This is a genomic window from Mesorhizobium sp. M1143 (assembly GCF_040318435.1).
GTDB lineage: Bacteria > Pseudomonadota > Alphaproteobacteria > Rhizobiales > Rhizobiaceae > Mesorhizobium.
This window is the reverse complement of the sequence record NZ_JAMYMJ010000016.1, coordinates 54,806-102,542: the sequence shown is the minus strand read 5'-3', so window position 1 is coordinate 102,542 and position 47,737 is coordinate 54,806. Positions and strand designations below refer to the sequence as shown.

Below are 47,737 nucleotides of genomic sequence, written 5' to 3'. Positions count from 1 at the left end.
GAGCGCCCCCCCCCCGCGGGCGCCGCCCGACCCGGGCTCGGGGCCCCCCTGGCTGGCGACCGCCCCGCGGCCCTGCACCCCCCGCACCCCCCGGCGCCCGGCGGCCCGCGCCGGGCGCTCTAACCCGTCGAGCATCACTTCGTCGTCAGATGCCGCCGCCGCTGTCATATTGGTCTTCGGCAATGTCGCGCTCATTCAGCCAGTGTTCCAGAGCCTCTACCATCTCCTCGGCCGTCTTGCCGAGTGTCTTGAGATGGATTTCGGGATTTTCGGGAGCTTCATACGGGGAATCGACGCCGGTGAAGTTCTTGATCTCGCCATTCAGCGCCCGTGCGTAAAGGCCTTTCGGGTCGCGTCGGGCGCATTCCTCGAACGGCGTATCGACGAACACTTCGACGAACTCGCCGTCGGCCATCAACTCCCTGGCCATGCGCCGCTCGGCGCTGAAGGGCGAAATGAAGGAGACGATGACGATCAGCCCGGCATCGGCCATCAGCTTTGCCACTTCGGCGACACGGCGGATGTTTTCGACCCGATCGGCGTCGGTGAAGCCGAGATCGCGGTTGAGGCCGTGGCGGACATTGTCGCCGTCGAGAATGTAGGTGTGACGCCCCGAAGCGAACAGCTTCTTCTCAAGCAGATTGGCGATGGTCGACTTGCCCGAGCCGGAAAGACCGGTGAACCAGAATACGGCGGGGCGCTGGCTCTTGAGGTCGGAGCGGCCGCGCTTGCCGACATCGAGCGACTGCCAATGGATGTTTTCGGCGCGGCGCAAGGAATGCAGGATCATGCCGGCGCCGACCGTGGCATTGGTGATGCGGTCGATCAGGATGAGGGCGCCAGTATCGCGGTTGTCGGCGAAGGTGTCGAAGGCGATCGGCGCCCGGGTCGAGATATTGCAGATGCCGACTTCGTTCATCTCGAGCGACTTCGCCGCCTCGCGAGCGAAGTCGTTGACGTTGACGCGGTATTTCAGGTCGGTGACGGTGGCGCTGGTCTGGTCGGTCTCGGTGCGCAGTATATAGGAGCGTCCCGGCAGCAGCGCTGCCTCGTCGAACCAGACGATGTTGGCGGCGAACTGGTCGGCGACCTGCGGCCGTGCCGCCGGCGACACCAGCATGTTGCCTCTGGAGACCTCGACCTCGTCATCGAGCACAAGGGTGATGGCCTGGCCGGCCACCGCCTGGGCAAGATCGCCGCCTTGCGCGACGATGCGCTTGACCCGCGAGGCCTTGCCGGATTTGGCGACCACCACCTCGTCGCCCTGCGCGACGGAGCCGGACGCGATGGTGCCGGCAAAGCCGCGGAAGTCGAGATTGGGCCGGTTGACATACTGCACCGGAAACCGGAACGGCAGTTCGACCGCGGCCTCGTCGACCGATACGGTTTCGAGATGCTCGATCAGCGACGGGCCGGAATACCACGCCGTCTTGCCGGAGCGGCTGGTGACATTGTCGCCATAGCGGGCCGACATCGGGATCGGCACGATCGTCTGGAAGCCGAGCTCGTGCGAGAAATGCCGGTAATCCTCGACGATACGGTCGAACACCGCCTGGTCGAAATCGACGAGGTCGATCTTGTTGACGGCAAGCACGATATGGCGGATGCCGAGCAGCGAAGCGATGATCGAGTGGCGCCGGGTCTGGCGCAGCACACCCTGGCGCGCATCGATCAGCACGATGGCGAGATCGGCAGTCGATGCGCCGGTCGCCATGTTGCGGGTGTACTGTTCATGGCCGGGGGTGTCGGCGACGATGAACTTGCGCTTGGGCGTGGCGAAGAAGCGGTAGGCGACGTCGATGGTGATGCCTTGCTCGCGCTCGGCCTCGAGGCCGTCGACCAGAAGCGCGAAGTCGATGTCGTCGCCAGTGGTGCCGTGCTTGCGGGAATCGCGCTCGAGTGCGGCGAGCTGGTCCTCGAAGATCTGCTTTGTGTCGGACAGAAGACGGCCGATCAGCGTCGACTTGCCGTCGTCGACCGAGCCGCAGGTGAGGAAGCGCAGCAGCGACTTCTTCTCCTGCGCCGCCATGTATTCGCGCACGCCGTCGGTGGGAGCGAGGCTCTTGGCCAGGATATGGCGCATGCTCAGAAATATCCCTCGCGCTTCTTCTTTTCCATCGAGCCGGCTTCATCGCGGTCGATGAGGCGGCCCTGGCGCTCGGAGGTGCGCGCCGTCAGCATCTCGCCGACGATGGCTTCGAGCGTGTCGGCGTCGGATTCGATGGCGCCGGTCAGCGGATAACAGCCGAGCGTGCGGAAACGCACCAGACGGTTCTCCATCGTCTCACCGGGGCGCAATTGCATGCGATCGTCATCCTTCATGATCAGCATGCCGTCGCGTTCGACCACCGGCCGCTCCTTGGCGAAATAGAGCGGCACGATCGGGATGTTTTCCTGCAGAATGTACTGCCAGATATCGAGCTCGGTCCAGTTCGACAGCGGAAACACGCGGATCGATTCGCCCGGCGCGATGCGGGTGTTGAAGATCTTCCACATCTCCGGCCGCTGGTTCTTCGGGTCCCAGACATGCTGGGCGTTGCGGAAGGAAAAGATGCGCTCCTTGGCGCGCGACTTCTCCTCGTCGCGCCGAGCCCCGCCGAAGGCAGCGTCAAAGCCGTATTTGTCGAGCGCCTGGCGCAACGCCACCGTCTTCATGACATGGGTGTGGGTGTTCGAGCCATGGTCAAAGGGGTTGATACCGTCGCGCACGCCGTCTTCATTGACGTGGACCAGCAGGTCGAAGCCGAGCTTCTGCGCCATCTGGTCGCGAAAGGCGATCATCTCGCGGAACTTCCAGGTGGTGTCGACATGCAGGAAGGGGAAAGGCGGCTTGGCCGGATAGAAGGCCTTCATCGCCAGATGCATCAGCACGGAGGAATCCTTGCCGACGGAATAGAGCATCACCGGCTTGGAGAAGGAGGCGGCAACCTCACGGAAGATGTGGATGGACTCGGCCTCGAGCCGCTGCAGATGCGTAAGCGCGATGTTCATGGACTGTGAGCGTTCTCTCGTGCCATCCAGACCTTGCATCAGATGGATCGGGCGTCCTTGTCAGGCGCCCGGTTCAAGCTTCACTGCTGGACACTATCGGTTCGTGCCGGCGTTCTAGCAGATCGCCACCTGATATAACAACGCTGGAAAGGCCGGCGGCCACACCGATCGGGAACGAATTTTCCATGAGAAGCTCCGAATCCGGAAATTCCTGCCCGGCGAACCGACAGCCTTCAAAGGCCCAGAAAAATCTTGCCTGAACCGAAAGAAATGCCGGCCCGACCTCGTCGCACTTTCGAAAACCGCACCCAGCCGCTATACCGGCTCCTGAACCTGCGCCGGGCGGCATGCCGCAAATGCCGCCGCCAAACATCGTCCGTCGCCAAGCGACCCAGCGCATTGTGAACCAGAGCATTGACCCCGATTTCCGCCATCAAGCAGCACGTTTCGCCGTCACGGATCAACGTCACCTTCTCCATTTTGTGCTTCTTTTTCCCGCCGGTACTGGGATCGGCGGTCAGCTTTTTGTTCAATGGCGGCGGCCTGTGGTCGGTGCTTCTGCTTGCGCTGAAAAGACGGCGTTTCAACATCGACCGGCCGATGACCGCGATGACGGTGGCCATCTATGCCTATTGCGCAGCCAGCGTGCTCGCCTCCATCGTCAACAATTCGATCGCCAGGGATGCGCCGCATCTGGCAGGGCTGATCACCTTCCTGTTTTTCCCTGTCTCATACGCGACCTGGAGCATTACCGAGAAAACCACGCTGACGCGCATCGTCGTGCTGGCGAGCGCCGCCGCCTGTTTTGGCGCCCTGCTGCTGGCGGTCGTGCAATATCACGGGCTGGGCATACGGGCCGAAGGCGGCGCCGGCAATCCGATCGTGTTCGCGACCGTCGCCTGCCTCAGCATGATGATGTGCCTGGCAGGCGCCTTATCGGGTGTCGAAAAGAACAGGGCGTTGCTGGCCTGCGCGACACTGGCCGGCGCGGTCGCCATTGTCTATTCGGGGTCGCGGATCATCTGGCTGGCGATGCTGGTGGCCGGCATCGCGGTCCTGCTGATCAACCGTCGCAAGCTCAACAACAGAAACGCCATTCGGCTTTTGCTGATTGCGGGCGCGATCGGCATCGTCATCGCGGTCATTGGTCTCCCCATCATTTCCGAGCGCGCGGCCTTCCTGTTCAGCGACTGGGATGCGCTCGCCACGAAGGGCGACCACACGACCGCGCTCGGCTTGCGCGCAGCACTTTGGCAGATTGGGCTGAGCGCCTTCCACGACATGCCGATTTTCGGTCACGGCATTGCTGCAAGCCGTGAGCTGATAAAGGATGGATTCCACAATCAGTTCCACATGCCGTCCACGGGCTTCAGCCATTTTCACAATGGCTTCCTGACTGCATTGGTGGAGGCCGGGCTGCTTGGAGCCGTAACGCTCGCGGCTGTGTTCTTCGTTGCCGCGAGAAACGCGGCCATCGTGCTGCGCACCAGCACGGACGCGATCGAGCGGTTCGGCGCCACGATGATTGTCGTCACTGCGATCACCTACCTCATCGGCGGCCTGACCGGCATCCTGGTCGGCCACGACATCCTCGATGCCACACTGATGGTGTTCCTGGTGTCCGGGACATATCTTGCATCGGGCCGGCAACAAATGCTGCCGGAACAACAGGCACCGGCCCCGGCGCCCCAGGCAAGCCGGCCGTGAAAGTGCTGGTCACAGGCGCGACGGGTTTCATCGGCAGGCAGGTCGTCAACCAGCTGCGCGAAGCCGGGTTCGGGGTGCGCATGGCATCGCGCCACCCGGAACGGCTCGATCCCGTGAGCGATGCGGTTTTGTTGCCGGACTTCGACGCACCGGCTCAGGTATACCAGGCGCTGATGCGAGATATCACCCATGTCGTCCACTGTGCGGCGCTCAACAATGACCGCACGGCGAGCGAAGCCGACTTCATGGCAGCCAACGCGACACTGACCGCGCAGCTGGCGCGCGCGGCCGCCTCGCGGACAAGCGGGCGCTTCATCTATCTGTCGTCGATCCGGGCAGTAGCCGGTCCCGGTTTCAGCGGAACGATCAGCGAGGCGACGCTCCCTGCCCCGCAATGCGCCTACGGGCGCTCGAAACGCGAAGGCGAGATCAAGACACTGGAAGCCTATGCGTCCAGGCCCTCCGATGCCACGGCACTGCGCCTGCCGCCGGTCTATGGCGAAGGCATGAAGGGAAACCTGCGTGGAATGATGCGGGCTGCCGCCATTGCCTTACCATTGCCCTTAGGCGATTTCACCGCAGTTCGTTCGCTGATATCGCGCGACGCGGTGGCTGGCGCCGTGGCGCATCTTTTGACTCGTCCCACGCCACCGCGCCCGACGTATGTCCTGGGCGATGCTTCCCCCGTTGCGATGTTCGAAATCTTGACTGCATTCAGGCACGGATACGACGTTCCGACCCGGCTCGTTCCTGTGCCGGCCTGGCCATTCAGGCTGTTCGCCACACTGCTTGGCAGAAAAGCAGCGTACGACGCTTCCATGGCGACACAGATTTGCGACCCGTCACTGCTGATCTCGGAAGGCTGGATGCCGGAAACCGACACGCTCGGCCGGATTGAGGAACTTGCACGACAGGCCCGTCAGGTCCGGTAGATTGTGCCAAGCAGGATTTTGACGTCGAGTCCGATCGAGGCCCCCCTGAGATATTCGGCATCCGTTTCGGCGCAGAGTTTCGGATCCGACATATCGATGCCTTTCATCTGTGCCAGCCCGGTAATGCCCGGAAGTGCGGCAAGCACACCCAATTGCCTGCGGCGTTCGATCAATTCGGTTTGCATGGGCAGGCATGGACGCGGCCCAACCAGGCTCATCTCGCCCTTGAGCACGTTCCAAAGCTGCGGCAGCTCGTCGATCTTGAATTTCCGCAGCACCTTGCCGACGGCAGTGACGGAAATTGCCGGCGCCTGATGCGAGGGCAGAGACGGCGTTCCCACAACCATCGTGCGCAGCTTGTGGCAGGCAAACGGCACCCCGTGCTGGCCGACACGGGTTTGAGAGAAGAGTGCCGGTCCAGGCGACGTCGTCCTGATTGCCAGCATGGCAAGCAGGACGAAAGGCGAGGCCAGTGGCAGCAGCAGCGCCGCCACCGCCAGGTCGAAAGCTCGCTTGGGTTCCCTCATGGCCGTGTCTGCATGCTCTAGATCCGCCGCCAGATGAAGGCCAGATAGAGCCCAAGCGTCCCAGCCAGCGTCTGCCGGTAGACGCCGCTTTTCCTGAGAAGGCGCAGGCGTCGCAGGATACCGCCCTTTCGTGCCCTGATGAACAGGCCGAGACAGGCGGCGGCATCCCTCGAGAGGATGTCGCGATTGACCGCCAGGCCGCTCAGATTGTGATCGGTCCAGACGGCGAACTCGCCCCTGAAGAGGCGCCCCAGCCGCGACAGCCTCGCCTTCCACGAGACGTTGGCGCCGACCAGGTTTGCCTCATGCTGGCGGTAGCGCACCAGCGGTCGCGGGTCATAGCGGACAATGCCGCCGGCAGCCGTGACGATCAGATAGGTCCACCAGTCATGGCTGACGAACTCGGTCCTTGCCGATGCCTTTGCCAGCAACTTTCGCGCGGCGCGGTTGATCATCATCGTATTGCCGCCGGCAATGCTTTGCACAAGCGCATTGCGAAATGCGGGTGGATGCTGGAACAGCGGCGAATACCCTTGCGCTGCTCCGGTTTCGGACATGGTCGCGGTTCTGGAGCAAAACAGCAGCGGCGTTCCGGCATCGTGCCCTTGCATCCAGGCAATGGCGCTCTCCAGCCTGTCCGGCTCCCAGATGTCGTCCTGGTCGCAGAAGGCGTAGTAGTCGGCCTCGATGCGCGGATCGATGATCATCGCGCGGAAGTTGGCGGCAAAGCCCTGGCGAGGACCATTCGACAGGGTCAACCGGCCTTTGGTCCAGCGGCTCTGCCAGGCGCCGATAATGGCCGAGGTGCCGTCTGTCGAACCGTCGTCGGAAACCCAGAGGTCGACAACAGGATACGATTGCGCAGCCAGCGACGCGAGTTGCTCGTCAAGGAAAGCCGCGCCATCTTTCGTGCCCAGCAGCACGGCCACGCGCTGATCTTGTCTGCTCACTGGTTCAAAATCATCTGCAAACGCCTGGGAACGGCCATCGGATCGGCTTCAATAGCCAATCCCGGTCGATCAGGACAGGCTCTTTGTTTTGACGCAATCCCGGACGGGAAAACCGCTCGACACTTTTCCTGGAATTGCTCTAACCAGCTTGCCCGACTGTTTTCGCAACGGTTTCCCGGCGTGCGTCACTTGGAGGCTCTTCCGCCTGATAGAGGCCGGCCATGACGGCGAGCGCCGAGGCCTTGTCCTGATCGCGCATGGCCGCCTGCAGCAATGTCAGCGCCGCCTGGACCTTGGGCCATCCCACGACATCGGTCCTGAGGCCGAAGATCTTGGGGATATCCAGCGCGACGATCTCCTCATTGCCGCCATGCAGCACTTCGTGAAGCTTCTCGCCCGGCCTGATCCCGGTGAAACGGATCGGAATGTCGGTGTAGGGGCTTTTGCCGGCCATGCGGATCATGGTTTCAGCGACTTCGAGGATCGGCACCGGCTTGCCCATGTCGAGCATGTAGATGGCGTAGTCGTCCTTGCCCTGGCGCCGCTCGGCGTCGGCCGCCGACATGATGACGAGGTCGACGGCTTCGGCCACCGTCATGAAGTAGCGGGTCATGCGGCGATCGGTGATGGTGACCGGACCGCCGGCCTCGATCTGCGCCTGGAAGATGGTGGCGACCGAGCCATTGGAGCCGAAGACGTTGCCGAACCGCACGGCGATGAACTTGGTGCCGGAGCGACGGCCGCTGGGCCCGGTGGCGTGCGTTTCGTGCAGCGAAGAGACGATCTGCTCGGCGGCGCGTTTCGTCATACCGAGCACCGAGGTCGGATCGACCGCCTTATCGCTGGAAATCAACAGGAACTGCGGCACCCCGCATTTGGCGGCAACCTCGGCGCAGACGAGGGTGCCCAAAATGTTGGTCTGGATCGCCGATTCCCAATTTTCCTCGAGCAGCGGCACATGTTTGAGCGCGGCGGCATGGAAGATGATGTCGGGCTTGAAATCGCTGACGACGCGGGTGATCTGGCGCCGGTCTGTGACATCGACGATGCGGCTCTTGAGCCGGACATGGTCCTTTTCGTCAACCTGCTGGTCGAGCTGGAAAATACCGAACTCCGAGATATCGGCGACCAGAACCGCCTCGGCGCCAAGTTCCAGCGACCGCTTGACCAGGATGCGACCGATTGAGCCGGCGCCGCCGGTGACCAGGACGCGCTTGCCACCGATAAAGCCGCCGATCCGCTCAATATCGGAAGCAACTGTGGAGCGGCGCAGGATGGTTTCCATCTCGACAGCGTCGAGTACCAGCTTTCCGCCTTGGCCGAGCTCCGAAACGCCGGAGAATTGGACGACGGCGATACCGCTGTGACGGGCGACACGGACCAGTTCCGAATATTCCTCGATCTCGCGTTCGGTGCCATTGCCGAAAATCAGCATGTCGAGGCTTTTGGTGCCTCTTGCATATTCTTCGAGGACCTCGACCAGGCGGGGCCGCACGGCCACCACCGGAACGCCCTGTATCTGCGTGCCCAACGGCGCGCCGTTCTCGATGGCCATGATGCCGGCGATGGAATATTCGGCCGGCTCGGCCGTGCGTGTGAAGCGGATGATGACGTCTGCTTCGCCAAGCCTGCCGACGAACAGCGCTTGTTTGATCGCCGCATTGTTTGCGTTGCGGCTCAGGATTCGCCAGCTCGCCCCGTCGCGCAGGAACCGGTAATAGAGCCGAGGCGCCGATATGATGGTGAAGGAGACGAGGAAAAAGACGATGAACTGGCGCTCGTTGAGGCCGGTCACCGGCTGAAACGAACGAACCGCCAGCGAGACGACATAGAGCGTGACGGTCAGGATGGCGCAGCTCTTCAGGATGTTGAAGAAGTCCGGCGTGGAGGCGAAACGCCACACGGTGTTGTAGAGGCCGCAATAGCGAAACAGCATATGGCTGAGAAAAACAATACTTGCCCAGCAGGCCAGGCCGGCCGTGGAGAGCGCGTCGAATGAAAGTCTCGACTGAGAAAGCCCCAGACTCAGCGCCACCGCGACCAGGACCATGACCAGATCCTGGATCATTATAATGGCGCGCCGCATCTTCGGCCGAAGTCCGGACACGACCTCTACATAGGATGTCATTGGGTAGTACTGAACTCCAGGCGCAAGGACATGGACACTAACGTGGTGCAAGAGCGACGGAAACCCGTCACCGATCACCTGTTTAGAGTGCCAATCCCCAGCCCCGCCGCTTTGTATCGCATAGCGTGGAGTTGTAGTGATCGCCAGATATTTTTTTGGAAATTCCCTTGGCTGGCCTTCAATCCAGGCGATCGGGCGGGAGGCGCGCACCGAGATCCATGCGCATTTGCTCAAAGCGGGCGTCGCCGGCCAGATTGTTCCACTCGTAAGGGTCGGCGCTCAAATCATAGAGTTCTTCCGACAAGTCGGAGTAGCGCGTGTAGCGCCAGCGGCTTGACCGCACAGAATGATTGCCGCGCAACCATGTCATGATCGCACAATGGTCTTCCATTTTGCCGCCCCGCGCCAAAGGCATGAGTGAACGGCCGTCTATGTCCGCTGGTGGCTCGAACCCGCAAAGATCAAGAAGCGTAGGAAACAAGTCGACCAGACTGACCGGCTGGTCGACGCGAGCCGATGTCGCCATACCTCGTGGCGGCACCAGAATGAAGGGCACTCGCGTTGCTTCCTCCCACAGCACGAATTTCCGCCAGTGCAGCTTTTCGCCCAGGTGGAACCCGTTGTCTCCCCAAAGGACCACGATCGTATTGTCGGCGGCGGGCGAAGCATCCAGGGCGTCAAGCACACGTCCAATCTGACTGTCGCAGTAGGAAATGGCCCCGAGATAGCCTTGGACGGCGTTGCGCCATTGCCCGTGTTTCAGGACGGTTTCGTGGTCAGGCGGCGACAGAGCCCAAGCCTTTGCGATGGCGGGAACGTCGTCAAGGTCGTCATTCTTGACAAAGGGCAGGCTGACCTTGTCGAGAGGATAAAGATCAAGGAATTGTTGCGGTACGTACCAGGGCAAATGCGGCTTGTAGAAACCCGTCGCGCAAAAGAATGGCTGCTCGTGCGGTTTTTGCAGGAAGGCGCAAACCGCGTCCGCAGTCTTGAAATCGGGCATCTCCGGCTCGCGAGCGGATTCGATGGCGCCCCAATCGAAGTGATGATTCATCGACGCTACGTTCGGGAAATCATCAAAATCAAACATGCGGTTGAGCGGCCGATGCAACGGCATCGGCTCGGCGGCGGTCGTATGGAATTCGTCCCACAAGGCTGGGCGGTTCTCGATGTCGCTCCATCTTGCCGACGGCGTCCTGTTGCGCCCTGCATCGGCGTAGTCGAAACTGCCATGGAACACTTTCCCCGCACCCATGCAGAAATACCCGGCCTCGCGCAGGCGCTCGAGCAGTGTGACCCGGCGCAGCGGCGCCTCCCAGAATGGCTCGTTCTGATAGACACCCGTTGTCGTCGGCAGGCATCCGGTAAACACGGACATCCGGCTGGCATTGCAATAGGGCGCCGTGCAGTAGGCGCGCAGAAACGTCGTTCCACGCGATGCGAGTCGGTCGATTGCAGGCGTCTTGACGTCCGGATGGCGGCCCAACGGCGCAATCCAGGAATTGAGGTCGTCAGCCACGATGAAGAGGATGTTGGGTCGCTCCATCAGCCTTCTACCGCCAAGCCCGAATCAATAGTCGGCCAGTCGGAAACCGACAGCCCCGAAAGTCGGGAGAATTCGACGGTGTCATCGTAAAAAATCTCGCGCAAATAGGTTACGTCCTCAGGTCGAAGCTCGTTCTCACATCGTCTCCCAAGCTGATCTGTTCGCGGAGCAAGGGGGAGAAACGGTTGGATGGAAAGGAACCCGGCAACGGCATCCAGCGTAGGTTGGTGATCCCTCAACAAATCCAGTGAACGCAGGAGCAGAACGTTCTCCCTTGGGAACAAGGCAAATAGCCGGCGTAGTTGGCGTGCGTAAAAGCCCCGTTCGACATAGCTATACACACGCCATGCCGGATCGGTCTGATCCAACCCCTTTAGTCGCCAGCGGCCTTGCCGGATCGCCAGGTGAAAAGGCAGATACTCCGACCGGTTACCGGTCTCCATACGCCATTGCGACCACGCTCGCTCGATCGGATCGCGAAAGATGAAGACAAGCTTAATTGCGGGATTGTATCGCTTTATCCGTTCCAGCGATGGCGGCCAGAAGAGATAGATCGGGGTCACGTCAAATCCGATGCCTCTCCCAGCATCGTCGGAAAAAAAGCTTCCCAACTTGCGATAGTCCGGCTCCGTCCAGTTCTGCGTCTCGTCGTCAAAGAAATGCATCTCCTTGACGGACGGCGTCGCCAGCTGTGGGTGTTGGCTGAGATAGCCGAACAGGCTGGTCGTGCCGGACTTCTGCACCCCACCAACGATGAAACCCAACACAGGCTGGTCCAATGCATGCGCCCCCATGCCAAGGTTACGTCCTTGTTACCACTGTCTCTCGCCCCCCGACGAAAGTGCCCGGCAAGCCATCAAGGAAGCCTAGACAGCGGCGTTTGCCAAGTCCAGTTCCTGATAATCCCGCCCGGAAGCGAACTGCTTGATGAAATCAAGCTGTCTTTCGCTGGGGGGCTCAAGTCCAATAAAATCTGCGATCTCGCACAACAGTGACTCCGGGTTCAACAGCGAACGCTCATAGCTGACAAGGAGCGTCGGCCACTGCAATCGCTGCAGCAATTCCCAATATCTGCTGTACCTGATCAGCGCCAGGTCATAGGCTTGCTCGATCGAGGACTGCATCTGCTTGACTTCGGACTGGGCGACCGCAGCCATGTCACGGTTGACGAACACGATGAACGGGTTCCTCACGACCTCCGCTATCGCCCCGAGGTAAAGATCGGCAGACGGATCTTTCCAACCCCATAGATCATTGGCATCATTTCTCGCCTCGATGATCTCTTCCAGCTTCTTCAAGCCATCATCTGCCGAATCATCGATCAGGCGGCCATCGATGTCCCGACCCTGGGCCGCATAAACGAGCTCCATATCCTCGTGGATGATGGAATCGGGTGACGATCCCATGGGCACGCCCAGGATTATGGCCGCACCGGCGACGAGACTTGTGCCGCCCCGGCCACATCCGACCACTATCAGGGTTCGTGGCCCCCGCGGCAACGCGAGTCTGACCGCCTTGTGTGATGTAGCCATCGCCACCGTCTTACGCTCCTAGTGTCCCAATGTTCGCAGTCGCCCCGACCGCGGCGCCGGCAATCGAAAAAATTCATGACGGTTATTGTTTGCCTGTTGCTGCTTTTTCCGCGCGAACCTGCAGGCGACGCTTGAAAAAATTCAGATGTTTGGCAGTGAGCGACTGGTCCCAATCCCGCGGATACTTCATTGCCTTGGCGAATTTGTACCTCTGCTCCAGGTCCTCGCTCCTCGACTTTGCCAGCTCCAAAGCTGAAACGATTTCATTCAATTCCGAAGCAGCCGGGATGATATTTCCGCTGAGGCCCTTCAAATAATCATCAGTTTTTGTCTTGAAGGTATTTGTCACAACGACACAGCCGGATCCGGCCAGATCCATCGGGATCATGCTCGGATGCGGAGAAGCCATCAGCGTGAGACAGATATCAAAACCCGAGACCTCCTCGATGTATTTGCTGAGGTCCATCCTTGGCAACGAAACCGATCGAACCCCGGGCTGCAGCTCGACAACACCTTCTCCCAAGCCCATGCCCACGCAATCCCATTCCTCGGGGTCGAAAATGCCCCGCCTGAAGGCCGTCGTAAGAGCTAACGCTGTAAGTTCGAACATATTCCGATCCACCACCGGCCGAGAATAGAAGACGATCGTCTTCTTTTTCTTTGCAAGATTGCGTTGGATGAACATGTCCTTGGGCAGGAGATTGGACGAGCAGGCGTTGTTGAAAAACGTATGCGACATGCCGCGAGACCTTATGCCGCCGACATCATTCGAAATGAAGAACTGCATAAGGCTTTCGCTTGAAAATATCGCGTCGTAGTCCATCGCGTATGTACGATCTGCAACGGCATATAGACTATTTGCCGGATAAAATGCAGCCTCATAGTCCTGTATCAGGTATATAAACTTCTTTCTCTCTGTGCGCGCTGTAATCTTTTCTGCAAAATAGGCTGAATACCAAACGGTTGCCACGGCATAATCGTAGCGCGATATAGCAAGAGGTTTCCGCCTCTCGCCGATATACTCGACTTCGAGTTCGTCGAAGACACCCTCCATACCGGGGTATTTCAAAACCTTTTCTCTGAAGTCGGCGATATTGAAATAGAAATTATCAAATAGGACGAGGCGAACATTGATGCCCGTCTTGCGCAAGAACAGCGCCATCTGGAAGACGCCGAAGAACCCGGCCGAGATCGATTTGAAGTCGAAAGCAGGAACCAGGACATTGATCGTCTGCGGCCGGCGCTCGTCTATCTCGACGTCCGGCATGTCGTAGATTCGATTCAGCCGCAGGTTCAAGAACTCGTGATCATAGACATGGTTTGGCGGAGCGACCGCCGGGACGAGCGGCAGCTGCGACAGGTAGGACAGTTGCAGGTCGGAGAGGAAGCCAAGGCGGTGCGCCGCCGACATGCACCAATAGGCAAGCCTGCCCCTATAGCTTTGCAGGGGAACGTCGGGGTCGAAGACCTTATGGTAGGATTGTTTCAAATCCTGGTGCCCGAAGATGCGGGCGCCGGCGCCGGCGAGCGTTGCAGTCAGCTGACGACGCATTAGCCAAAGGTCTCCTCTCTCACGACGCGACCTTTCTCGAGAAACACCGCGGAACTGCACATCGACCGGATCAGGGCATCGGAATGCGATGCCAGCACGACAATGGCGGCATTGTTGAGCCAATGCTCCATTCTCTCTCTGGCCTTCTTTTGAAATGACGCGTCGCCCGTGCCCAGCCCCTCGTCAAGAAGCACGATATCGGTCGGATATGCGGTGACAACCGAAAACGACAGCCGTGTCTGCATGCCGGACGAGTAGGTGCGTACCGGCAAATTTATGAAATCGCCCAGTTCCGAGAACTCGATAATCGATTCGGTCTGGCGCTCGATTTCACGGGGGGCGATACCGGTCATGAGGCTCTGGAGCCGGATGAACTCTCGGCCCGTGAGTTCGGGAGATAAACCCATGGAGGGCGTTATCAGGACGGCCGAGTCCCCGTTGATCACAGCTGTCCCGCTGGTGGGTTTGAGAATGCCTGCCAAGACGCGCAACAGTGTCGTCTTGCCAGCACCGTTGTGCCCGCTCAGCCCCAGCCGGGTGCCGGGTTTAAGATCGAGCGACACGCCATCGAGAGCCGCGACTTCGAAACGGCCGGAGTCACCGGCCAGCAAACGCCCGCCCGTGGTGAAACGGAGCGCGGCTTGCTTGAGAGAACGATTTGCCGGAGCGGACCAGACCGGAATTCGGACGGTGACGTCGCTCAGATGAATGGATGGCGGTGACATGGGGCTTCCATATAATTGTGTGACGGCGTCAGAATTCAAAGCCAGTACGGAATTCGGTGCTCCGTCCTTCGATAGAGAAGATAGGCGGCGGTGCTCCCCGCGCCGGCAATAATGGCGGACACGAGCACGCTCATGTAGTCGGTGCCGTCGCTCATCAGTGGAGTTCGCGCTGCATCGATGATGTAGGCGACAGGATTGTAGACCAGGAACGGAGAGCTGGTAGGGAGAACCTTTGCCGTCCAGATAATCGGCGAAAGCATGAACAGAAGCTGCATAACGGCAGCGGTGATCAGCGGAACGTCTCTGTATCGCACAGAAACAATCGCTACGATTGTCGATATCCAGGCGGCATGGGCAGCCAACAGCGCGGTTCCGACGATGAACATTGGTATGTTCAAGCCGGAGTTCGGATAGGCAATAATTAGAGTTATAAATATAATTAGCACATTGTGCATCAATATTATTATGTTCTTAGAGACACAACGAAATATGCATGAGGCCGGCGAGATCTTCGTATTTAGAAGAAGATCGTGAGATCCAATTAAAGTTTCCGAACCTTCAATTATTGCTCCAGACAGAAATTGCCACAAGACTACACTCGTAGCCAAGTGATGTATAAACTCCCTTATTGGCTGCTTAAACAACACAGCATATAGAAGCCCAACTGAAAGGGCAAATATTGCCGTGTTCAGCGTAATCCAGAAAGGCCCGAAAGTCGAATTTCGGTAACGAAGCCGTATGTCAAACTGCGCGAGCCGAAGCCAAACCATTGATACACCCGACATTATGATACTTCCTTCAGTGTAACTTGCTCAGGCTTGGTAATTTCCGCGACAGGCATGAAGGCGCCGCGATATGGCGACTCGGCCGACATAAAGATAGCGACAAGCTGTTTCATCGCTTAACAGACACAATCGCTACGTCTTTCCATGCTGCCGGCGGGGCTTGCAAGATGCGGCGCACCACAAGCCCTGTCGATTGCTGCCACCCCTGTGCCTCCGATCCGAATGCGGCTGTGAATTTTTGCGTCGAAAGACGCGAATTAGCCGGGCGACGCGCTTTGGTCGGGTAGTCGCGCGCCGTAATATCCCGTACCGCAGCATACGGCCCGCCATGTGACAGGCTTGCCTCCAGAATGTGGCGTGCAAAGCCGCTCCAGTTGACGTCTCCGGCTCCGGCGAGATGGTAGATCCCATAGCCGTCGAAGCTGTCGTCGCCGCGCAACACCGCCGCCGCATGCAGGATCGCGTCGGCAATATCAAGTGCGGATGTCGGATTTCCCCATTGGTCGGCGACCACGGCGATCTCGTCGCGGTCGCCGGCCAGCCGCAGCATGGTTTTCACGAAATTCTTGCCGAACGGGCTGTAGACCCAGGCGGTGCGCAGGATCAGATGGCGCGGATTGACGGCGGCCACGGCCAGCTCGCCGGCAAGCTTGGAGGCGCCGTAGACGCCGAGCGGTGCGGTGGCGTCGGTCTCGACATAGGCGCCGTCCTTGGTGCCATCGAAGACGTAGTCGGTCGACAGATGGATTACGGGCACGCCGAGCTTCGCGGCCGCCTCGGCGACCTTGCCGGCGCCGACGGCGTTCACAGCGAAGGCAAGATCGGGCTCGTCCTCGGCCTGGTCGACGGCGGTGTAGGCGGCAGCCGACACCACGATATCCGGCCGCGCTGCCGCGAGTGCGTCGAACACCGTATCGGGCCGCGCCAGATCGAGCACTGGGCGGCCGAGGGTGACGACCTCGATGCCATCGCGCCTCTGCCCGGCCTCCAGCAGGCTGGCAGCGACCTGACCGTCGCGTCCGGTGACAACCAGCCTCACGCCGCGCCCTTCCTGCCTTCAACCTGGCCGCGCGACCGGACTTGCCCCAGCCGCTCGCCGGCGTAGCGCTGCTCGCGGATCGGTCCCCACCACCATTTGTTGTCGAGGAACCAGTCGACGGTCCTTGCAAGCCCGCTGTCGAAACTCTCCGCCGGCGCCCAACCGAGATCCCGGCCGATCTTGGAGGCATCGATTGCATAGCGGCGGTCGTGGCCGGGCCGATCGGTCACGAAGCTGATCAAATCGCGGTAGCTCCTGCCGCCGCTGCGCGGACGCCTGATGTCGAGCAGGCCGCAGATCGTCTCGACGACGCCAAGGTTGGTACGCTCGGAATTGCCGCCGACATTGTAACTTTCGCCGGGCTGGCCCTTTGTGGCGACCAGTTCCAGAGCACGGGCGTGATCCTCTACGAACAGCCAGTCGCGCACATTGGCGCCAGCGCCGTAGACCGGCAGCGGCTTTTCGTCGAGCGCGTTGAGGATGACCAGCGGGATCAGCTTTTCGGGGAAGTGATAAGGCCCGTAATTGTTCGAACAGTTGGAGAGCACGACCGGCAGGCCGTACGTCTCGTGCCAGGCCCGCACCAGATGGTCGGATGCGGCCTTGGAGGCGGAATAGGGCGAGGATGGCGCGTAAGGCGTCTCCTCCACGAACATGCCGCCATCGAAGGGCAGATCGCCGAACACCTCGTCGGTCGAGACATGGTGGAAGCGGAAGCGCGCCTTCCTGTCCTCGTCAAGGCCGCGCCAATATTCGAGCGCCGAATTCAGCACCCGGTAGGTGCCGACGATGTTGGTCTCGATGAAGGCGCCGGGTCCGTCGATCGAGCGGTCGACATGGCTTTCGGCGGCGAGGTTCATGACGACGTCGATCTCGTCGCGGTGGAGGATGTCGAGAACCGCCCGCTCGTCACAGATGTCGGCCTGCGCAAATTTGTAGTTGTGTGCATTCTCGATGGTGCGCAGCGAGGCCAGATTGCCGGCATAGGTGAGCTTGTCGAGATTGGTCACATGGTAGGCGGGATTGGCGCACAAATGCCGGCACACGGCCGAGCCGATGAAGCCGGCACCGCCTGTCACCAGAAAATTCATGGCGCTCTCCTCACATCGTCGCGCGTCATGCGAACACCTCGGCCTCAGCAAGCGCCGACGCCTTGAGGTCCTTGGCCGAGAGCTCGAAGGCGCCGGCCGGCGACGGCCAATCGATGCCGATATCAGGATCGTCGAAACGGATCGATCGATCATGCGCCGGCGAATAGGTGTCGGTGACCTTATACAGAACCTCGGTGTCCGGCACGAGCGTGACGAAACCGTGCGCGAAACCCTTCGGCACGAGGATCTGGTTGCCTCTCTCGGCCGATATTTCGAGCGCGACCCATTTGCCGAAGGTTTTCGAGCTGCGGCGGATGTCGACCGCCACGTCGAGAATCTTGCCTCGGATCACACGCAGCAACTTGTCCTGCGCGCGTGGAGGCAGTTGATAGTGAAGCCCCCGCACGACACCTGCGGCAGCCGAATAGGAATGATTGTCCTGGACGAAACGCAGATCGATGCCGGCCTCGGCAAAGGCCTCGGCATTCCAGGTTTCGATGAAATAACCGCGCGCATCGCCGTGCCGCTTCGGCACGATTTCCAGCACGCCGTCCAAACCGAGCTGCCTGACTTCCAGCACCCTATGTCTCCGTCAGCTCGGTGACACGCCGGCGCAGATAGGCGGCGTATTCGTTCTTGCCCAGGCGCGTGGCGCGCTCAAGCACCTTGTCGGCGGTCAGCCAGCCCTGCTCGAAAGCGATTTCTTCAGGACAGGCGACTTTGATCCCCTGGCGGTGCTCGATCGTGCGCACGAAGGAAGAGGCTTCATGCAGGCTGTCATGCGTGCCGGTGTCGAGCCAGGCATAGCCGCGGCCGAGCTGATGCACGTGCAATTTCCCGCGCTCGAGATAGACGTTGTTGACCGCCGTGATCTCGAGTTCGCCACGCGCCGAGGGCTTGATCGTCGACGCGATGTCGACGACCTCATTGTCGTAGAAATAGAGGCCGGTGACCGCCCAGTTGGACTTCGGCTCCCGCGGCTTCTCCTCGATCGTCAAAGCCGTGCCGCTGAGCTTGTCGAACGACACCACGCCGTAGCGCTGCGGGTCCTCGACATGGTAGGCGAACACCGACGCGCCGCTTTGGCGCTGCGCAGCAGTGCGGCAGAGCTGCGACAGGCCCTCGCCGAAATAGATGTTGTCGCCGAGAATCATCGACACATTATCCTTGCCGATGAAGTCGCGGCCGATGATGAAGGCCTCGGCAAGCCCGTTGGGCTGCGCCTGCTCGGCATAGGAGAATTCGACCCCGAATTCCGAACCGTCGCCCAGCAACTCCCGAAACACCGGCAAGTCGCGAGGTGTCGAAATGATCAAAATCTGGCGGATAGCGGCGAGCATCAAGACGCTCAGCGGATAAAAAATCATCGGCTTGTCGTATATCGGCAGAATCTGCTTAGAGATCGCTAATGTAAGGGGATACAGACGCGTCCCGCTGCCTCCTGCAAGGATTATTCCCTTCAACAAGCTCTCCTTGAATTGCCGGCCCCCGCCTCGAAATCAAGTTGCCCGTGCTTAGGTTTCGCGCAATGGCTTGTCAATTCAATCTCGGCCGTGGATCGGCGCCAGAATTGCTCTGCATCTGCCGCCTCGCGGCAATTTGACCGACCAGGCACAAGCTGACGCTGCAATAGATGCGGCGATTTGGCAAACCGGCGTCCCGCCATCGGCTGGCGGACGCGTGACAACAAAAAGCCGGCGGGCCCCGGGGCCCCCCGGGCCATGAATTTTGCGGGTTGAGGGGGGCGTGGGGGGGCGCCCCCAAAACCGCCGCCCCCCCCGGGGGGGGGGCCGGGGTCAAAAAAAACGCCGGGGGGGCCGTGGGCCCGCCGGCTCATTCATTTGTCCGGTTTCAGGGCTGCTTGGGCAGCAGCGACCATACCGCCGGCACCAGGCTGGCGGCGAGCGCAACCTTGATCAGGTCGCCGAGGACGAACGGCAAAACGCCGAACTGCCACGCCTTTTCCGCGCCGATGAGGGTGGCCAGCCAGGCAAAGCCCATGGCCATCATGACGATTTCGGCGACCAGAATGGCGTTGAACAACTTGATCGGGTGGCGGTCCCAGCCGCGGTCGGCGGCCCAGCCGACAATGGCCGCCATGACGACGAAGCCGGCGAGATAACCGCCGGTGCCGCCGATCATGTAGGCGATGCCGATGCCCTTTTCAGGCGTGCTCTGGAAGACCGGGAAGCCCATGGCGCCTTCGGCCATGTAGAGAAGCAGGGTAGCGACGCCAAGCCGCAGGCCAAATGCGGTGGCGATCAGCAGGACGGCCAGCGTCTGCATCGAGATGTCGACCGGCCCGAGCACGACTTTCGTCTTGGCCGACAGGGTCAAAAGCAGCGTTCCGGCGATCGCCAGCAAAAGCTGGGTTGCCAGGCGCTGCGCGCCCTCCTGGGGCAAAGCGAGAGAAACAAGCGGGCGCATCGTCGTTGCAAGTGCCATGGTCTTCCCCAATCCGGATTGCCGCAGATCGCGGCCTTGCGTTTTTCTATATTGGCTTCCGTGTTATGCGGCAATCAGTTTTGCCGTCTTCCTGAACAGAGATTCAACGACACCGCCATGGCGCTCAAATTCGACACCAGCTTCGATCCGGCCTATGGCGAGGGCGTCACCGTTGCGCCGGACGTCTTGCGCGTCACCGCCAAAAACCCCAGCCCGTTCACCTTTCACGGCACCAACAGCTACATCGTCGGGCGCGATACGCTGGCGGTGATCGATCCCGGCCCCGATGACGAGGCGCATTTCCAGACGCTGCTCAAGGTGATCGCAAACCGGCCGGTCAGCCATATCTTCGTCAGCCACACGCATCGCGACCATTCTCCGCTGGCCGCCCGGCTGAAAGCGCACACCGGCGCTATTGTACTGGCCGAAGGCCCGCACCGCCCGGCAAGGCCGCTGCGGATCGGCGAGATCAATCCGCTCGACGCCAGCGCCGACACCGGTTTCGTGCCGGATGTCACTTTGCCCGACGATACGCTGGTCGAGGGCGATGGCTGGACGATCCGGACGGTGCTGACGCCGGGCCACACCGCCAATCACGCGGCATTTGCGCTCGAAGGCACCGGCATCCTGTTTTCGGCCGACCATGTGATGGCGTGGGCGACGTCGATCGTGGCGCCGCCGGACGGCGCGATGGCCGACTACATGGCCTCGCTGGATAAATTGATCGCGCGCGGCGACCGCCTGCTGCTGCCCGGCCACGGCGGCCCGGTGACCGCGCCGCTCAGCTTCATGAACGGGCTCAAGACCCATCGCAAGATGCGCGAACGGGCGATCCTCGAGCGGATCCGCGACGGCGACCGGACGATCCCGGACATGGTCAAGGCGATCTACCGGGACACCGACCCACGCCTGCATGGCGCTGCCGGCCTGTCGGTGCTTGCCCATCTCGAAGACCTGGTGGCGCGCGGCCTGGTTGCCACCCAGGGTGACCCGGCCATCGACGGCGTCTTTGTGCCGGTGGGGTAGAGAACTACTCGGCCGGAGCCGCACCCACCTGGCCCGCAACCTCCTGGTCGAGTTCGGCGAGGAACCCGACGATGCGCGCCGCATTGTCGCCGAGGTCGTAGCGGCCGTAGCGGGAGGCCGAGCGCATGTCGACGACGATGGTGTCGCCATCATTGCTGACCCGGATGGCGACGTCGGCGGGCAGGCCGACGACGAAGCTCCGGGCCACGGCCGATATCGTCACCTCGTCTTGACCGTCGGTCACTGGGTATGGCGCGGTAAGTTGCCAATCGCGGCGGTCGAGCACGGTTTCAACGGCGTCGACGACGGTTTCGAAAGGCAGATTGTAGCTATGCCCGGTGACCAGCGGATAGGCGTCGGCCTGCAGGCGCGCTTCGCCCGGCGTTGGCAGCGCGAGCACGTTCATGTCCTTGGTGCGGTCGCTGGTGTCGAGCACTGGCGGATTGTCGAGGTCCGTCGTGATGTCCCTCAGGGGCGGCGTGGTCGCCGCCAAATGGGTGGCAAAGCCGTAGGGCGTCAGCACCAGCAGCGCCAGCAGGGCGCCGACCGAGAGGTCGCGGCCGCCACGGTCACCGAAATGCCACAGCCGGGACAAAGCGAGGCCGGCAAACAGCAAAGCGAACGCGGCAAGCAAGGCGACGATCGCCAGCACCCACAGGAAGGCCGGCGTTTCGACCAGTTCGAAATGATGGCCGGCCAGCACGGTGAGCAGCAGGACCAGGGCAAAAGCGCCCGTGCGCCGCGACCAGCCGGCCGCCTTCGATGTCTGCCGCTCGTCAATTTCCATTGTCTTCAGCACCGCCCCAACCCGCACAGACGCTTAGAGCAAAGGATGCTCAAATTGAACATCCCCTGCCCTAACGTTTTTGCCGCCGGTAGCTTGAAGGTCAAGGAAACGCACGGTCCCGGTCAATCCGTCGGCAGGCGGTAGTCGCTGAACTGCTTGCGCAAGGTGATCTTCTGGATCTTGCCGGTGGCGGTGTGCGGGATTTCGCTGATGAAAGCGACGTCGTCGGGCATCCACCATTTCGCCACCTTGCCGTCCATGAACGCCAGTATGTCCGCCTTGCTCGGCTCCTTGCCGGGTTTGGCGACCACGACCAGCAAGGGCCGTTCGCCCCATTTCGAATGATGGACGCCGATCGCCGCGGCCTCGGCGACATCGGGATGGCCGACGGCGAGGTTCTCCAGGTCGATGGTCGATATCCACTCGCCGCCCGACTTGATGACGTCCTTGGCGCGATCGGTGATCTGCATGTAGCCGCCGGAATCGATATGGGCGACATCGCCAGTGTCGAACCAGCCGTCCTTGTCGAACTGCTCGGCTCCGACGCCGCCATAATAGGCGCTGGCGACGGCTGGACCGCGCACCTTCAGCCGGCCGAAGGTCTTGCCGTCCCAAGGCAATTCCTTGTCGTCGTCATCCGTCACCTTCATCTCGACCCCGAAGGGCGGGTAGCCCTGCTTGCCCTGGATATCGAGCCGGTCCTCGCCCTCGAGCGCTTGATACTGCGGCTTCATGGTGCACAGCGTGCCGAGCGGCGACATTTCGGTCATGCCCCAGGCATGGATGACTTCGACACCGTAATTGTCCTGGAATTTCCTGATGATGGCGCGCGGGCAGGACGAGCCGCCGATGACGACTTTGCTGAGATAGGGAAGCTTCTTGCCGGTCTCTTCCAGATGCTGCAGCAGCATCATCCAGACGGTCGGCACGGCGGCGCTGAAGGTCACCTTCTCGGTGTCGAGCAGCTCGTAGATCGAGGCGCCGTCCATCTTGCAACCGGGCATGACCAGCTTGGCGCCGATCATCGGCGCGCTCTGGCCAAGGCCCCAGGCATTGGCATGAAACATCGGCACGACGGGGAGGATCGTGTCCCGCGCGGAGAGGCCCATGGCGTCGGGCATGGCGGCGATCATGGCATGCAGCACATTCGAGCGGTGGCTGTAGAGCACGCCTTTGGGATCGCCCGTCGTGCCGGAGGTGTAGCACATGCCGGCTGCGGTGTTTTCGCCGAAAACCTTCCAGGCGAAGTCGCCATCGGCCTCGTTCAACCAGTCCTCATAGGCAACCACATTCGGCAGCGTCGTTTCAGGCAGATGCGCCTTGTCGGTCAGGACGATCACCTTTTTCAGCGATTTGACCGCGCCGGCGATCTTTTCCAGCAGCGGCATGAAGGTCAGGTCGACGAAGATCCCTCTATCCTGCGCATTGTTCATGATCCAGACGATCTGCTCGGGGAATAAACGCGGGTTAAGCGTATGGTAGATGGCGCCGATGCCCATGATGCCGTACCAGGCCTCTATGTGGCGCGCCGTGTTCCAGGCCAGGGTCGCGATGCGGTCGCCGAGCACAAAGCCATCGCGCTCCAACCGTTGAGCGACCTTGAGCGCGCGGCGATGAACTTCAGCATAGGTGGTGCGAACGACAGGACCTTCGATCGAGCGCGAGACGATCTCGCGCGTCCCGTGCTGCCGCTCGGCATTGTCGATCAGCTTGTGGCAGAGCAGCGGCCATTCCTGCATCAGTCCGAGCATCTGGTTCCTCCCATTGCTTCCTCGTTTTTCCCGTCTTTTGTTCCATTGTGGGACGAACGGACGGATTGTCCAGCCATGACGTCTCCAACCGTTAACGGCTGAAGCAAGCAGTGATCGAAAGGCGGGGAAAACCGCCACAATCCGGCCATCGTCGACGTTAAGGTTCGTTAACGGGGTAGGGGTGCGGATTGGCGACTGAAAGAGGTTCGCATGGACACGCAGATCGACGACAGGCAGATCGACGACAGGCAGATCGACGACAGGCAGATCGACGACAGGCAGCTGGCTGACAGCGGGGCCGAAGACGTGCAGTTGGACGATATTCAACTCGACGACAAAGAGCTTGAAGACACGCTTGCCGCAAGTCTGGCCGATCTCGTGCCGGAGGCCAAAAAGGTTTCCGAAGACGAATTTGTCGAGGTGGTCGGCGGCGCCCTTGAGGCGGTCGGCGGCACGCTGCTGTTCAAAATGTGCGTCCAGAACGAAGGCGAAGGCCAGCATGTCGCCGCCGCATCGATCGGCGACGGCGGCAATCGCCAGTTCCTGCTGCTCACCTTGCCGACCGGCGGCGGCCCACTGAAGGTCGAGACGACGTCAAGAAGCACCAACCCGGTAGCCGGTATTGCCGCGGCCTATGCCGGCCTGATGGACGTGTTCAAGACCGCAGCCTGAGCATTCCACGCGGGATCGTTTTTAGTGATCGGAAGGCCAGCTCTGGCCTACTGGCGAAGGCTTGCGCAACGGGTTCTCCAGACACATTTTAGGGACATGGGAAGCAACCCCGCACTCTCTCAATCGGACTGTGCTCCCAATCGAACAAGGAGAACCCCGCATGGACCAGATCGCCAACCCCGCTCCCGGCTTTCAGAGCAATCCCGGCAAGGTCATCACCGTCGAACCCTATCGCGGTACCGTGGTCGTGCGTGCCGGCGATACGGTGATCGCCTCATCGACGCGGGCGAAGCTTCTGTCCGAACCGCCCTACCCCCAGGCATTCTACATCCCCTTCGAAGACATCGACTTCACCCAGCTCGGCAAAACCACCCTGTCGACCCACTGCCCCTACAAGGGCGACGCCAGCTACTGGAGCGTGCTGCCGGCCGGTGAGACCGGCAAGGACGCGATGTGGGGCTATGAGCAGCCCTTCGACGAAATGGCTGAGATTCGCGACCACGGCGCGTTTTATCCCAACAGGGTCACTATCGAAGCAGCACCGGCCTGAGCAAGCGACTCAAGCCGCCGTTGCTCGCTTCGTCATCCCAGGCTCTTCGCGACGGAGCTTCGCTCCTGTTTCATCCTGGGATGACGAGTTTAGAGGCCTCGGCTATCTCAAACGTCGGCGACGTTAGTCCAAAGGCGATGAAACTGCCTGCCGCCGCCCAATCCTAATCAGTCGTCCCGTCGTTGCCGACACCGTCGGCGTCATCCAGCCGCACGAACATCAGCCCCTTGGCCTTCAGCGCGAGCAGACCTTGCACGACGCCCTCGCCGGCGGCGTGGGTCGGCTGGTTGATGTGGGCGATGATGACATCGCCATCCTTGGCGGCGGCGATGCGCCGGGCGGTTTCTTTTGCACCAAGCAACGAGCCGCCATCGCCGTTGATCGAAAAGCCGGCGATCTTGAAGCCGAGCCTGCGGATCATGGCGATGGCCGACGGACTGTATTCGGCGGTCGCGCCGCGAAACCATTTCGGCGCCGGCTCGCCGGTGCCAGCGAGAGCGGCGGCGCCCGATTCGACTTCGGCCCGCACCGCTTCCGGGCTGCCGGCGCTGCGGATGCCATAGATCTTGCGCGGCGTGTCGACGGCCGGGATGTGATGGCCGCCATGGTTTTCCAGTTCGAACAGGTCCGGATGCGCGCGCATGATCTCGACGACGGCGGCGTTGCGCTTCAGCCAGATGCCGGTGACGAGGATCGTCGCCGGAATCCGGTTCTCCACCAGCGCCGACAGGATCCTCGTATCGGTCTGGCCGCCGCAGGCGTCGAGCGTAAGCGCGACGCGGCCTACATTGCCACTGCCACCATCCTCAGCCTTCAGATGCAGCGTCGGCTCGACAAGCGGCGCGGCCTGGGCCGAGGACACGGCCAGGATAGATAGCGCCAAGGCGCAAAACAGCTTTTGCAAGGGATGCCTGTCTTGTCTGAGAATCGGCGCTGTCATAGCCGCATCCCAGGACCCGCAACAAGGCGGAAATTGGGATAGTGGCCGTGAGAAAGCTGATATCCCGACAATGTGACCGCCGCGCACCGTCAGACGGCGTGTTCCAGTTCCACATGCGTGCGTGACAGGACTTCGCGCACGGCCGCGACGACCGGTTCGACCTCGAGGCGCCAGACGCAGCAGGCCTTGCTGGGATCGAGCGGATTGCACAGGCTGCCCGCCACGCAATTGCACGGCATGGATGGCTGCAAGGCGAGGCTGGGCACGCCGACCGGTCCCCAGACGGCCGGGCTGGTCAGGCCGAAAAGGCCGACAACCGGCGTTCCGGCCGCTGCTGCCATGTGCATGGGGCCGCTCTCATTGCCGACAAACAGCCGCGCCTGCTGCAACACCGCCAGCAGCGTTTCCAGCGACAGCGCGCCGACGAGGTTGACGATCGACGCGGCACTGGCGAGGATCTGTTCGGCCGGCTTGCGCTCGTCAGGGCCGCCGACGAGTACGAAATCCAGTCCGGTTTCGCGCGAAATCGTGTCGATCACGGCGGCAAAGCGTTCATGCTGCCAGCGCCGGCCGTGAAAACTTGCGCCGGCATGCACCGCGATAAAGCCGTTTGGCCGCAAATGGTGTTTGTCCAGCAATGCCTGGGCCCTCGCCGTCTCCATCGGCAATGGCCGAATCGACGGCACCCGCACGCGCAGGCCGACGCCGAGCGGCTCGAGCGGCGAAAGGTAGCGGTAGAGATAGTGACGTTCGCCAAAACCGAACGGCTCGGCAAAGACATTGGCGGGCTGGCGCTCATGCCAGCGCAGCGGCCTTTCCGGAGGATTGTAGCCGATGCGGGTGCTGGCGTTGAGGAACCTGACGATGAGCCGCGATGTCTTTGAATCGGTGAGGTCGATGGTCAGGTCGAAACGGAATTGGCGCAGCTTGCTGATCATAGAATAGAGCTCGCGCCCACGCTCCAGCGGGGTGCCGCGCATGGCGGCGCGGCGGAAGCTGACGACCTCGGCGGCGATGCCGTGCGCGGTGACGAAACTGGCGAGGCGCGCCTCGCAGAGAAAGACGATCCTGACACCGGGATATTCGAGCTGCAGGTTCTTGGCGAGCGTGGAGGACAGAACAATATCGCCGATGAACTTGGTCTGGATAATCAGGATCGAGCGGAAGGGTCTGGGCGAAATCTGTAACATCTTTTTCTCGGCACCGGGCGGGTTGGGGGGCCGTGAAATTGGGAAGAAACGATGTCGGGATTGCGTGTTGGGGCGCGCACATCAGCGTGAATTTGCTTACAAAATCGTAAGCTTAGCGCCAAACGGCCACCCACGGGTGGCCGTTTCATCGATACCGAAAGGACTGTGTCGAAATCAGGATGCCGCGGCGCTCTTTTTGGGGCGCGGCACTGCTGTTTTGGCAATCTGCACCGCGGCTTGGGCTGCGGCCAATCTTGCGATCGGCACGCGGTAGGGAGAGCACGAGACATAGTCGAGGCCGACCTCTTCGCAGAAGCGGATCGAGGCCGGATCGCCGCCATGTTCACCGCATATGCCGAGCTTGATGTCGGGCCGTGTCGCCCTGCCCTTTTGCGCAGCCATGCGCACCAGTTCGCCGACGCCCTCGATGTCGAGCGAGACGAACGGGTCCTGCTCGATGATGCCTTTCTGCCGATAGGTCTCGAGGAAGGACGCCGCATCGTCGCGCGAGATGCCGAAAGTGGTCTGGGTGAGGTCGTTGGTGCCGAAGGAGAAGAACTCGGCCGTAGCAGCGATGACGTGGGCGCGGATCGCCGCGCGCGGAAGCTCGATCATCGTGCCGGTGAGATAGTCGATCTTGACGCCGGTCTCGTCCATGACAGCCTTGGCGACCGCATCGATGCGCGCCTTGACGTAGTCGAGCTCCTTCACCAGGCCGACCAGCGGCACCATGATCTCGGGAACGACCAGCGCGCCGGCTTTCTTGCCGGCCTCGACGGCTGCCTCGAAAATGGCGCGCGCCTGCATCTCGGCAATCTCGGGATAGGAGACGGCGAGGCGGCAGCCGCGATGGCCGAGCATCGGGTTGAACTCGTGCAGGGCTTCGGTGCGCTGCCTGAGCTTGTCGAGCGAGACGTTCATGGCGGCGGCGACCTCCGCCACCTCCGCTTCCGTCTTGGGCAGGAATTCGTGCAGCGGCGGATCGAGCAGCCGGATCGTCACCGGCAGGCCGGCCATGATCTCGAACAGTTCGAGGAAATCCGAGCGCTGCATCGGCAACAGCTTGGCAAGCGCGGTGCGGCGGTCCTTCTCGGTATCGGCCAGGATCATCTCGCGCATGGCGACGATACGCTCGCCGTCGAAGAACATGTGCTCGGTGCGGCAGAGGCCGATGCCTTCGGCGCCGAAGGAGCGCGCCATGCGCGCATCGAGCGGCGTCTCGGCATTGGTGCGCACCTTCATGCGGCGCACCGCATCGGCCCATTCCATGATGGCGGCGAAATCGCCCGACAGTTCCGGCTGCAGCATCGACACGGCGCCCTTCAGCACCTGGCCGTTGCTACCATCGATGGTGATGATGTCGCCCTTGCGGAAGGTCTGGCCCATCGACATCAGCGTGCCGGCCTTGTAGTCGACACGCAGCGAGCCGGCGCCCGAAACGCAAGGCTTGCCCATGCCGCGCGCGACCACGGCGGCGTGGCTGGTCATGCCGCCGCGCGTGGTCAGGATGCCTTCTGAAGCATGCATCCCATGAATGTCTTCGGGGCTGGTTTCGATGCGCACCAGGATTGCCTTGCGACCTTGCGTCTTCAGATCCTCGGCATCGGCGGACGAGAAGACGATCTCGCCGGTCGCGGCGCCCGGAGAAGCCGGCAGGCCGACGCCGATGACATCGCGCGCGGCCTTGGGGTCGATGGTAGGATGCAACAGCTGATCGAGCGAGGCGGGATCGATGCGGGCGACCGCCTCCTCCGTCGTGATCAGCTTGTCGCGCGCCATTTCGACGGCAATCTTCAGCGCCGCCTTGGCGGTGCGCTTGCCGGAACGCGTCTGCAGCATCCACAATTTGCCGCGCTCGATGGTGAATTCGAGATCCTGCATGTCGCGGTAGTGCTGTTCCAGGCGGTCGGAGATGTCGACGAAGGACCGGAACGCGTCCGGCATCAGTTTCTGCAGCGACGGCTTGTCGGAGCCGGCGGCGATGCGCGCCGCCTCGGTGATGTTTTGCGGCGTGCGGATGCCGGCTACGACATCCTCGCCCTGCGCGTTCACCAGGAATTCGCCATAGAGCATCTTTTCGCCGGTCGAGGGGTTGCGCGTGAAGGCGACGCCGGTGGCCGACGTCTCGCCCATGTTGCCGAATACCATGGCCTGGACATTGACCGCCGTGCCCCAGCTTTCCGGGATGTCGTGCAGGCGCCGGTAGGTGATGGCGCGGTTGTTCATCCAGCTGGAAAACACCGCGCCGATCGCCCCCCACAGCTGCTCGTGCGGGTCCTGTGGAAACGGCCTGTCGAGCTCCTCCTCGACCTTGGCCTTGTAGAGGGCAATGACGCTCTGCCATTCCTGCGCTGTCAGTTCGGTGTCGAGCTCGTGGCCGAGGCTGGCCTTCTGGTCCTCGAGGATTTCCTCGAACACTTCGTGGTCGAGACCCATGACGACAGCGGAATACATCTGGATGAAGCGGCGGTAGCTGTCATAGGCAAAGCGGGCATCGCCGGAATCGGCTGCCAGCGCCTCGACCGTCTCGTCATTGAGGCCGAGATTGAGCACGGTGTCCATCATGCCCGGCATCGAGGCCCTGGCCCCGGAGCGGACCGAGACCAGAAGCAGCTTCGACGGATCGCCGAAACGGCGCCCGGTCAGTTGCCCGATATGGTCCAGCGCCTTGACGACATCGGCCTGCAACGCGGCCGGATAGCTGTTGCCGTTGGCGTAATAGGCGTTGCAGACTTCGGTGGTGAGCGTAAAGCCCGGCGGCACCGGCAGGCCAAGACTGCACATCTCGGCCAGATTGGCGCCTTTGCCACCGAGAAGGTTGCGGTCGCCCGCACGTCCTTCCGCGGCGCCATCGCCGAAGGTGTAGACCCATTTGGTCATGCTCGCCCTCCAAGTTCTCGGAAGATTAGAACCCCGGGGCCAAGACCCGGTTCCCCCGCGCTCCGACCCGAGCGTTATTATGCTGCAGTGCGAAAGGCAAGGCGTGGCCGGCCAGGCGCGCCAACTACAATCGATTAAGGAAAGCCGCATCAAAAAGACTTGCCGTATCGCTGCCCAAGATATAGAACATATAGGGAACAAGTTGGGAGCAGCGTGATGAAACTCAACGGAAAACTCGACTATCTCGAACTGCCCGCGACCGGCGCGACGCTGGACAGCGTCAAGGCTTTCTACAGCGCCGCCTTCTCGTGGTCGTTCACCGATTACGGGCCGACCTATTCAGCCTTCGGCGAAGGGCTCGATGGCGGCTTCCAGGCCGATGCAGGCGAGGCTCCGGCGAAACCATTGCCGGTGCTCTATTCGCAGGATCTGGAAGCAACCCTCGACGTTGTCGAAAGCGCCGGCGGCACGATCGTCAAGCCGATATTCTCGTTCCCGGGCGGCAGGCGGTTCCATTTCACCGATCCCGCCGGCAACGAGTTGGCGGTCTGGGGCGAATAGCGCTTCCCCGCGCGAAGCGGTGGATCAGTTTTGCACAGTGGCCAACTCGGCATTGAGCTTTCGTGCCGCTCGTCTTATAAGGCCGCGCGCAACGGGCAAAGCTCGCTTGCTGGGGCGTCGCCAAGTGGTAAGGCATCGGTTTTTGGTACCGACATTCCCAGGTTCGAATCCTGGCGCCCCAGCCAAATCACATGCCTTTGGAATCAATGATTTACCGACCTTATCGATGGCTGCCGTCAGGAGCTATCTGACTCCCACGCGACCCCGACTCCGTTGACAGAGCCGGGGCCGTGCGGAGAGGATCAGTAATCGTTGTCGTCCTGGATGACGACGGGATGATGCCGATGATGTCGATAATAGCGATGATGGCTGCGCTCGATCGAGCCGGTCACGATGACCGTATCCCGGCGATGATGTCTGCGGCCGTGGTCGTAGAAGGCAACCGTGCCGTGTCTGCGGTGATGAAGGCGTTGACCCTGGTCATTGATGACCTTTACGCTCCTGTGATGATGTCGATGGTGGGTCGTGATGACCACGTCAGCTTCGGCTGCCGGAGCTATCGTCGGCATGGCAATGAACAGCGCCAAGGCGCTCACGATCATTGTTTTCATTGTAATATCTCCATCTGCTAATTATCCCTTCGCGGGGATAACCGCGTCCCATCCCTTTGGTTCCGAGTAGCGTCGTTGGTCCACGGGCGCGATCAGTGACGGCTGCTCCCGCGCAACACGGCAGTGTGAAGGAAGTAATTGCGACAACAGCTCTTGTTGGCAAATTCTGGTGAGCACGCTCTTTCAAGCCGGCCACCAAGGTTACGCAACTCGACAAAGCAGCGCTGCGCACGACCATTCTATGTCGTCGCGTTCGATCTCATGATCTGTAACGGGAAACACTTGTCTTGCGAGGAGGACCGTCGGCACAACTTTTCAGATTTACGAGAATACGACCAATCAGGCCATCTTAGATCGCCTAAGTCGGGCCGTCTCAGATCCCGTAAGAAAGTGCAAGGTAAACCACCGGCGCCAAGATCAGCAGAACCGCGATTCCGATAACCACTGCGATTGCCAGGCGCTCTGTTCGCCTGACAAGTTCAGCGACGTTGTCGTCGTCAGCCGATGGTATGAGGTCAAGAACGGAAGAAACTTCCGCAGGACTGTCGTTGTCGTTTGCGGGTCGGGTTGCGCCGTCACGCACAGATCTCTGGACAAAGGTCACTGTTAGCCTCGCTATTGAAACGCACCCCGTTGGCGGTCTCACGACAATCGGGTGCCCGCTAACCTCTCAGGAATGGCGGGCACCCGATTGACCACCGATGAAGGGACTCATGCTCGGCAGCCCGGTTCCAATGCATCGGGAGGGCATAGGTTGCCCGCCTTCAGGCCTATGGCTCCGACGTCAGGACTTCAGTCATACCCTGTTCGGACCTTGGTCTGGCAATCGACGAAGCGATGGCCGCCATTTTGTTTCGACGCAGAAAATGCGGGAACATTAGTAGGCTCTTACGAGTTCACTCCCAGCAACTAGTTCGGGAGAGATACGGTGAACAACATAATCTGGCTCATCGGAGCAGTCGTTATCGTGATTGCGATACTGAGCTTCCTGGGCTTCCGATAAACGTGGCAGCTGAATTGCGGTCGGAGCCTATTGCCATCTGCGCCTTGTAGGCATCGCTTTCGCGTTGGCCGGGCGCTTTGCATGTGGGCTTTGGCGTTCGCTCTCAGGTGGCGCTTAAATTCCTTCTCTTCGAACCTTACAGAATGCGCGTCGCAAGCAGGTCGCAAGGGCGACGGTCCTGTTGCAACAGTCGGATCGACGCCATCGCCGACGAAATCAACAAAGCATGCTGCGTCAGCTCGCCTCGCGCATCGCCTCGGCGGCCTGCAGATCGACCGAGACCAGTTGGCTGACGCCCTGCTCGGCCATGGTCACGCCGAACAGGCGGTTCATGCGCGCCATCGTGATCGGGTTGTGGGTGATGATGACGAAGCGCGTCTCGGTGGTCGCGGCCATTTCGTCCATCAAATTGCAGAAGCGCTCGACATTGTGATCGTCGAGCGGCGCGTCGACTTCGTCGAGCACGCAGATCGGCGCCGGATTGGTCAGGAACACGGCAAAGATCAGCGACATCGCCGTCAGTGCCTGCTCGCCGCCCGACAGCAGCGTCATGGTCTGCGGCTTCTTGCCGGGCGGACGTGCCAGGATTTCGAGCCCGGCTTCGAGCGGGTCGTCGGATTCGATCAGCTGCAGTTCGGCCGTGCCGCCACCGAACAGATGCGAGAACAGCCGCTGGAAATGGCCGTTGACCACCTCGAAAGCGGCAAGCAGCCGTTCGCGGCCTTCGCGGTTCAGGCTCTGGATCGCTTGCCTGAGCTTGCGGATCGCCTCGATGATGTCCTCGCGCTCGGAGACGATGGTCTCCAGCCGGTCCGACAATTCCTTCTGCTCTTCCTCGGCGCGCAGATTGACGGCGCCGAGCCGCTCGCGCTCAACCTTCAGCCGGTCGAGCTGGCGCTCGATCTCGGCCATTTCCGGCATCGGGCTGTCGGCTTCCAGGCCAGTATGGCGAATGACCAGATGCGGCGGCGTGTTCAGCGTTTCCTGGATGCGCGCCTCGACCTCGAGCCGGCGCTCATCGGCGGCGGTCAATCGCTCTTCCGCGCGGACGCGGGTTTCGCGGGAATCGGCCAGCGACTGGATGGCCGCGGTGGCGGCCTTGTCCAGCTCGGCCTGCTTGTTCTCGGCCTCCTGCAAACGGTCGGCGGCCGCCTTGCGCAAGGTCTCGGCCTCGGTCAGCTGCGACAGCAGCGCGCGCCGCCTGGAGTCGATCTCGTCGGGGGCGTCGGCCAGCGTTTCGCGCGCGGCCGCGGCCGCGGCCCTGCGCTCGCCCAGCGAGGCAATCTGCGGCGAGGCGTTTTCGGCCCGCTGCAACCAGTTGCTGCGCTCGGCGCCGATGGCGTCGAGCCGGCGCGTGCGCGCCTCGGCTTCGCGGCGCAGGCCTTCATGGACGGCGCGCGCGTCGGCCAAGGTTGCGCGATCGCGGCTGACATTGGCGGCGGATTGTTCAAGCTGCAATTGCAGGTCGCCGAGATCGGGGGCGTCCTGCAGCAGCATTTCGGCCTCGGCGAAGGCGGCGGCCGTTTCTTCATGGCTGTCGACGATTCGCGCGCGCGCCTCGTCCAGGGCGGCGCGGCGGCTTGCCAGCTCGCCACCGGCCTTTTCGGCCTCGGCCAGCGCGCTGCGGGCGGCGTCCAGGCCGTGCTGGGCATCGCGCCCGGCCTGGCGGGCGTTGCGTTCGGCCTCGCTCGCCTCACGCAGCGCCTGTTCGGCCTGGGCAAGGGCAGCCTCTGCCTCACGCATCATCTGCGTCGCCTGCACCGCCTCGGCATCGAGCTCGGCCAGCCGGTTCTTCTGCGCCAGCCTCTGCGCGGCCGCGGTCGGTGCATCGGCGCTGGCGGTCAAGCCATCCCAACGCCACAGCGCGCCGTCACGGCTGACCAGCCGCTGGCCGGGGGCAAGCAGCGCCTGCAGGCGTTTGCCGTCCGCCGCATCGACGATGCCGATCTGCGCCAACCGGCGGGCAAGCTGCGAAGGCGCGCGCACCACGCTGGCGAGGCTCTTGAGGCCTTCCGGCAAAGCCGCATCGCCTGGTTCAACCTGGCTTTCGCCCCAATGCACCGGCGCGCTGCGGTCGAGCGGCACGTCGAGATCCTCGCCAAGCGCAGCACCGAGGGCCGTCTCATAGCCGCGTTCGACGCTGAGTTGCTCCAGTACCGACGGGAAAAGATCGCCGCTGGCGGCATTGAGGATCTTGGCCAGCGTGCGGGCTTCGGTCTCGATGCCGGCGAGTTCGGCCCTGGCATCCTGCAGCGGCGGACGGGCGGCACTCTCGGTGGCGCGCGCCTCGGCGACGGCCTGTTCGGCAGCAATGGCGCCGGCCTCGGCTTCCTCCAACCGGGCGAGCGCGTCCTCGACCAAAGCGCGCTTCTCGGCGGGATCGGGCAGGCCGGCGACTTTCGAGACGATCTCCGATAGCTCGCGGTCGACATCGGCCAGCTGGCGGGCAAAGCGATCGCGGCGTTCGGCGGTGTCGCGCAGCGTGCGCTCGATCTGGTTGCGCGAGGCGGCGGCCTCTGCTCGTTCGGCGGTCAGCGCAGCGAGCTTTGCTTCGCTTGTTATAAGCGTTGCGCCGGCCTGCTCGAAAGCGGCGCGCGTGGTGGCTTCGCGTTCGGCGGCACCGGCATTTTCGGAGTTGAGTGTCGCTTCTTCCTCGCGCAGGCGCTCGAGGATGTCGGCATTGTCGCGCACCATGCGCTCTTCGCGGGCGATGTCGCCGTCGAGCTGCTGCAGCCGGCGCTCGAGTTCGGCCTGGCGGGCGCGGATGCGGCCAGCCTCCTCCTCGATCTGAGCCTTGGCGATCGACAGGCGCTGGAAGGCGGCAGCCGCGGCGGCCTCGGCATCGCGCAGATCGGGCAGCCGGTGGGCGCCGATGCCTTGCTCACGGGCGGCAGCCATCTGGGCGGCGGCGCGGTCGCCGACCAGAGCTGTGGCAACCGCCAATGCCGAACGCGCATCGCCCTCCTGGGTCTTGGCCAAAGTCCAGCGCAGATGCAAGAGCGTGGCTTCCGCATTGCGGATATCGGCCGACAGGTTCTTGAAGCGCGATGCCTGGCGCGCCTGGCGCTTAAGGCTTTCGATCTGGCTCTCCAGTTCGCCGACGACATCGTCCAGCCGTTCCAGATTTTGTTCGGCCGCCTTCAGCCGAAGCTCGGCCTCGTGACGGCGCGTGTGCAGGCCGGAAATGCCGGCGGCCTCTTCGAGCAGCGCGCGGCGCGCCTGCGGCTTGGCCTGGATCAGTTCGCCGATACGGCCCTGTCCGACCATGGAAGGCGAGCGCGCGCCGGTCGACTGGTCGGCGAACAGAAGCTGCACGTCCTTGGCGCGGGCTTCCTTGCCGTTGATGCGGTAGAGCGAGCCGGCTTCGCGCTCGATGCGGCGCGACACCTGCAATTCATCGGCGTCGTTGAAGGCGGCGGGCGCGGTCCGGTCGCTATTGTCGAGGAACAGCGTGACTTCGGCGGTGTCGCGGGCCGGGCGCGTTCCCGAGCCGGAAAAGATCACGTCGTCCATGCCGGACGCGCGCATGTTCTTGTATGAGCTTTCGCCCATCACCCAGCGCATCGCCTCGACAAGGTTCGACTTGCCGCAGCCATTCGGCCCGACAATGCCGGTCAGGCCACGTTCGATGACGAACTCGCCGGGTTCGACGAAGGACTTGAAGCCGAGGAGGCGAAGGCGCGAAAACTTCATTCGCGCCTGCCTGGAAGGCACAAAGGTGCGCTGACGCCGAAGCGCAGTCGCTCCGGCGCCGCCTGGACGTCAGAGCAGAGGGTCGATGATGGCCGATATTTCCTCAATCGACATCGCACCTTTGTAGGTTTTCCCGTTGATGAAGAAGGTCGGCGTCGAGTCGACCTTGAATTCATCGGCGCCGCGCTTCTGGACCGATCTCACATCGTCCAGAAGTTTCTGGTCCGTCAAGCAGGCCTCGAAGGACTCCTGTGTAAAACCGGCGAGCTTGGAGATCTGCAGCAGCGCATCCTTGGTATTGTTGACGCCGACCCAGTTGGCCTGCTGCTTGAACAGCACGTCGACCATCGGGAAATAATTGTCCTTCGAACAGCGCGCCAGCATGAAACCGGCCTCGGCGCTCGGATCGAACGGGAATTCGCGCAGGATGTAACGCGCCTTGCCGGTGTCGATGTACTTGGTCTTCAACTCAGGGAAGGTGGTCGCGGCGAAATGCGCACAATGCGGGCAGGTCATCGAGGCATATTCGACGATGGTGACCTTGGCGTCATCCTTGCCGAGCTGCTTGTCGGGCAAAGCGCCGGGCTTCAGCAGCTCGGCCATGTCGACATTGCCGGAAGACTCCGGGACCTTGACGGCGGCCGGAGTGGCAGGCGTCGAAGCAGGCGCGGGAGCCGCAGGCTTCACATCCGCTGCTTTGGCATCCTCGCCTGAATCGCTGCATGCGGCGAGCATAGCCACTGCCGGAATGACGGCCAGCGAAGACAGGAGGTTTCTGCGGGACAAGCTACGGTTCATGCGAATCACCTGACTGTGGTTTGATTTTGCAACGCAAAGGCTAGAAAAGGCGAGAGTTGGCGGGAATTAAGGCATCGCCGTCCCCATTCCAATCGCCAAACTCTACATGCAGGATCACGAATGCGCGAGATAGATGACGCGTTCATGACCGACTGATTACCGGTTGATTACCTTGGCCGCTTCCTTTGGGCAAGAATTGTGGCGCCAAGACGCTCCAGCGAGGCGCGCAAGCCTTCATCCTCGATCTTGCCGACGGTATCCGACAATTTGGCCTTTTCGACAGAAGTCAGTGCTCTCGGCGTCGGTTTCGGCCGGGCTTTGTCCCTCAGCACCGGCTTTTGCACGATCCGGATCCTGCCGATCGCGTTGAAGCCGAGAAAGGCATTGACGCGGTTGATGATCTCGCCGGTCTCGTGCTGTAGGTGCAGCGCGGCCATGCCCTCGCAGGCGATGACCAGCACCGCCGGCTCGAACGGATCGTCCTCATGCATGCGGCGCGGCCACTGGATTTTTTCGGGGCGCGAATGGCCGGCGAGCCTGGGGCCGGCGATCTCTTCCCATGACTGCACCAGCCCGATCGAAATGCCGGCCCGCTTGCGCAGCACGGGGTCGAGGATCGCGGTCGCGAGATCGCTCACCGGAACGGGATTGCCGTAAGGCGTTCTCCCTGCCATGTACGTTCTCCAGCCACGCTCCTCACCAGCCTAGAGCCAGCCCGCGATCAATGGCACTGCACGAACAGACCCGCAAGGCCGCATCCGGACCAACTCTATCAGGAGAGATCGCCGCGCGTCTGCTTGCCTGGTACGACGCGCACCATCGCGAACTGCCGTGGCGGATCACGCCGCGCGCGGCGGCCGGCGGTGCACGGCCGGACCCCTATCGCATCTGGCTGTCGGAAGTGATGCTGCAGCAGACCACGGTCGAAGCGGTAAAATCCTATTTTCGCCCCTTTGTCGAGAAATGGCCTGATGTGAAGGCGCTGGCGGCTGCGCCGGCCGAGGATGTGATGAAGGCCTGGGCCGGGCTCGGCTATTATTCACGGGCGCGCAACCTCAAGGCCTGCGCCGATCTGGTTGCGAGCCAGGGCGGCCGTTTTCCCGACAACGAAACGGGATTGAGGGAATTGCCGGGGATCGGCGCCTATACGGCGGCGGCGATCGCGGCGATCGCCTTCGACCGTCCGGCGGCGGTCGTCGACGGCAATGTCGAACGTGTCATCTCGCGGCTCTATTCGATCGCAACGCCGCTCAGCGAGGCAAAGCCTGAAATCCGCGCGCTCGTCGAAAGACTGGTTCCGCAGACAAGGCCGGGCGACTTCGCCCAGGCAATGATGGACCTTGGCGCCACGATCTGCACGCCAAGACGGCCGCGCTGCATGCTGTGCCCGGTGCGCGAGGATTGCAGCGCCATCCTGTCCGGCGACCCCGAGCGCTTTCCGGTCCGCCTGCCCAAGGTCGACAAACCACTCAGGCGGGGTGCCGCCTTCGTCGCCGAGCGCGGCGACGGCGCCATCCTGTTGCGCAAGCGGCCTGACAAGGGCCTGCTCGGCGGCATGACCGAGGTGCCGACCACAGGTTGGACAGCGCGGATCGACGGTGCAACCACTTCGGAGGCAGCGCCCTTCCCTGCCGACTGGCGGCGCGCTGGAGAGATCGCGCATGTCTTCACCCATTTCGCGCTCGAGCTCGAAGTCTTTCACGCTCAAGTGAAAAGTGATGCGCCGGAAGGGCATTTCTGGTCGCTGGCCCATGACATTTCCGGAGAAGCGCTGCCGACGGTCATGAAAAAGGTCATCGAAGCAGCGATACCGGGCGCAACCAAAAAGCACCGCCCCATTGACTAGCATTCGCTTTGAAAGGCCAGAAATGACTGAAATCCGCCATATCGTGTTCGACATCGGCCGCGTCTTGCTCCACTACGATCCGAACATTCCGTTCAGCCGCCTCATTCCCGATGCCGAAGAGCGCAAGTGGTTCTTCGACAATGTCTGCACGCATGACTGGAACATCGAGCAGGACCGTGGCCGGACGTGGGAAGAGGCGGAAGCGCTGCTGATCGCGGATTACCCGGATCATGCTGAAAACATTCGCAATTTCCGACGCTATTGGAACGACATGGTGCCGCATGCCTATGAGGACAGCGTCGCCATCATGCTCGGCCTGATCGAGAGCGGCCACGACGTGACCATGCTGACGAACTTCGCCGCCGACACACTTGCCGAGGCACGACTGCGCTTCGATTTCCTTAGCCGCCCGCGCGGCGTGACCGTGTCGGCCGATATCCGTGAGATCAAGCCCGACCGCGCCATTTACGATCACCATGTCGCTGCATTCGAGCTCGAGCCATCAGCCACACTGTTCATCGACGACAGCCAAAAAAATGTCGACGGCGCCAAGGCGGCCGGCTGGCAGTCAGTGCTGTTCACGGATGCAAAAACGCTCAAGGCGGACCTTGAGCGGTATGGCATCGCGACCTGAGCTACGCAGAGGGGTCGAAGGTAGCGCTTTATGGCGCCCCCTCTGCCCTGCCGGGCATCTCCCCCACGAGGGGGGAGATTGGCAGCCTCGCCGACGGCTCTTTCTTACAACGTTGAAAGTTGGCGAAAACAATGAAGCGCGCAATCTCCCCCCTCGTGGGGGAGACGGCCGGCAGGCCAGAGGGGGGCGCGGTAGGGCGCCGACCTTTATGTGGTAGCGTCAAGCCCCTGCGCGCTCCATACCGAGCCTGGCGATGCGGCGCAGTTCGTCGATCGGGGTCAGGCCGCCCGAGCGCTCATAGTGCCAGAAGGTCCAGCCATTGCAGGCGTCCAGGCCCTGCACTTCGGCGCCGATCTTGTGGATCGAGCCGGCGCTGTCGCCGATCGCCACCGTGCCGTCGGCGCGTACCTTGGCCGACCAGCGCTTCTTGGCATCGTAAAGCGTGGCGCCGGGCTGCATAAGCCCGGTATCGATGAGGCTGACAAAGGCGACGCGCGGCTCGGCGCGCTTGCCGGTGAGCACGGTGAGATCGGCGGTTTCCAGCGGCCGCACGGCATCGATGCGCTCATTGGCGGCGTCGATATAGGCCTGCTCGCGCTCGATGCCGACGAAATGGCGGCCAAGCCGCTTGGCCACGGCGCCGGTTGTGCCGGATCCGAAGAACGGGTCGAGCACGATGTCGCCCGGCTTGGTCGAGGCCATCATGATGCGGGCGAGCAGCGCTTCCGGCTTCTGCGTCGGATGCAGCTTGTCGCCATTGTCGTTCTTCAGCCGCTCGCCGCCAGTGCAGATCGGGAACAGCCAGTCGGAGCGCATCTGGATGTCGTCGTTCGATGCCTTCATGGCTTCGTAATTGAAGGTATAGCCCTTGCCCTTCTGGTCGCGCGAAGCCCAGATCATGGTCTCATGCGCGTTCTGGAAGCGGCGACCGCGGAAATTAGGCATTGGGTTGGTCTTGCGCCAGACGACATCGTTGAGGATCCAGAAGCCGAGATCCTGCATCTTGGCGCCGACGCGGAAGATGTTGTGGTAGGAGCCGATGACCCAGATGGTGCCATTCGGCTTCAGCACGCGGCGTGCCGCCAGGAGCCAGGCGCGGGTGAAGGCGTCATAGGCCTCGAAACTCTCGAACTGGTCCCAGTCATCGTCGACGGCGTCGACCTTGGACTGGTCGGGCCGGTGCAAATCGCCGTCGAGCTGCAGATTGTAAGGCGGATCGGCGAAGATGACGTCGATGGATTTTTCCGGCAGCCGGTCGAGCGCGGCGACACAATCGCCCTTGAGGATCGTGTCCAGCCACTCGGATTGCTGGGGGGCGTGGGAGAGGTCGGCGAGAAGACGCACGGCAGACATTTTTACACCCAAGGCACGCGTTACTGTTTACTCCCCGTTATGGTTACCGATCAGCGTAAATATTCGGTGAAGGACGCAACGGTCCAGGCAGCCCTGACGTCGTCAATTTGCGCAGCCCGGCCCGTTGGTGTATGTCGCGCCGCTTGAGCCTTGCCGGGCCTCCATCACCCTCCTCGTTCGGATTGCCATGCCCCAGCCAGATTTTGTCATCTTCGATTGCGACGGCGTGCTCGTCGATTCCGAAATCATCGCAGCCCGCGTCGAGGCCGAATTGCTGACCTTGGCCGGATATGAAATCTCGGCTGAGGAATACGCCGAAACCTATGCCGGACTGACCTTCAAGGACATCATGATGCGGGTCGAGCAAAAATCCGCCATCCCGTTCCAGGCCTCGATGATCGACCGGGCCGAAGAGCTGGTCGACCGCAAACTGCGTAGCGACGTGCGCGCCATCGACGGCGTGCGCGAGGCGGTCGCCGCGGTCACCGCGCCGCGCTGCGTCTGCTCGAACTCACGCTTGGAGCGGATCGAGTTCATGCTCGAGAAAGTGGGCCTGCTGCCGTTCTTCGCCGGCCGGATTTTTTCAGCGCTGGAAGTACCAAGCAAGAAAACCAAGCCCGCGCCGGATGTGTTCCTGATCGCGGCGGAGCAACTCAACGCCAATCCGGCAAACACCTTCGTCATCGAGGATTCGGTGCACGGCGTCACCGGCGCCAGGGCCGCCGGCATGCGCGTGATCGGCTTCACCGGCGCCGCGCACAGCTATCCCGGCCATGCCGATGTGCTGACCGAAGCCGGAGCCGAAACCGTCATCCGCCGCTGGGCCGAACTGAAAAGTGTGATTGCCGCTCTGTCGGAGTGGTCGGACGCCTGAACCGATCAGTCCTTGGCTTTGGCCGACCTGGCCGGTTTCTTCTTAGCCCTGTTGTAGGCAATCGCGGCGCGGACGAGCGCTTTCAGCGCATCCGCATCGATCACGTCGCCCTCCGACACATCGATGGCGCGCCACACCTTGCCGTTGAGCCCGTTGTTGAACAGCCTGTCGGGATCCGGCAGGCTGGCGCCGTGAGAAAAGGTCAGCTTCACCTTGTCCTTGTGAGCGTTGCCGACGGCGATCATGCCGTCTCGTGACCATACCGGGCTGCCCATCCACTTCCACTCCTCGATGATTTCCGGGTCGGCGTCGAGGATGGTCTTGCGCAGGCTGGCCAACGTCTTGCCCCGCCAATCGTCCAGCTCCCGGATTCGGGCATCTATCCGCTCGGAGGCAGAGGCGCCTCCCTCGTCCTTGCTCGACATGCTGATCTTCATGGTCTGCCTCCGTTCACATCTTCTCGCCGGGCAATCGGCTGGCCTGCTTCACCCAGGAGGCGAAGCGGGCTTCGTCGATCTCTTCGCCTTCATGGATGTCGAGATAGCGCACTTCCTTTTGCCTGGAACCGCCGGGAGGCACAGGATCGAGCGACGTGCCGCGAAAGAAGGCGACTTTGACGTATCTGGTGAAGCAATGCAGGCTGAGGAACCAACCGTCGCCCTCGATGCCATAGAACGGTGAGTTCCACTTCACCGCCTTGCAGACGCCGGGGAAGGCGCTGACGATAAGTGCGTCGATCCGGCGCCCGACATCGCTTTTCCAGCCCGGCATGGCGGCAATATATGCCTGCACCGGAGCGTCCCCATAGACCTTAGGGATCTGCGGGTTGCCGCCCGAAAGCAGGACCGGCTTTTCCGGCTTGTCTGGGGCCGGTTTTGCGACCTTCGATTTTCCCGGCGCCTTGGCCATGTCCTACCCTTGCGCGCCCTGCTCGCCACGCGATCTCGCGACGTAAGGCAGCACGAACATGTAGAGGCCGCTGAACAGCAGCAGGAATAGCGGCAGCAGCGGCGAATAGACCACCCAGGCCGGAGGTTGCCCGAACGCCATGGTGATGAAATTGGCTGCCACGGTCAGCGTGAAGATGATCGACAGCCAACGATGGGTTTGACGTATCCATTTGCTCAAGTTCATTGCAACTTCCTCTTGAAACCAGCGCCTACCAACGCGCCAGTTGGGTGATCTGGATGAGATGCCGCAGCTGTCGTTGAGCTGGGCGATGGTCGAGCCGGTCACTTCTGTCGGCGCCATGGCGAACGCACCGCCGCGTCCCTTGATGCGCTCGTAATCACCCTTGACGTCGTCGGTGAACAGCATGAGCGCGGGCTGCCCCTGCTTGAAGATGGCCTGCTGGTAGGCCTTGGCGGCCGGGTTGTCGTTGAGCGCCAGCTGTAGCTCGGCTCCCTCGGGCTCATCGGGTGAGATGACGGTCAGCCAACGAAAAGCCCCATTGCTGAAGTCGGCCTTCACAGCAAAGCCCAGCACGTCGGTGTAGAAGCGCAGTGCGTTGTCCTGGTTGTCCACATAGACGCTGGTCAGCTTGATCTTCATCGATTTCCTCCTTTTTGCATTCGGTGCCCCGCGATCAGGGCATGGTACCGGCAGGCTTCAATCTGGCTTCGCCAGGACCTGCTCCAGCTTGGTGAGGAATTGCTGCCACCCGGCCCTGGCCCCGCCATAGGCCTGCTTCTGGCTCGGATGGAAGCCCGACTGCTCGACGCGCAGATGGGTTCCCGAGCTCGTGGGTGTGAGCGTGAACGTCACCACGCTCTTCAGATTGTAGGCGGCATCCTCATGCGCAAAATCCCAGCTGTAGGACAGCGTCCTGTTTTGCTCGATGGCCAGCACCTCGCAGTCGAGCACGCCGCCCCAGTCGCCGCGAAGATTGAAGCTGTGGCCGACGACAGGCTTGAAATCGTTCTTCATGAGCCAATCCTCCATCAGATGCGGCTGCGTCAACGCGCGCCAGATCTTCTCCGCCGGCCAGGATATTTCACGTTCGACGACGACGGTGCGCAGCTCGGGATTGCTCACTGGTCCATCCTTTTCAGCAGGTTCTCGAGATCATCGAAGCGGCTCTCCCAGAATCCTGTCATTTGAACTGTCCAGTTGGTCAGCGGACCAAGTGCCTCGGGCTGCGCGCTGTAGTGGGTCTGGCGTCCGGCGTGGCGGTCACGCACCAGGCCGGCCAGCTTCAGGACGCCGAGATGCTTCGACACCGCCGGTTGCGAGACCCCGGACTGCGCCGTCAGCGCCCCCACGGTCTGCTCACCTTGGCGGCACAAGCGCTCGAAGATGGCCCGCCGGGTCGGGTCGGCAAGCGTTTTGAACAAAGTATCGTGGGCGTCCGGCATCGGGATCAATAACCTGCGAGCTATTGATTGACGTATAACCGCCGGGATATGGATGAGTCAAGTGCGCTGGCGGAATGGATCGAGATTAAAGCGCAGACGCGACCTGCCGCAGGCGCACGCCTGCAGGATTACGATCGGATCGTTTGGATCTTTCAAAGAGTTGACCGGCACCGTCGCAGCAGCGACGGCGCCCAGGCGCTTAGTTCGTCGCCGGAGCGCGCTTCTTTTTCTTGCCGGACTTCTTGTCCACCGCCGCCGGCGCGGTGTCGTCATAGCCGGCATAGACAGTGTAATCCCGGGCGGAGGGTTCGGGCACGACGACGTTGGGATCGGTGAACACGAACTGGGTGGCGGTCGAGGGATCGCTGACCTGGATCTGATAGGGGTGGATCTGCGAATAAAGTACGTCGGGGCCGTGCATGACGGCAATGCGGATCGGCATGGTGATGGTGCCGGGGGCGAACAGCGGTCCCGGCACGATCTTGCCGGCAACCCCAACCTTCATCGTCAACTGGCCGTTGGCACGGCTGCAATCGCGGCTCACATCGCTGATCGAGGCCTGGTAGATGATCTTGGCCGGATCCTTGTTCGGGTCGACGATGGAGCCGTCAGGCGCCGTCTGCGCGGCGGCAGCGGCCTCGGCATCCTGTGTTGCATCAGCCTTTTTCTTTTTCGGCTGCGGCGCGCCCTTGGCGTAGGTATTGAAGTATGCGGTGCCGTCACGCACCGTCACTTTCGGGCAGTAGGCCTGCAACTGGCTGGCGAGAACCTTCGGATCCTGAGGCGGTATTGGCGCATTCGGGTCGGTCTTCTTGCCGAAACCGAGATTGAGGATGCCATTGTCGCTCGATTGGCAACCGGCGGCGGCAAGCATAAAGCCGGTTAGCGCCAGACCCGCGACAAAGCGACGGTTGAACTTATGAAACGCCATGAAACTGCACTTCCCTCTCGCAAAGTTGGTGACGTATAGCAACGCCACGGCAAAAATGCGACTGAGGCGGCTCGGAAAATTAACCAATTGCCGTGGATGAAACCGGCGGCAGCAATGGACCTTTGACGATGCGCTATGTGAGTACCCGCGGGGATGCGCCCGTGCTTGGATTTGCCGATGCGGTGCTGGCGGGGCTGGCCCGCGACGGCGGGCTTTATGTGCCGCAGACATGGCCGCAGTTTTCGGCAGCCGAGATCCGCGCCATGCGCGGCCTGCCCTATGCGGACCTCGCCATCCGCGTGCTGACGCCCTTCCTCGGCGGCGAGATCGCCGCACCCGTCTTCGAGCGCCTGGTGCGAGAAGCCTATGCCACCTTCCGCCACCGGGCCGTCTGCCCGCTGGTGCAGACCGGCGCCAACACGTTCATCCTCGAGCTCTTCCACGGTCCGACGCTGGCCTTCAAGGACGTTGCCATGCAGCTGCTTGCCCGGCTGATGGACCATGTACTGACTGAGCGTGGCCAGCGCGCCACCATCGTCGGCGCGACCTCGGGTGACACTGGCGGCGCCGCCATCGATGCCTTCGCCGGCCGCGACCGGACTGACATTTTCGTGATGTTCCCGCATGGCCGCGTCTCGCCGGTGCAGCAGCGGCAGATGACGACATCGACTGCCGCCAACGTCCAGGCGCTGGCGATCGAAGGCAATTTCGACGATTGCCAGGGCCTGCTGAAGGATATGTTCAACGATCATCGTTTTCGTGATCGCGTGTCGCTGTCGGGCGTCAATTCGATCAACTGGGCCCGCATCATGGCCCAGATCGTCTATTATTTTTCCTCGGCGCTTTCGCTCGGCGCGCCGGACAGGCCGGTCTCCTTTACCGTGCCGACCGGCAATTTCGGCGATATTTTCGCCGGTTACGCCGCCAAGAAGATGGGCCTGCCGATCGAGCGGCTGATCGTCGCCACCAACAACAACGACATATTGGCGCGCACTTTCGCGACCGGTGAATACCGCACCAAGGGTGTGTTTGCGACGACGTCGCCATCGATGGACATCCAGGTATCGTCGAACTTCGAGCGACTGCTGTTCGAGGCCTGCGACCGTAACGCAGAGACGGTGCGGCGTTACATGGCCGGCCTCAAGCAATCCGGCGCCTTCACCATCGAAACCGCAGAAATCGACCGGATGCGGTCCGAATTCGACGCCGGACGCGCTGATATGGACGAGGTTGCCGCCACCATCCGTTCAACGCTCGAATCCAGCAATTATCTGCTCGATCCGCACACGGCCGCGGCCGTGCATGTCGCCGCCGGCAAGGCTGACGGTGCAGTGCCGATGGTGGTGCTGGGCACGGCGCACCCGGCCAAGTTCCCGGCCGCGGTCGAAGCCGCCTGCGGCGTGTCGCCGGCCCTGCCCGCATGGCTGGGGTCCTTGATGTCAGCCGACGAAAAGTACACGGTACTTCCATCCGACCTGAAAATGGTGGAAGATTACGTGAGCCGCCACTCAAGGGCAGCGCGTTAGGGAGTACTTGCCATATGGGTGTTGAGGTAAGCCGTCTGTCGAACGGCCTGACAGTCGCCACCGAAACCCTTCCAAGCCTCGAATCCGTTGCCCTTGGCGCCTGGGTCAAGTCCGGCGCCCGCAATGAGCGTGACGACGAGCACGGAATGGCCCATCTGCTCGAGCATATGGCCTTCAAGGGTACGAAAAGGCGGACGGCCTTCGAGATCGCCTCGGAAATCGAGGATGTCGGCGGCGAGATCAATGCCGCCACATCAGTCGAGACGACGTCCTATTACGCCAGGGTGCTGTCCGACGATGTGCCGCTGGCGGTGGATATCCTTGCCGATATCCTGCAGGAGTCCGAATTCGACCCAGAGGAACTGGAGCGCGAGCAGCATGTGATCCTGCAGGAGATCGGCGCCGCGCACGACACACCCGACGACATCGTCTTCGACCGTTTCACCGAGACCGCCTTCCGCCACCAGACGATCGGCCGCTCGATCCTCGGCACGCCGGAAACCGTCAAATCCTTCACCTCCAAACAGCTGCATGATTTCATCGAGCGCCAATATGGCGCCGAGAAGATGGTGATCGTCGCGGCCGGCGACATCAAGCATGACAATTTCGTGCGCGAGGTCGAAAAGCAGCTCGGCGGTTTCCGCAGCAAGTCCGACAGCACGATGCCGCAATATGCGCAGTATGTCGGCGGCGATTTCCGCGAGGATCGCGACCTGATGGACGCGCAGATCGTGCTCGGCTTCGAAGGCCGAGCCTATCATGTGCGCGATTTCTACGCTTCGCAGGTGCTGTCGATGATCCTCGGCGGCGGCATGTCGTCCCGGCTGTTCCAGGAGGTCCGCGAAAAGCGTGGCCTGTGCTATTCGGTCTATGCCTTCCACTGGGGTTTTTCCGATACCGGCATCTTCGGCGTTCATGCCGCGACCGGGCAGAGCGACATTGCCGAACTGGTGCCGGTCATTATCGACGAGCTGCAGAAGGCCGGCGAGAATATCCTTCAGGAAGAGCTCGACCGCGCCCGCGCGCAATATCGCGCCGGCCTGATCATGTCGGCTGAAAGCCCGGCCAGCCGCGCCTCGCAGATCGCCAGGCAGCTGCTTCTGTTCGGTCGGCCGATCGCCAAGGAGGAATTGATGGAACGGCTGTCGGCGCTGACCGTCGAGCGGCTGACCGACCTTTCGTCCCGGCTGTTTTCGACCAAGCCGACGCTGACCGCGGTTGGACCGGTGGGTACGCTCGCGCCCTATGAGGCGATTCTCGATTCGCTTGCGGGCACGCACACCACGGCCCGCAAGCTCGCCGTCTAAGCCTTCAAGCGCCGGTGTTCGCGCTCCCTTTCTTTCGCCGTGACCTGCCGGCACTGAAAGGCGACCGGGTCATGCTGCGCGTGCCCTACACCAACGACTATCGCGAATGGTCGGCGGTGCGCGGCGAAAGCCGTGCCTTCCTCGAACCGTGGGAGCCGCGCTGGACGCCCGATGAACTCGACCGCACCGCCTGGCGGCTGCGCATCGGCCGCTACCGCGAAGACTATGCGCAGGGAACCGCCATCGCCTTCTTCATCTTCGAGAAGGCGAGCGGCAAGCTTGCAGGCGGCATTACGCTCGGCAATATCCGCCACGGCGTCTCGCAAAGCGGCCATGTCGGCTACTGGATCGGGGAGCGGTTCGGCGGCCGCGGCCTGATGACCGACGCGGTCAAGGTGGTCTGCCGCTTCGCCTTCGATACGCTGAGGTTGCACCGGATCGAAGCTGCCTGTATTCCCGACAATGTCCGGTCGATCCGCGTGCTTGAAAAAGCCGGATTC

45 protein-coding genes, 1 tRNA gene and 1 pseudogene (1 of these 47 only partly in view) are annotated in these 47,737 nt (G+C 62.0%); 13 read left to right on the top strand and 34 right to left on the bottom strand.

The annotated features are described in order from the left end of the window. Positions 1-145 precede the first annotated feature (145 nt). The 3 genes from cysN to NKH35_RS14250 form a co-directional block, all read right to left on the bottom strand. Positions 146-2,083, bottom strand: a complete 1,938-nt coding sequence (gene cysN / locus NKH35_RS14260; protein WP_352723760.1) for a sulfate adenylyltransferase subunit CysN — start codon at positions 2,081-2,083, stop codon at positions 146-148. A gap of 2 nt (positions 2,084-2,085) precedes the next feature. Then, on the bottom strand, positions 2,086-2,991 hold the full coding sequence (gene cysD / locus NKH35_RS14255) for a sulfate adenylyltransferase subunit CysD (protein WP_023670717.1): 906 nt from the start codon (positions 2,989-2,991) through the stop codon (positions 2,086-2,088). A 73-nt stretch (positions 2,992-3,064) separates the two neighbouring features. Beyond that, a complete protein-coding gene (locus NKH35_RS14250) occupies positions 3,065-3,406 on the bottom strand; it encodes a hypothetical protein (protein WP_352914994.1) in 342 nt (113 codons plus the stop codon). On the opposite strand from NKH35_RS14250, the gene NKH35_RS14245 reads away from it, so the two are divergent. Further along, positions 3,406-4,698 (top strand): O-antigen ligase family protein, encoded by a 1,293-nt coding sequence (locus tag NKH35_RS14245; RefSeq protein ID WP_031355661.1) that lies wholly within the window; start codon positions 3,406-3,408, stop codon positions 4,696-4,698. The two genes, NKH35_RS14250 and NKH35_RS14245, sit on opposite strands and share 1 nt — an antisense overlap. Then, positions 4,695-5,630 carry an NAD-dependent epimerase/dehydratase family protein gene (locus NKH35_RS14240; protein ID WP_352723757.1) on the top strand — a complete coding sequence of 312 codons (936 nt, stop codon included), beginning with the start codon at positions 4,695-4,697 and terminating at the stop codon, positions 5,628-5,630. The genes NKH35_RS14245 and NKH35_RS14240 overlap by 4 nt, the downstream gene beginning before the upstream one ends. Here the strand turns inward: NKH35_RS14240 and NKH35_RS14235 are convergent. From NKH35_RS14235 to NKH35_RS14170, 14 genes are all read right to left on the bottom strand, one after another. Further along, complete coding sequence (locus tag NKH35_RS14235) at positions 5,618-6,157, bottom strand: sugar transferase (RefSeq protein WP_352723755.1); 540 nt, start codon at positions 6,155-6,157, stop codon at positions 5,618-5,620. The genes NKH35_RS14240 and NKH35_RS14235 overlap by 13 nt on opposite strands. Before the next feature lie 17 nt (positions 6,158-6,174). Further along, positions 6,175-7,107, bottom strand: a complete 933-nt coding sequence (locus NKH35_RS14230; protein WP_352723754.1) for a glycosyltransferase family 2 protein — start codon at positions 7,105-7,107, stop codon at positions 6,175-6,177. Between the two features lie 139 nt (positions 7,108-7,246). Continuing rightward, positions 7,247-9,235, bottom strand: a complete 1,989-nt coding sequence (locus NKH35_RS14225) for a nucleoside-diphosphate sugar epimerase/dehydratase (protein WP_031205950.1) — start codon at positions 9,233-9,235, stop codon at positions 7,247-7,249. Positions 9,236-9,413: 178 nt separating this feature from the next. After that, positions 9,414-10,781, bottom strand: a complete 1,368-nt coding sequence (locus NKH35_RS14220) for a sulfatase (protein WP_023805749.1) — start codon at positions 10,779-10,781, stop codon at positions 9,414-9,416. Beyond that, positions 10,781-11,575: a sulfotransferase family protein gene (locus NKH35_RS14215; RefSeq protein WP_023805750.1), complete on the bottom strand. Its 795-nt coding sequence runs from the start codon at positions 11,573-11,575 to the stop codon at positions 10,781-10,783. The genes NKH35_RS14220 and NKH35_RS14215 overlap by 1 nt, the downstream gene beginning before the upstream one ends. A gap of 72 nt (positions 11,576-11,647) precedes the next feature. Then, positions 11,648-12,313 carry a sulfotransferase gene (locus NKH35_RS14210; protein ID WP_023805751.1) on the bottom strand — a complete coding sequence of 222 codons (666 nt, stop codon included), beginning with the start codon at positions 12,311-12,313 and terminating at the stop codon, positions 11,648-11,650. 82 nt (positions 12,314-12,395) lie between these two features. Continuing rightward, positions 12,396-13,865, bottom strand: a complete 1,470-nt coding sequence (locus tag NKH35_RS14205; RefSeq protein ID WP_023805752.1) for a rhamnosyltransferase WsaF family glycosyltransferase — start codon at positions 13,863-13,865, stop codon at positions 12,396-12,398. Next, positions 13,865-14,590: an ABC transporter ATP-binding protein gene (locus NKH35_RS14200; RefSeq protein ID WP_023687183.1), complete on the bottom strand. Its 726-nt coding sequence runs from the start codon at positions 14,588-14,590 to the stop codon at positions 13,865-13,867. The genes NKH35_RS14205 and NKH35_RS14200 overlap by 1 nt, the downstream gene beginning before the upstream one ends. A gap of 35 nt (positions 14,591-14,625) precedes the next feature. Then, positions 14,626-15,360 carry an ABC transporter permease gene (locus NKH35_RS14195; RefSeq protein WP_352915000.1) on the bottom strand — a complete coding sequence of 245 codons (735 nt, stop codon included), beginning with the start codon at positions 15,358-15,360 and terminating at the stop codon, positions 14,626-14,628. Positions 15,361-15,484: 124 nt separating this feature from the next. Beyond that, entirely contained in the window at positions 15,485-16,414 is a 930-nt protein-coding gene (rfbD, locus tag NKH35_RS14190; RefSeq protein WP_352498443.1) for a dTDP-4-dehydrorhamnose reductase, read from the bottom strand. Continuing rightward, positions 16,411-17,505 carry a dTDP-glucose 4,6-dehydratase gene (rfbB, locus tag NKH35_RS14185; protein ID WP_023670704.1) on the bottom strand — a complete coding sequence of 365 codons (1,095 nt, stop codon included), beginning with the start codon at positions 17,503-17,505 and terminating at the stop codon, positions 16,411-16,413. The genes rfbD and rfbB overlap by 4 nt, the downstream gene beginning before the upstream one ends. Positions 17,506-17,530: 25 nt before the next feature. After that, complete coding sequence (gene rfbC / locus NKH35_RS14180; protein WP_023687179.1) at positions 17,531-18,085, bottom strand: dTDP-4-dehydrorhamnose 3,5-epimerase; 555 nt, start codon at positions 18,083-18,085, stop codon at positions 17,531-17,533. Between the two features lies 1 nt (position 18,086). Beyond that, a complete protein-coding gene (gene rfbA, locus NKH35_RS14175) occupies positions 18,087-18,968 on the bottom strand; it encodes a glucose-1-phosphate thymidylyltransferase RfbA (protein WP_352914990.1) in 882 nt (293 codons plus the stop codon). Positions 18,969-19,356: 388 nt separating this feature from the next. Then, positions 19,357-19,950, bottom strand: coding sequence for a biotin transporter BioY (locus NKH35_RS14170; protein WP_352914988.1), 594 nt, complete (start codon positions 19,948-19,950; stop codon positions 19,357-19,359). Between the two features lie 117 nt (positions 19,951-20,067). On the opposite strand from NKH35_RS14170, the gene NKH35_RS14165 reads away from it, so the two are divergent. Beyond that, positions 20,068-20,976, top strand: a complete 909-nt coding sequence (locus NKH35_RS14165) for an MBL fold metallo-hydrolase (protein WP_352914985.1) — start codon at positions 20,068-20,070, stop codon at positions 20,974-20,976. Between the two features lie 4 nt (positions 20,977-20,980). On the opposite strand, the gene NKH35_RS14160 is transcribed toward NKH35_RS14165, so the two are convergent. Together NKH35_RS14160 and NKH35_RS14155 are read right to left on the bottom strand one after the other, a co-directional pair. Continuing rightward, the gene (locus NKH35_RS14160) at positions 20,981-21,763 is read right to left on the bottom strand and encodes a DUF1499 domain-containing protein (RefSeq protein ID WP_352914983.1); all 783 of its coding nucleotides are present in this window, start codon (positions 21,761-21,763) and stop codon (positions 20,981-20,983) included. Between the two features lie 122 nt (positions 21,764-21,885). Further along, positions 21,886-23,514, bottom strand: a complete 1,629-nt coding sequence (locus NKH35_RS14155) for a fatty-acid--CoA ligase (protein WP_023684604.1) — start codon at positions 23,512-23,514, stop codon at positions 21,886-21,888. A 312-nt stretch (positions 23,515-23,826) separates the two neighbouring features. Between NKH35_RS14155 and NKH35_RS14150 the strand changes: the two genes are divergently transcribed. After that, the gene (locus NKH35_RS14150) at positions 23,827-24,186 is read left to right on the top strand and encodes a hypothetical protein (protein WP_023670697.1); all 360 of its coding nucleotides are present in this window, start codon (positions 23,827-23,829) and stop codon (positions 24,184-24,186) included. A 160-nt stretch (positions 24,187-24,346) separates the two neighbouring features. Then, positions 24,347-24,736, top strand: coding sequence for a DUF427 domain-containing protein (locus NKH35_RS14145; RefSeq protein ID WP_023698131.1), 390 nt, complete (start codon positions 24,347-24,349; stop codon positions 24,734-24,736). A 163-nt stretch (positions 24,737-24,899) separates the two neighbouring features. On the opposite strand, the gene NKH35_RS14140 is transcribed toward NKH35_RS14145, so the two are convergent. The 3 genes from NKH35_RS14140 to ppdK form a co-directional block, all read right to left on the bottom strand. Continuing rightward, the gene (locus NKH35_RS14140; RefSeq protein ID WP_352914980.1) at positions 24,900-25,676 is read right to left on the bottom strand and encodes a polysaccharide deacetylase family protein; all 777 of its coding nucleotides are present in this window, start codon (positions 25,674-25,676) and stop codon (positions 24,900-24,902) included. 89 nt (positions 25,677-25,765) lie between these two features. Beyond that, the gene (locus tag NKH35_RS14135; RefSeq protein WP_023670694.1) at positions 25,766-26,866 is read right to left on the bottom strand and encodes a glycosyltransferase family 9 protein; all 1,101 of its coding nucleotides are present in this window, start codon (positions 26,864-26,866) and stop codon (positions 25,766-25,768) included. 174 nt (positions 26,867-27,040) lie between these two features. Further along, complete coding sequence (gene ppdK / locus NKH35_RS14130) at positions 27,041-29,746, bottom strand: pyruvate, phosphate dikinase (RefSeq protein WP_352914977.1); 2,706 nt, start codon at positions 29,744-29,746, stop codon at positions 27,041-27,043. 216 nt (positions 29,747-29,962) lie between these two features. Between ppdK and NKH35_RS14125 the strand changes: the two genes are divergently transcribed. Together NKH35_RS14125 and NKH35_RS14120 are read left to right on the top strand one after the other, a co-directional pair. After that, complete coding sequence (locus NKH35_RS14125; RefSeq protein ID WP_023687172.1) at positions 29,963-30,307, top strand: VOC family protein; 345 nt, start codon at positions 29,963-29,965, stop codon at positions 30,305-30,307. A gap of 110 nt (positions 30,308-30,417) precedes the next feature. Then, positions 30,418-30,492 (top strand) — tRNA-Gln (locus tag NKH35_RS14120). Between the two features lie 117 nt (positions 30,493-30,609). On the opposite strand, the gene NKH35_RS14115 is transcribed toward NKH35_RS14120, so the two are convergent. From NKH35_RS14115 to NKH35_RS14100, 4 genes are all read right to left on the bottom strand, one after another. Next, on the bottom strand, positions 30,610-30,918 hold the full coding sequence (locus NKH35_RS14115) for a hypothetical protein (RefSeq protein WP_023670691.1): 309 nt from the start codon (positions 30,916-30,918) through the stop codon (positions 30,610-30,612). 1,237 nt (positions 30,919-32,155) lie between these two features. Beyond that, positions 32,156-35,614, bottom strand: coding sequence for a chromosome segregation protein SMC (gene smc, locus NKH35_RS14110; protein WP_352914975.1), 3,459 nt, complete (start codon positions 35,612-35,614; stop codon positions 32,156-32,158). Between the two features lie 69 nt (positions 35,615-35,683). Further along, on the bottom strand, positions 35,684-36,412 hold the full coding sequence (locus NKH35_RS14105; RefSeq protein ID WP_023692056.1) for a DsbA family protein: 729 nt from the start codon (positions 36,410-36,412) through the stop codon (positions 35,684-35,686). A gap of 167 nt (positions 36,413-36,579) precedes the next feature. Beyond that, positions 36,580-37,086 carry a DUF721 domain-containing protein gene (locus tag NKH35_RS14100; protein WP_023709857.1) on the bottom strand — a complete coding sequence of 169 codons (507 nt, stop codon included), beginning with the start codon at positions 37,084-37,086 and terminating at the stop codon, positions 36,580-36,582. 50 nt (positions 37,087-37,136) lie between these two features. Here NKH35_RS14100 and mutY point away from each other — a divergent pair, with 50 nt between their 5' ends. Together mutY and NKH35_RS14090 are read left to right on the top strand one after the other, a co-directional pair. Continuing rightward, positions 37,137-38,258: an A/G-specific adenine glycosylase gene (gene mutY, locus NKH35_RS14095; RefSeq protein ID WP_023732085.1), complete on the top strand. Its 1,122-nt coding sequence runs from the start codon at positions 37,137-37,139 to the stop codon at positions 38,256-38,258. Positions 38,259-38,280: 22 nt separating this feature from the next. Next, positions 38,281-38,892: an HAD family hydrolase gene (locus NKH35_RS14090; RefSeq protein ID WP_023732086.1), complete on the top strand. Its 612-nt coding sequence runs from the start codon at positions 38,281-38,283 to the stop codon at positions 38,890-38,892. Between the two features lie 219 nt (positions 38,893-39,111). On the opposite strand, the gene NKH35_RS14085 is transcribed toward NKH35_RS14090, so the two are convergent. Next, positions 39,112-40,245 (bottom strand): site-specific DNA-methyltransferase, encoded by a 1,134-nt coding sequence (locus NKH35_RS14085; protein ID WP_023668392.1) that lies wholly within the window; start codon positions 40,243-40,245, stop codon positions 39,112-39,114. 187 nt (positions 40,246-40,432) lie between these two features. Here NKH35_RS14085 and NKH35_RS14080 point away from each other — a divergent pair, with 187 nt between their 5' ends. Next, complete coding sequence (locus tag NKH35_RS14080) at positions 40,433-41,119, top strand: HAD family hydrolase (RefSeq protein ID WP_352914971.1); 687 nt, start codon at positions 40,433-40,435, stop codon at positions 41,117-41,119. 5 nt (positions 41,120-41,124) lie between these two features. Here NKH35_RS14080 and NKH35_RS14075 read toward each other — a convergent pair whose 3' ends face one another. The 7 genes and pseudogenes from NKH35_RS14075 to NKH35_RS14045 all read right to left on the bottom strand — a co-directional run bounded on the left by NKH35_RS14075 (position 41,125) and on the right by NKH35_RS14045 (position 44,404). Beyond that, complete coding sequence (locus NKH35_RS14075) at positions 41,125-41,556, bottom strand: DUF1801 domain-containing protein (protein WP_245260083.1); 432 nt, start codon at positions 41,554-41,556, stop codon at positions 41,125-41,127. Positions 41,557-41,569: 13 nt separating this feature from the next. Continuing rightward, positions 41,570-42,028 carry a DUF1801 domain-containing protein gene (locus NKH35_RS14070; protein ID WP_023687163.1) on the bottom strand — a complete coding sequence of 153 codons (459 nt, stop codon included), beginning with the start codon at positions 42,026-42,028 and terminating at the stop codon, positions 41,570-41,572. Positions 42,029-42,031: 3 nt separating this feature from the next. Then, entirely contained in the window at positions 42,032-42,253 is a 222-nt protein-coding gene (locus NKH35_RS14065) for a hypothetical protein (protein WP_023668396.1), read from the bottom strand. Positions 42,254-42,370: 117 nt separating this feature from the next. Then, a pseudogene (locus NKH35_RS14060) lies at positions 42,371-42,670 on the bottom strand (VOC family protein); the annotation flags it as partial. A 57-nt stretch (positions 42,671-42,727) separates the two neighbouring features. Further along, positions 42,728-43,153: an SRPBCC family protein gene (locus NKH35_RS14055; protein WP_023687161.1), complete on the bottom strand. Its 426-nt coding sequence runs from the start codon at positions 43,151-43,153 to the stop codon at positions 42,728-42,730. Beyond that, the gene (locus tag NKH35_RS14050) at positions 43,150-43,473 is read right to left on the bottom strand and encodes an ArsR/SmtB family transcription factor (protein ID WP_352914969.1); all 324 of its coding nucleotides are present in this window, start codon (positions 43,471-43,473) and stop codon (positions 43,150-43,152) included. Before NKH35_RS14050 ends, NKH35_RS14055 begins: the two co-directional genes overlap by 4 nt. 199 nt (positions 43,474-43,672) lie before the next feature. After that, on the bottom strand, positions 43,673-44,404 hold the full coding sequence (locus NKH35_RS14045) for a hypothetical protein (RefSeq protein ID WP_023687159.1): 732 nt from the start codon (positions 44,402-44,404) through the stop codon (positions 43,673-43,675). Between the two features lie 128 nt (positions 44,405-44,532). Here NKH35_RS14045 and thrC point away from each other — a divergent pair, with 128 nt between their 5' ends. The 3 genes in view from thrC to NKH35_RS14030 are tightly spaced (at most 14 nt apart) and all read left to right on the top strand, a layout consistent with a single transcriptional unit that may run on beyond the window. Further along, positions 44,533-45,930 carry a threonine synthase gene (gene thrC / locus NKH35_RS14040; RefSeq protein ID WP_023709864.1) on the top strand — a complete coding sequence of 466 codons (1,398 nt, stop codon included), beginning with the start codon at positions 44,533-44,535 and terminating at the stop codon, positions 45,928-45,930. 14 nt (positions 45,931-45,944) lie between these two features. Further along, positions 45,945-47,237, top strand: coding sequence for a M16 family metallopeptidase (locus tag NKH35_RS14035; RefSeq protein WP_023668402.1), 1,293 nt, complete (start codon positions 45,945-45,947; stop codon positions 47,235-47,237). A 14-nt stretch (positions 47,238-47,251) separates the two neighbouring features. Beyond that, positions 47,252-47,737, top strand: partial view of a GNAT family N-acetyltransferase gene (locus NKH35_RS14030; RefSeq protein ID WP_023668403.1) — the 5' portion only. The gene runs 111 nt beyond the window's last position; the window shows 486 of its 597 coding nt (coding positions 1-486); the start codon lies at positions 47,252-47,254; its stop codon lies beyond the right edge, outside the window.

Bases quoted from the DNA above. Each gene is read 5' to 3' on its own strand.
- NKH35_RS14070 (WP_023687163.1), bottom strand. From the start codon at position 42,028: ATGGCCAAGGCGCCGGGAAAATCGAAGGTCGCAAAACCGGCCCCAGAC.
- NKH35_RS14140 (WP_352914980.1), bottom strand. From the start codon at position 25,676: ATGACAGCGCCGATTCTCAGACAAGACAGGCATCCCTTGCAAAAGCTG.
- NKH35_RS14235 (WP_352723755.1), bottom strand. From the start codon at position 6,157: ATGAGGGAACCCAAGCGAGCTTTCGACCTGGCGGTGGCGGCGCTGCTG.
- NKH35_RS14145 (WP_023698131.1), top strand. From the start codon at position 24,347: ATGGACCAGATCGCCAACCCCGCTCCCGGCTTTCAGAGCAATCCCGGC.
- NKH35_RS14210 (WP_023805751.1), bottom strand. From the start codon at position 12,313: ATGGCTACATCACACAAGGCGGTCAGACTCGCGTTGCCGCGGGGGCCA.
- NKH35_RS14050 (WP_352914969.1), bottom strand. From the start codon at position 43,473: ATGCCGGACGCCCACGATACTTTGTTCAAAACGCTTGCCGACCCGACC.
- NKH35_RS14195 (WP_352915000.1), bottom strand. From the start codon at position 15,360: ATGGTTTGGCTTCGGCTCGCGCAGTTTGACATACGGCTTCGTTACCGA.
- thrC (WP_023709864.1), top strand. From the start codon at position 44,533: ATGCGCTATGTGAGTACCCGCGGGGATGCGCCCGTGCTTGGATTTGCC.
- NKH35_RS14155 (WP_023684604.1), bottom strand. From the start codon at position 23,514: ATGCTCGGACTGATGCAGGAATGGCCGCTGCTCTGCCACAAGCTGATC.
- cysD (WP_023670717.1), bottom strand. From the start codon at position 2,991: ATGAACATCGCGCTTACGCATCTGCAGCGGCTCGAGGCCGAGTCCATC.
- NKH35_RS14075 (WP_245260083.1), bottom strand. From the start codon at position 41,556: ATGAAGATCAGCATGTCGAGCAAGGACGAGGGAGGCGCCTCTGCCTCC.
- cysN (WP_352723760.1), bottom strand. From the start codon at position 2,083: ATGCGCCATATCCTGGCCAAGAGCCTCGCTCCCACCGACGGCGTGCGC.
- NKH35_RS14065 (WP_023668396.1), bottom strand. From the start codon at position 42,253: ATGAACTTGAGCAAATGGATACGTCAAACCCATCGTTGGCTGTCGATC.
- NKH35_RS14215 (WP_023805750.1), bottom strand. From the start codon at position 11,575: ATGGGGGCGCATGCATTGGACCAGCCTGTGTTGGGTTTCATCGTTGGT.
- NKH35_RS14135 (WP_023670694.1), bottom strand. From the start codon at position 26,866: ATGTTACAGATTTCGCCCAGACCCTTCCGCTCGATCCTGATTATCCAG.
- NKH35_RS14080 (WP_352914971.1), top strand. From the start codon at position 40,433: ATGCCCCAGCCAGATTTTGTCATCTTCGATTGCGACGGCGTGCTCGTC.
- NKH35_RS14220 (WP_023805749.1), bottom strand. From the start codon at position 10,781: ATGGAGCGACCCAACATCCTCTTCATCGTGGCTGACGACCTCAATTCC.
- NKH35_RS14125 (WP_023687172.1), top strand. From the start codon at position 29,963: ATGAAACTCAACGGAAAACTCGACTATCTCGAACTGCCCGCGACCGGC.
- smc (WP_352914975.1), bottom strand. From the start codon at position 35,614: ATGAAGTTTTCGCGCCTTCGCCTCCTCGGCTTCAAGTCCTTCGTCGAA.
- rfbB (WP_023670704.1), bottom strand. From the start codon at position 17,505: ATGAATTTTCTGGTGACAGGCGGTGCCGGCTTCATCGGCTCGGCCGTG.
- NKH35_RS14160 (WP_352914983.1), bottom strand. From the start codon at position 21,763: ATGGAAATTGACGAGCGGCAGACATCGAAGGCGGCCGGCTGGTCGCGG.
- ppdK (WP_352914977.1), bottom strand. From the start codon at position 29,746: ATGACCAAATGGGTCTACACCTTCGGCGATGGCGCCGCGGAAGGACGT.
- NKH35_RS14045 (WP_023687159.1), bottom strand. From the start codon at position 44,404: ATGGCGTTTCATAAGTTCAACCGTCGCTTTGTCGCGGGTCTGGCGCTA.
- NKH35_RS14035 (WP_023668402.1), top strand. From the start codon at position 45,945: ATGGGTGTTGAGGTAAGCCGTCTGTCGAACGGCCTGACAGTCGCCACC.
- NKH35_RS14250 (WP_352914994.1), bottom strand. From the start codon at position 3,406: ATGCTCTGGTTCACAATGCGCTGGGTCGCTTGGCGACGGACGATGTTT.
- NKH35_RS14170 (WP_352914988.1), bottom strand. From the start codon at position 19,950: ATGGCACTTGCAACGACGATGCGCCCGCTTGTTTCTCTCGCTTTGCCC.
- mutY (WP_023732085.1), top strand. From the start codon at position 37,137: ATGGCACTGCACGAACAGACCCGCAAGGCCGCATCCGGACCAACTCTA.
- NKH35_RS14205 (WP_023805752.1), bottom strand. From the start codon at position 13,865: ATGCGTCGTCAGCTGACTGCAACGCTCGCCGGCGCCGGCGCCCGCATC.
- NKH35_RS14225 (WP_031205950.1), bottom strand. From the start codon at position 9,235: ATGACATCCTATGTAGAGGTCGTGTCCGGACTTCGGCCGAAGATGCGG.
- NKH35_RS14200 (WP_023687183.1), bottom strand. From the start codon at position 14,590: ATGTCACCGCCATCCATTCATCTGAGCGACGTCACCGTCCGAATTCCG.
- NKH35_RS14105 (WP_023692056.1), bottom strand. From the start codon at position 36,412: ATGAACCGTAGCTTGTCCCGCAGAAACCTCCTGTCTTCGCTGGCCGTC.
- NKH35_RS14115 (WP_023670691.1), bottom strand. From the start codon at position 30,918: ATGAAAACAATGATCGTGAGCGCCTTGGCGCTGTTCATTGCCATGCCG.
- NKH35_RS14085 (WP_023668392.1), bottom strand. From the start codon at position 40,245: ATGTCTGCCGTGCGTCTTCTCGCCGACCTCTCCCACGCCCCCCAGCAA.
- NKH35_RS14090 (WP_023732086.1), top strand. From the start codon at position 38,281: ATGACTGAAATCCGCCATATCGTGTTCGACATCGGCCGCGTCTTGCTC.
- NKH35_RS14100 (WP_023709857.1), bottom strand. From the start codon at position 37,086: ATGGCAGGGAGAACGCCTTACGGCAATCCCGTTCCGGTGAGCGATCTC.
- NKH35_RS14165 (WP_352914985.1), top strand. From the start codon at position 20,068: ATGGCGCTCAAATTCGACACCAGCTTCGATCCGGCCTATGGCGAGGGC.